The following is a 57,671-nucleotide window of genomic DNA, read 5'->3' as shown; positions in this document are numbered from 1 at the left end:
TTATGATAGACGATTTAGCAAACGTTTGGGTAGATACAACTAAAAGCGGGGAATTAGAATTAGGTGAAGATTGGGGTTATTGGAAAAATGAAGAAAAATCATCTTTTCGATATTTAAACGAAGTTATTTTGAAGGAGTTTCCAGAGGTTAAAGCTACATTCTTTGTGCCAGTAGGTGTTAGAGTGGGAATGATAAAAGAACCAGTAGCGCCCTCAATATCAAAAAAGATTAATCATGATGAAGCGACGAAAAATTTTTTTAGAGACATTCATCAAAATCCTAGATTTGAAATTGCATATCACGGAACTACTCATGGTAAAGTGGGAGAAACAAATTTGGATTTCAAACAAGAATGGGAACTTTTTTCGAGTGTAGAAAAAGCTGTGGATGTTGTTGAGGACGGAAAAAGAATCTACAAAGATGCAATAGGTGTTAATCCTTTGGGTGGAAAATATTGTGGTTATACTAGTAATGAGTTTTCAGATTTTAGTATAGACAAAACAGACTTTTTATGGTGGTGTAGATACTGGAATAGAGGAATAGAGGAGGGTGAAGTAGATAAAATTTCTGGAGGAGATAAAAATTCATTATCTAATTATGATATCAAAAAGTTTGGGGATAATAATGTTATTGACATACCATCAACAGTAAACGGTGGTTTATTGACAAGTGTATTAAATAGCAATTTTATATCTATCAAAGGGATATTAAAAAAAATATTAAAAAGATATTTAGTACAAAAAAAATTACAACAAATAGAATATTTATTAACAAGAAAATTAGTCATTAGTATCCAGGAACATATTGCACCTTCTAGAGATGATGGAAGAAGACAAATGCCTAATATTTTTGATGATACTAAAAGTTTACAAGCTATATTTAGACACCTTCGCAATAAGAATGTATGGTATTGTACAGGTACTGAACTGGCAAATTATGTGTATTCGAGGGATAACTTTGTAATTAAGTCTACATCGGAGAGTACTTTTTATTTCGTAAAAACCGAGGATAATAATCGAGACGTAGAATTAGGTGAAGTAACACTATCTATTTCTGAGTTTGAAAAAGGAAATTTGTTATTACCAAATCAAACAATTAAAGAAGTGAGGAATGGCATTGTTAATGTTCCAATAATGCCAGGAACTTATCAAATTATTTAGGGACATATTGCTGATTTTAAGTAATAAGTAATTTAAATCTATGAGGTTACTAAATATGAAATTAATATTTATTTTAAGTCTATTTTTATTTCTTTATTTTTCTTCTTTATGTTTAATTCTTATGAGGAAGAATAAAAAAAACACTATTATTATTTTTCTGTCTATAATTCTAATGGTTATAACTTTAAATATTTCACCGACTATGTTTGCCGTTGACTTTCAAAACATTCAATTACAGTTATTACTATTTGTTTTAGTTATTTTGAATTGTACATTAGCAATATATAAGTTAATTCGAAGACAGACATTTTCTAGTTTTGATAAGAAAACATACAGTATTACAACGTATGCAGTGTGTTTGGTGATAATAATCCTTCACTTCTGTTTGCAATTTTTCACAATGAAAATATTTGATATTAATTTATTTGTATTTCATTTGACTGTGTATTGTAATCTATTGTTAATGGGAGTTTTCTTCAGGCAAGTTAGAGGTTTTAGTTTACAATCAAAATGTTTTTTTCAAATTGTAGGTTTTTTCTCTCTATTTAATTCTATTTTATCGATATTTCAGTACATATTTAATAGATCATTTCTGTTATTTTCTAATCAGGATAGTATTAATTATACTGAAGGATTAGAAGTCGTTAAAAGAGTAGTTGGAGTAATAGGGGCTAGTAATGGCGCTGGGAACTTGGGAGTTATCTTATTTCCTATTTTATTATTTAACTTTATACAAAGAAAAAATTTGCTGAATTCGTTAACTTTATTGTTAAATATTATATTTGTTGCATTGACCTTAACGCGCATATCATATGTGGCTATTTTGTGCCAAATATTAATTATTTTTTTAATTAAGAAGTCTAAGAATAAGAAGGAATCTGGTTATAAAATTTTACTTGCTAGTATTATTTTTTTAGGAAGTATATTGATTATATCCTTATTCTATACTGAAATAGTAGATTTGTTATTTGTAAGTCGTGGTAATACTCAGGAACATAGATTTATACAATTTATAAATGTTTTTCAATTAATAAAAGAAAATCTGGTGATGGGAATAGGAGCTGGACAATACACGTATTATGCATCTTATTATCTTTTTTCAAAAGATTTAGTGGTTCATTCTCAAGTTTTGAATATTCTTTTAGAACAAGGAATAGTTTCGTTTATAGGCTTTGTGATCCTAAATATAAGTTTACTATTATTTATACTGAGAAATATTAAGGATGGTTATAAATGGCTTCCGATTTCTCTATTTATAGGGAATTTAATTACCACAAATTTCAATCCGAATCAATACTATTCTATAAATATATATATATACTTTTTTATTATGCTATCACTTACATGTTCTACAGATTTATTGTTAAAGAAAAAGTGAAGATTTAAATAGTTGCTGAAACAGTTGAATGTTCAGCTAATGGAGAAGAGGAAATAAAATGAATGTACTGATGTGTGAATATCTTCAATATGATACTGTATTTCAAGTGGGAAGCCATTACTATGCTAAAGAATTTCTTAAAGAAAATAATAATGTGGTTTGGGTTAATCAACCTAAACCCTTTTTTTTCGGTAAAGAAAATAATAATAATGTCCCCACTGCAAACTTAGAAATTTATAATCCTAATGTCTTACTACCTTTTTGTAAATATCCTGCGCTTAATACAAAATTTTGGGCAGAATATCACATAAAATATCCTTTTTCAAAAGTTAGTAGTGATTTAAAGAAAAAAGAAATAGATGTGATGTGGCTTACAAATGTAAAAATGTACGAATTAGCAAATCAATTAAATTATAAATTTATGATTCATAGAATGGCTGATGACTTTTCTGGTTTTAAAGGGGCGTATAAGAACCTTATATATTTACAAAATCAAGTTGTACAAAAATCAGATTTAGTGGTTGTTACTGCTAAAAATTTAATTGATGTGGCTTATAAACACAATAAAAATGTTTTATATCTTCCAAATGGTGTTAACACAAATAGGTTTAAAGGGAATGTTGGTGATGTTCCCCTAGAGTATCAAAATTTAAATCGCCCTGTCATTGTATATGTAGGAGCAGTAGAAGAATGGTTTGATTATGAATTAGTTATTAAAGCAGCTGAAAAATTAAAAGAATATGCTTTTGTTATTATAGGAAATGTCAGTGATACGATAAGAGAAACTTTTGCTTCAAACAAAAACATCCATTTGTTGGGAAAAAAATCGCATGATGAGATACCTAGGTATTTAAAGTATGCTAATGTGGGTATTATGCCGTTTGTTGATAATAAATTAACAAATAGTATTCATCCATTAAAATTATATGAATATTTTGCAGCGGGATTACCTGTTGTGTCGAGAAGGCTTCAAGAAGTAGTTGAAATGGATTCGCCGGCTAAATTATATAAGACAAATGAAGAATTTATAACTTTAATAGATGAAACAATTAAAGAGACAGTAAATAAAGAGATATTTGTGGAATATGCCGAGCATAATACATGGGAAAAAAGATATGAACATTTAAAGCATTATATAAATTATTAGGGTGAGTATATGAAAATACTATTAATTAATAAATATTACTATGTAAAGGGTGGCAGTGAGACGTATTTTTTCGGTTTAAAAAAGATGCTAGAAGATAATGGACATGAAGTTATTGTTTTTAGTATGCAAGATGAAAAAAATCAACAAAGTCAGTTTGAAGATCACTTCGTGAAAAATGTTAATTATCAAGAGGATAGTGGTATTTTAGCAAAAATGCAGGGAGCTATGAAATTAATACATTCTAATGAAGCGTATAGGAAGTTATGCAAATTAATTGCTTGTACCAAACCAGATATTGCCCATGTTAACTTAATATACCATCAACTGACGCCTTCTATTTTTCAAGCATTAAAAAAATATAACATACCGACAGTTTTTACTTCACATGATTATAAATTAGTTTGTCCAAATTATAAGCTTTTTAATAATGATGAAATATGTACGAAATGTATCCAAGGTAATTTTGTGAATTGCTTTAAAAATCGTTGTCATAAAGATTCGACAGTATATAGTCTGTTATTAACTATGGAGGCATATTGGCATAAATGGTTAAAATCGTATGATGTAGCTGATTTTGTAATATGTCCAAGTAAATTTATGTACAATCAATTAGCTGAAAATAGGATACCGGTTAAAAAGCTAGTACACCTTCCTAATTTTTTAACAAATAATTTTCTTGAAGTTGAAATGAATGAAAAAAAAGAAAAATTTATACTCTATTATGGTAGACTGTCTAAAGAAAAAGGCATAGATACTTTACTAGATGCTCAAAGGCTATTAGGCGAAAGAATAACTTTGAAATTAATAGGGACAGGTCCAGAAGAAGCGAGACTAAAAGCTAGAGTTGAACAGGAAAATATTCAAAACGTTGAATTTTTGGGGTTTAAATCTGGGAATGATTTAGTGGTAGAAATTAAGAAAGCGAAAGCTACCATAATTCCTTCGGTATGGCATGAAGTTTTCGGTTTAACGATTATTGAATCTTTAAGTGCGGGGACTCCTGTCATCGGATCTAAAGTAGGAGGAATAACAGAATTAATACAAGAAGGAGAAAATGGATTTTTATTTGAAAGAGCGAATGAAAAAGAGCTTGCAAATAAAATAGAAAGATTGATCAATTTATCCGAAGATGAGTATGCTCAAATGGCACGGAATAGCTATCGGGCTAAAAATGAATTTAAACCTGAATGGTATTATGGAGAATTAGTTAGCATATATGAACAGGCCATTAATAATAAGAAGATAAGGAAGTAATTTGACAATGAAACATGTATTTATCATCGGATCGAAAGGAATCCCCGCAAAATATGGTGGATTCGAAACATTTGTAGAATACTTAACAGCTCGAAAACAAAATGAACAGATTCAATATCATGTGTCTTGTTTAGCTGATAATAGTGATGAATTTAAACATAATAACGCAAGATGTTTTAATGTGAAAACACCTGAAATTGGTAGTGCAAAAGCAGTAGCATACGATATATTTAGTTTAAAAGAATGTATTCGCTATATCAAAAAGAATAATCTAACAGACTGTATTGTATATGTACTAGCATGCCGTATTGGACCATTCTTTTCCTTTTATAAAGGGAAGCTAGAAAAAATGGGTGTAAAAGTATTTGTAAATCCAGATGGTCATGAGTGGAAGAGAAGCAAATGGAGTCCTGCTATCAGAACATATTGGAAAATATCTGAGAAGCTAATGGTCAAACATGCAGATTTATTAGTATGCGATTCTAAAGGGATTGAGTCATACATTAAAACAGATTATAAAAAGTATAGCCCTCAGACGACATTTATTGCTTATGGTGCGGATGTCACATCATCATCTTTAAAAGACAATGATGTAAAATTAAATGAATGGTATAAGAAACATGATATAAATGCTAATGAATATTATTTAGTAGTTGGTCGTTTTGTTCCAGAGAACAACTATGAACTAATGGTTCGTGAATTTATGAAGTCAGATTCTAAGAAAGACTTTGTGATTATTTCTAACGTTGAACAAAATCAATTTTATCAAGATTTATTAGCAACGACGAATTTTGATAAGGATCCTCGTGTTAAGTTTGTTGGAACTGTATATGACCAAGAATTATTGAAGAAAGTTCGTGAAAATGCATTTGCATATTTCCATGGGCATGAAGTAGGTGGAACGAATCCATCATTATTAGAAGCATTGGCTTCTACAAAATTAAATATGCTTCTAGATGTGGTGTTTAATAAAGAGGTTGGGGAAGAAGGAGCTGTTTATTTCTCTAAAGAAGGTGGCTCTTTAGCTAACTTAATTCATGAAGTTGAGCGATATTCACAAGAACAAATTAATGAATTGAGTAGTAAGGCGAAAGATAGAATTATCCATGAATACTCATGGGAGAAAATTGTAAATGATTATGAATCTTTATTTTTAAAGTCATAACAAAAATTAGAAGGGGGATGAATCTAGACAGATTTATTCCCTATTTCTATGATATATATAAAGGAGTGCGAGTAATTTATGAAAGGTATTATTCTAGCTGGAGGTAGTGGAACACGCTTATATCCACTTACACAAGCGGTATCAAAACAATTGTTACCTGTATATGATAAGCCAATGATTTATTATCCATTATCAGTATTAATGCTTGCTGGTATTCAAGAAATTTTAATTATCTCTACACCACAGGATACACCTCGTTTTAAAGAGTTATTGGGAGATGGTTCACAGTTTGGGATAAAACTTGAATATGCTGTGCAGCCTTCTCCAGATGGTTTAGCTCAGGCATTTATTATTGGAGAAGAGTTCATTGGTAATGATTCTGTAGCTCTTGTTCTTGGTGATAATTTATTCTATGGACACGGTTTAACGAAATTATTACAAAACGCCGTAGAACGTCAAGAAGGGGCAACTGTCTTTGGATATTATGTAAATGATCCAGAACGTTTTGGGGTTGTGGAGTTTGATGAAGATGGAAAGGCTATTTCTATTGAGGAGAAACCTCAAGATCCAAAGTCACATTATGCTGTAACAGGTTTATATTTCTATGATAATCGTGTTATAGAGATTGCAAAGAATATTAAACCATCATCTCGTGGTGAATTGGAAATTACGGATATAAATAAGGTTTATTTACAATTACAAGAGTTACATGTTGAAATTCTTGGACGTGGCTTCTCTTGGTTAGACTCTGGTACGCACGAGTCGTTACTAGAGGCATCTCAATTTATTGAAACAATTGAAAAACGTCAAAGCTTAAAAGTAGCTTGTTTAGAGGAAATAGCCTTTAGAAAAGGATATATTACACGTGAGAAGCTATTAGACTTAGCGGAGCCGATGAAAAAAAATCAATACGGTCAATATTTAATTCGATTGGCAGAACAAAGTAAACAAAAACAACCAATTTATCAATAAGGGAGTACGTATAATGAATATTGTTGAAACTAAGATTCCGGATGTAGTTATTTTAGAGCCTAAAGTATTTGGGGATCATCGTGGATATTTTATGGAAAGTTATAATAAAGATGTTTTTGATAAACTTGGTTTGGAGTATGAATTCATTCAGGATAATCAATCTTTATCAGTACCAGCCGGAACATTACGTGGATTACATTTTCAGTTAAATCCTAAAGCACAGACAAAGATAGTACGCTGTATTACAGGTGCTATTTATGATGTAGCTGTTGATATTCGTAAAGGCTCACCTACATATGGTCAATGGGTTGGTGTTATTTTAAGTGAGCATAATAAGCGCCAATTAGTTGTGCCAAAAGGATTTGCGCATGGATTTTGTACATTAGTACCGAATTCAACAGTGGCGTATAAAGTAGATGAATACTATTCTCCTGATCATGATGCAGGTATTCTATGGAATGACCCAGCATTAGGAATCGATTGGCCGGTAAGTGAACCGATTCTTTCAGAAAAGGATACTAAACATCCACTATTAGAAGAAGCAAATATTAATTTTGTGTACGAGAAATAAGGAGGAATAACATGAAGTTATTAGTAACAGGTGGCGCAGGGTTTATTGGAAGTAACTTTGTTCGATATATGGTGAAGAAGTATCCTGAATACAATATTGTAAACTTAGATGCGTTAACATATGCAGGTAATTTAGAAAATCTAAAAGATATTGAGGGATTATCTAATTATAAATTTGTCAAAGGTGATATAGCAGATCGTCAGTTTATTAATCAATTATTTAAAGAGGAAAAGTTTGATTATATATTAAACTTTGCAGCAGAGTCGCATGTAGATAGAAGTATTACAAATCCTGATATTTTTATTCAAACGAATATTCAAGGTACACAAATATTGCTAGATGCTGCTAAAAATGCAGAAGTAAAAAAATACTTACAAGTTTCAACAGATGAGGTATACGGAACTTTAGGCGAAACTGGTTACTTTACGGAAGAAACACCCTTAGCATCAAATAGCCCATATAGTTCAAGTAAAGCTGGTGCAGACCTATTAGTTCGCGCCTATCATGAAACGTTTGGATTGCCTGTAAATATTACGCGTTGTTCAAATAATTACGGACCTTTCCACTTCCCAGAGAAGTTAATTCCTCTAATGATTATTAACGCGTTGAATGATAAGCAATTACCTGTATATGGAGATGGTTTAAATGTACGTGATTGGTTACATGTGGAAGATCATTGTCAGGCAATCGATTTAGTACTTCATAAAGGAAAAAATGGTGAAGTGTACAATGTTGGCGGAAACAATGAACGTACAAACATTGAAATCGTAAAAACAATCTTAAAAGCATTGGATAAACCAGAATCTCTAATTAAGTATGTTACAGATCGCCCAGGTCATGATCGTCGTTACGCAATTGATGCGACAAAACTTCGTGAAGAATTAGGTTGGTCACCAAAGTATAACTTTGATACAGGCATTGAACAAACTATTAAATGGTATTTAGAAAATCAAGATTGGTGGAAAAATATTATTTCTGGAGAATACCAAGAATACTTCAAGAATCAATATGCTAATAGATTAGAGGTATAAAATATGAAAGTATTGGTAACAGGAGCTAAAGGACAGTTAGGGCAGGATGTAGTAAATTTATTAGAAGAACAGACATGGGAAGTCTTTGGGCTCGGCAGAGAAGAGTTAAATATTACAGATGAAAAACAAGTAAGCGAAAAAGTATTATTAATTCAGCCGGATATTATTATTCACACGGCAGCATATACACAAGTAGATCAAGCGGAAAGCGATGAAGAAGCTGCTTTTAATGTCAATGCTGAAGGAACGAAATATTTAGCGAAAGCTGCTGAAGCAGTGGGGGCAAAGTTTTGTTATGTAAGTACTGATTACGTTTTTGATGGAACAAAAAATGAACCATATAAAGCGGATGATCAAACTAATCCTCAGACTGTATACGGTAAATCGAAATTGGTTGGAGAACAGTATACACAAGAGTATTGTTCAAAAAATTATATTGTTAGGACTTCTTGGGTATTTGGTTTATATGGTAATAATTTCGTGAAGACGATGCTACGTTTGGCAGAGGAGAAGAAAGAATTAGGGATTGTTCATGACCAAGTGGGTTCACCAACTTATACAACTGACTTAGCGAGATTTATTATTAACCTTGTACAAACTGATAAATATGGGATATACCATGGTTCTAATTCAGGGGTGTGTTCGTGGTATGAGTTTGCAAAAGAGATATTCGAACAATCTAATATTGAAATAATGGTTAATCCGCTAACGACAGAAGATTTTCCAAGGCCTGCTGCACGCCCTAAATATTCGGTGCTAGATAAAGGGATGATTGAACAAAATGGATTTGAATCATTCCAAGATTGGAAAAAAGCGTTAAAAGATTTTCTTAAGAATTTGTAAGATAGTGGGGGAATTAGTGATTTACAAATGATTTGTAAATCTGTATAGTTTTATATGGAATAATACCTGATAAAAATAAAGTTATTTAATTTGTTACTTGAAAGAAGGAAAAACGATGAAGAAAAAGATTCTATTTTGGATTCTAGGTATCATTGGTGTTCTTGTTGTTGCTGGTGGTGTATATGCATATACTGTTTACTCTAATGTATCTAATACGTTAAATACAGTACACAAACCGTTAGATCGTGATAAGTCCGATAAACGAGATAAGAAAGTAGAGATTGCAGATAATAAACCTATATCTATTTTACTGATGGGTGTAGATCAAGAAGATAATGGAACAGGTAGATCGGATTCGCTTATGTTATTTACCTTAAACCCAAAAACAAAATCTATGAAAATTACGAGTATCCCACGAGATTCTTATACGGAGATTGTAGGGAAAGGCAAAAAAGATAAAATCAACCATGCTTATGCTTTCGGTGGCATTGATATGACTGTAAAAACAGTAGAGAATTTTCTGAATATACCAGTTGATCATTATATTGAAGTAAACATGGCTGGATTCAAAGATATTGTAGATGCCGTTGGCGGTGTTGATGTAAATAATGATTTGGAATTTACATCAAGGGAATCGCATTTTGCTAAAGGGAATATTCATTTAAATGGTGAAACGGCATTAAAGTATACTCGTATGCGTTACGAAGATCCACGCGGTGACTTCGGTCGCCAAATGCGTCAACGTCAAGTCATCCAAGCTGTAATTAAAAAGGGTGCGAGTGTTTCTTCTCTAGCGAGCTATGGTGACGTATTAAAAGCAATTGAGAAAAACGTTAAAACAAGTTTAACACAAGATCAAATGTTTGATATTCAAAAGAACTATAAAGATTGTATGGAGAACAGTGAAGAAATCCAAATTCCAGGTGACGGCCACAAAGCCGCTGATGGTATTTGGTACTACTATGTTCCAGATGCAGCAAAACAAGATATAACGAATAAGTTAAGAGCACATCTTGAATTGACTAAGTAATATGTAATAACCCAACTCCTTTGGAAGGAGTTGGGTTTATTTTTGCGTAGGTTTATATTAGTATTATATATTGTGAGATTAATAGATGAGGTGAATCGATGAATAAGAAAGCAGTAGTTGTCCTATTTATTTTTGTATTGTTTATTGCTTCGGTTGTGAGCGGTAAACTATATTGGAATAAGAAGATTGCGAATGCAACAGGGCAAACGAGTGAAGTAACGAAAACAAAGGCTGAAGTGAAAGATAGCGGAGCGAAGAAGGAAGAGAAAAAACAAGATGCAAAGTCATCTTTTAATGAAGCATACGCAAAGAACTTGCCAGATGCAGTGAAAGAGAAGTTAAAGAAAGCTGCTCAGGATAAGAAGGCAGTAAATCTTGTTATTGTTGGTGATGAAGCTTCTTCATCTGAAAAAGATGCTTGGGTAGCTAAGTTCACTGCTAATTTAGAGGCTTCTTACGGTAAAGGTTTATGGAATGTGACGGTAAAGGAATATAAGGGTGAAAGTACAGAGGAATTAATTGCAAATAAACGCGATAAAGAGATTGCGAAAGACAATCCAGATGTAATTTTATTTGAACCACCATTTATTACCGATAACGGAAAAACTGGTAATGGAAATTCTGTAGCGAGTACACAGAAGTTTGTGCAAGCACTTTCTACTAGTGCAAAAGGCACTACAATTATGATTCAACCATCAAACCCAGTGTATGGTGCGAAGAATTATCCGAAAGCGATTGAAGCATTAAAACAATTTGCGACGCAAAATGGTTATACATATGTTGATCATTGGGGAGCTTGGCCTGATGCAACAACGAAAGCAATTTTACCGTACTTACAAACAGAGTTCGGTTTCCCAAATGCTAAGGGACATGAAGTTTGGGCACAATATGTAACGGATTATTTTGTAGCTAAGTAATGATATATAAAAGGTATACGAGCAATCGTATACCTTTTATAATAAGAAAGTGAGTAAGTAAGAAATCCTAATATATGTAGGAGGAAGACAATGAATTCAATTCTAATCTGCGGCGGAGCGGGCTATATCGGTTCTCACGCTGTTAAAAAATTAGTAGACGAAGGTTTATCTGTAGTTGTAGTAGATAATTTACAAACTGGTCATGAAGATGCGATTACGGAAGGTGCGAAGTTTTATAATGGTGACCTTCGTGATAAGGAATTTTTAAGAGATGTTTTTAAACAAGAAAATATCGAGGCGGTTATGCATTTTGCAGCTGATTCTTTAGTTGGAGTTAGTATGGAGAAGCCTCTTCAGTATTATAATAATAATGTGTATGGTGCACTTTGCCTGCTAGAAGTAATGGATGAGTTTAAAGTAGATAAGTTTATTTTCTCTTCTACTGCGGCGACTTATGGTGAGGTAGATGTAAATCTTATTACTGAGGAAACGAAGACAAATCCGACGAATACATACGGAGAGACGAAGTTAGCAATCGAAAAGATGCTTCATTGGTATAGCCAAGCTTCAAATTTACGCTATAAGATTTTCAGATACTTTAATGTGGCTGGTGCAACTCCAAGTGGTATTATCGGGGAAGATCACCGTCCAGAGACACATTTAATCCCTCTTGTTTTACAAGTGGCGTTAGGTCAACGTGAGAAGATTATGATGTTCGGTGATGATTATAATACACCAGATGGTACTTGTATCCGTGATTATATTCATGTTGAAGATTTAGTGGCAGCTCATTTCTTAGGACTTAAAGACCTACAAAATGGTGGGGAAAGTGATTTCTACAACTTAGGAAATGGTAATGGCTTTAGTGTAAAAGAAATTGTTGATGCAGTTCGTGAAGTTACGAATCATGAGATTCCAGCTGAGATGGCACCACGCCGTGCGGGAGATCCAGCACGCTTAGTAGCTTCTTCTCAAAAGGCGAAAGAGAAGTTAGGATGGAATCCTGAGTATGTAAATGTGAAGACAATTATCGAGCACGCGTGGGATTGGCATCAGAAGAAACCTAATGGGTATGAGAAATAAGTTTAATAAATGAGAGAGGGTATCGTCGACAAAATATGTTCGACAATACCCTCTCTTTTTTTGCCTTATTTTTGCTATACTAAACTGTACTATAATACGGGATGGAAGGAGGAGAATGATGAAAATACTTGTAGTAGATGATGAATCGAGTATTCGTAATTTGATTCGGATGCAGTTAGAGATGGAAGGGTATGAAGTATTGACGGCGGCTGATGGGAGAGAAGCTTTAGAGAGATGGAATGAGCAGCCGGATGTACTTATTTTAGATGTGATGCTTCCTGATACGGATGGGTATGAGTTGTTACGTTTATTCAGGGAGAAGGAGCGTGATATTCCGGTGCTTATGTTGACAGCGAAGAGTCAGATGAATGATAAGTTACTTGGTCTTCAGCTTGGAGCTGATGATTATGTGACGAAGCCTTTTAATTATGCGGAGCTTATTCTTCGGGTGAAGAATATGGCGCGGCGCGTGAAGAAGAAGGAGGTTCCTTTAAATCATGAGGTGATTGGGGCTGGTGATTTACTTATTTGTCCAAAGGAACGAAAGCTTCATGTGAGTGGGCAGGAGATTCAGTTAACGTACCGAGAGTTTAATTTATGTCAGTTGTTTGTTTCGAATCCGCAGCGTGTATTCATGAGAGATGAGCTATTAGAGAAGGTATGGGGGTTTGAGTATATCGGAAATACGAGAGCGGTTGATATTATGGTGCAAAGGCTTCGGAAGAAACTCGGCGCAAGCGGGGAGTATATTAAGACAATTTATGGTGTGGGGTATAAGCTTGATTGCTAAAAGGTGATGATATGTCTTTAAAACGAAATATGGTGTTTGGAATAGTTGGGTTGTTGATTCCAATTCTTGTTCTTTTGTATGCGGTTGTTTATATTGCACTGGAGAAGAATGTGTATCATAATGCGGCAGATTCCTTAGAAAAGTTAAGTGTGGAAGCGCAAATTTATACGATGAATTATTTAGAGAAGGAAGCAGAAGTAGAGACGCTAGGGCCTAATTCGCTTTTAATTGCTTCGTATTTAGCGAAGCGAATGGATGTCCGGGTGCAGATGATTGGGAAGAATGGAGATGTTGTTGCAGATACACAAAAAGGAGCGTTACTTCATCGGAATATTGACATTGAGAGTTCTTTGAAGGGAAAGAAATCTTATGTTTTCGAGGAGGGAGACCCAGCTCCAATTCTTTTGTTTTCAAGTCCGGTTTATTATGGAAACGATGTCATTGGAAGTATTCGTTTTATAAATGAGTTAACGGATGAGAAGGAAGTTTTAACAAATGTAAGTTGGACGTTTTTAATGACATCGCTTTGTTTAGTAGCTGCTGGTATTTTCTTTGCGATTCGTTTGGCGAAGTCTCTTCATAAACCAATTGATCAGTTAAGGCAAATGGCATATCGGCTTGCGAATGGAGATTATGAAAGTAAGATTGAGCTGAATGAGTATGTGGAAATTGCGCAGCTTTCAGCGTCCTTTAATGCGATGGCTGATGGGATTGAGCTGCATATTAAGCAGCTGAAGGAAGAGAAAGAGAAACAGAGAGATTTCTTGGACCGCATTACGCATGAGCTGAAAACACCGCTAACGGCAATTATCGGTTATGTGGATTTAATTCCGAAGTTGCAGTCGAAGGAGGATGTGCAGGAGAGCCTCCGTTATGTGTCTGTAGAAAGTGAGCGTCTATTATCACTTGTAGAGGAATTACTTAAGTCTTCAAAGTACGGGAAGAGTACGTTTGAAGTGTCACCTACGGTCGTGAATATTAAAGATTTGGCAGAAGAAGCGGTTTCGATTGTGAAACTTAGGTTGCAGCAGTTTGAAATTGAAGTTATGAATGAGTTAACAGAAGTACACGTCGTTGCGGATTTTGATAAGACGAAGCAAATTTTCTTGAATGTGCTTGATAATGCGATTAAATATAGTGATGCTACGCAAGTTCGTATGAATGTAATTATAAATGAGCAGGAAGCGAAAGTTTTTGTTCATGATGATGGTATTGGTATGGATGAAGGTGTGCTTGCAGAATGGAATGAGTCTCCGGAAGGTAAGGTGCTTCCTTCAAGTTACGGGAATGGCTATGGCTTATACATTTGTCAGGAGATTATGAAGAAGCAAGGCGGAAGTATGCGAATTGAGAGTAGTGAAGAAATGGGAACTACAATATGCATTACATTTTTACTTCCGAGACGGATGGAAGATATAAAAAACTTGAAAGCGGTTAAATGATACATTTATGAAACAATTATGCGGTATTTTCGAAACAACGTTTTTTTATCTTGGAGGTAGGCAGAAATGAAAAGGCTATCATTTCAAATTCTTATGTTTGTCTTTTGTATGATCGTTTCTCTTATTTTGTTTTATGTTATTGAGAAGCAAATATATAATCGAATCACAATTGTGGATGACAAACAAGCCGTTTTACAAAGAGTGAATGAATCCCTTCCTACTGAAGTGAAAGTAAGGCATGAGAAGTGGGGAGAAATTGTTGTAACGGATGAAGTTCGTTTGCATACGATTGTTTCATTCTTTGACCGAATTCGAATAGAACCAAGAGAAGCGAGGAATCAAGAACAAGTATTTACTGGAGAAGTAACGTACTTGAATGGACATAAACGTACTTTTGCAGTAGGTGACTTGTTCCAGTACGAGGCTAATGTATACGGAAAGAATGGCACGGATCCGATGATCTCAGCATTTCAAACGTATTTGTTAAGTCTGTATTATACACCAGAGCGCATTAGTAATTTCTTTGCGGAGGCAAAGGAAGTTGTAGTGAGGCAAGGGGATGTAATACGTACTATAGATCTTACGCAAATATTTGATTCTATTCGATACGCAAAGCAAATTACAGATTACGGAGAAATTCAGAAATTATTACAATCACAGAATGAGCCGATTGCTTATATTACTGCCTATAAAACAGGCAAACGTGTAAAGAATGAGCGGGAGGATATTCTAACTATTTCTGTGTATCCATCGTACTTTGTTGTGCAATATCTCGGTGATAATAACGGGAATGTCATGTATATGAAGGGCTCCCTAGCAGAATTTCTTGTAAAGGAGAGTGTGTCATGAGAAAGATAGCCTTTTTCTTCTTTTTGCTAGTAATCGGAGGAGCGATGTCTAGTTGCTCTCGAGATACAACCTCTATTAAATATAATAAAAGTGGTCTCCCTATTTTGGATGATCGTCATCTCGTTGCGTATGTAGCGGCCCGCGAGGAAGTTGGTGAAGCTTTGCTTTCTTCATTTTGTAAACAACGCGGGTGTACATATGAATTTATTCGTCTATCGACAGAAGAACTTCTTCGGAGAGTAGAAGAGGAAGCTGGAAATCCGAAGGCGGATATTATTATTGGCGGCACAGTAGATGCGCATCAAATGATGAAGCAAAAGAACCTTTCTATTCCTGTTACGACCCAGCATGCGAATCGCATTTCCAAGACTGTTAAAGATAAAGACGGTTATTGGTACGGTTATGAGGTGGAGAAATTGGCAATTGCGATTAATAAAGAGCGGTGGAATGAAGAAATAGCGCAGCTCGGTCTTCCCTATCCATCAAGGTGGCAAGATCTATTAGATCCGGTATATACGGGTAAGATTGCAATGCCTGATCCAAATGTTTCCGGCACAGCATATACTTTGTTTCAATCACTTATTGATACTTTAGGTGAAGAAGAAGCGAAAGAGTATGTTAAGAATCTTGCAAGGCAAGTTGGTGAAGTAACGGTGAATGGTTATATGCCCGCAGAACTGGTTGCGAGCGGTGAATATATGATAGGCATCAATTTTGCGGGCGATCAGAGAATGCTTCAGAAACAAGGCTTTCCTATTGTAAGTAATGAACCTGAGCAAACAGGATTATCTGTTAATGCGATTTCGAAACTGAAGCGTGCACCGAGTGGTATTATTGCGGACTTATTTATTGATTATTGTTTATCAGAAGAAGCGGGGCACATTTTAGAAAAAGTTTCGTTTGGCGTACCAACGATGTTTGCGAAGAATCAGAAAGAGATAGAAGGTCAGCCGGTTAGAAGGACGAACAAAAATATATCAAATAGTGGAATAATCGAGATATGGAATAGACAGCGTCTCTCTCAGCAGTGAGAAAAGGAGACGAAAGAATATGTTTAAATGGCTTAAGCCAGCACCTGCAATTGAGAGATTGCCGGCGGATATGATTGACAGGGTATACAAATTATTACGTATTCGTGTGCTAATGGGAATTTCAGTTGGGTATGCTGCTTATTATTTAGTTCGTAGTAACTTTAATTTATCTACTACGTATTTAGTAGACGAGTACGGATTTAGCACTACACAAATCGGGTTATTAGGTGCAGTAATGGCTGTTGTTTATGGACTTAGTAAATTCTTTATGGGGAATTTATCGGATAAGGCTTTTGCTCAACGATTTATTGCAGTAGGTTTATTTTTATCTGGGCTTGTTAATATTTGTTTCGGTTTTGCATCTTCCTTTGGGATGATTTTAACATTACTTGTTCTAAACGGTATTGTACAAGGTATGGGAGCACCACCGTGTAGTATTGTTATGACGAAATGGTTTTCAAAGAAAGAACGTGGTACGAAAACAGGTCTTTGGAATATTTCACATAACGTTGGTGGATTACTTGTTCCGCCATTCATTGGAATTGGTGTAGGTATTTTTGGTGAAAGTCATTGGCAAGGTGGCGTATTTATTTTCCCAGCGATTATCGTTATGGTAATTGCAGTTCTAGTATGGATTAATGCGAAGGATACACCAGAATCTGAAGGTCTTCCGCCAATTGATGAGTATCGTAATGACTATGAAGATCTTGAAAAAGCAGATAATGCTAACAAGATGTCACCAAAAGAAATTTTAATGAAATATGTAGTGACAAATAAGTTCGTTTGGTATTTATGTATTGCCAATGCATTTGTTTACTTAATTCGCTTCGGTGTTATTAACTGGGTACCAATTTACTTAACAACAGTTAAAGGTTTTACAAAAACAGAAGCGCATGCAGCGTATTCAATATTTGAGGCAGCAGCGATTCCAAGTTCTTTAATTGTCGGCTTTTTAAGTGATAAATTATTCAAAGGGAAACGTATGCCATTATGTGTTATTAGTATGGCTGGGGTTGTTGTTGGTACGGTTGTATATTGGCAAGCAACTAGCATACTTGTTGTGAGTATTGCAGTTTCTGTTATCGGTTGTTTAATTTATGTACCACAATTTTTAATTGGTTTAAGTGCAATGGAATTAGTACCGAAATTTGCAGTAGGTACAACAGTTGGTATGTGTGGTCTGTTTGGTTATGTTGGAGGAAGCTTCGTAGCAAACGCAGCAATTGGTATTATTGTTGATCGTTCTGGCTGGGATGGTTGTTTCATGTTACTGTTAGCAGGCGGTGTTTTATCAACAATTTTCTTACTGATTGTTCAAATGGGACATGAGAGAAAAGGTCCTAAAGTGGCGTAATAGTTTATTCGGGAAAGCGATCCAATTATTATTTTGGATCGCTTTTTTAATAATCGAAAGGACGACCATATGTAAAATTAAAGTTTTATGTGTAAATCGCTTATATAATAAATAGCACTTTCAGTTACTAAGGGGCTAGTTATTTAATATAATTTTTTTAGATTTAATAAAGCAATTACATACATGGATAGACCGAAAAAAGCCCCAGCACAGCCCCAAAGTACAACATCAAATAAAGAGACAGAGATTTCTTCTGAACCTAAATAAGGAAGGATATAAGTCATAAATACAAACATTTGGAATCCCCAAAGTGCACCTGCTTTTAAGCCAGCTTTTTTTAATGTCTTTTTATGTTTAAAATACTCTTCTTCTGTTGCACACTCAGTATCATTTAGGCCCTTTTTTTTCAATTTAAAGATTAAATAATTAGCGTAAATCATATTAATAAGAAAAATAAATATAGTACCTATAGATATTGTATGGTTCATAGTATCGACGAGTAACATAATAAGCATTACCAACATATTTAACCACCATAAACCAATTCCAGCTATAGCTAATTCTTTATTGATTTCTTGTTTTTGATACTCATCTCTTTCACTAATTGTTCCAATAAAATTATTATAAACTTTTTCTTTCCATTCAATTTTCATCATTTAATCTCCCTCCCAAAATAGGCTGTTTAAATCTGTTTTTAACGCTTTTGCTAATTCGATACATAAAGCTAAAGAAGGATTATATTTATTATTTTCAATTAAGTTTATTGTCTGTCTAGCCGCATTAACTTTTTTAGCTAATTCTAGCTGAGACAGGCCTTCAGATTTTCGATAGTTTTTAACGTTATTCAAATATAAACCTCCTATTAATAGTTGTAGGCTTCGTGTACCGAAGTGTCACATATATATGACACTCTACACTTGGATAAATAAAATGTCAAATATATATGACAAAAATGAGGGCGATACAATTGGGGAATTTAGTTTAATAATTCAAATTAGTAGGAAGTTCTTTAGTAAAGGAGGGAGCATGAAATTGATGTTGTGTAAGATGAAAATGTATCATCTAAATACAAAAAAACTAATTTAAATTGGATTTTTCTTTTCCTTAAAACTATCTTAAAAGATAGAATGTCATATTTCTAATCATTGGTATTTTTGTTACAATATAAATGATTGTGTAAAACTTTGTAAAATGAGTGTAACAATGTAAGTGGGGATGCAATTTTCCGAAAGTTTTATACAATTAAATATCTATTAAACTATTAAGATATAAAAGGAGAGAGAATATGTTACCAAATACGGTTCGTACTCCAAACAAGAAGAAGAAATGGATTATCATCGGAGTTATTGCACTAATTGTTATTGTAGCAGCAGTTAATATTTTTGTTATGCAAGGTAAGAAGAAAGGTACGGCGAAGACAGATGCTGTAAGTTTTGAGAAAGTGACAGAGCGTAAGCTTAATAATACGAAATTAATTTCTGGTCAAGTGAAGCCAGGAAATATTGAAAGTTTCTATGCGGATCCGACTAAAGGAAAAGTGAAAGATATTGCAGTGAAAGAAGGACAAGAGGTAGAAAAAGGAACGAAACTATTCTCTTATGATAATGAAGAAATTAATCTTCAAATGAAGCAAGCTGATCTTGATCAGAAGATGGCTGATATGCGTTACGATCAAGGGAAAAAGAAGATTGATTCATTGAAGAAAGAAATTAAGAAGGTAAAAGATAGTGGGGCTGGGAAAGAAGTAACAGACCCAATGGAAGAGCAAGTGAGTGAGTTAGAAATGGCTCAGAAAACAACTGACCTTGAGAAAGAAAAAGGGAAGTTACAAAAAGAAGAGTTAAGTAAAAAACAGAAAGAACTTACGATTTATAGTAATTTTACTGGTGTTGTACAGAAGTTAGATAAGGATGCAGCGCAAAGTTCATCTCAGGCATTAGGTGGTCAAGGGAAAGCATTTTTACAAGTTGCTTCTAAAGACCCGTTCCAGGTTCAAGGGACTTTAACAGAGCTTCAAAAGTCACAAATTCAAAAAGATCAAACGTTCACTGTAACTGCGAAAGCAAATAATAAGAAGAAGTGGACAGGTAAGATTACGGAAGTAAGTGAATTCCCAACGAGTGCAGAGATGGCTCAAGCTGCTGGTGAGGGAACTCAAAATATGTCTCAATATACATATAAAGCAAGTCTTGATAGCCAAGATGGTTTATCTCCAGGTTATCACGTTTCTCTGCAAGTAAATTTAGAGAATAAGACGATGATTGCTGTTCCAAGTAAGAGCATTGTAGAAAAAGGCGAAGATGCATTTGTTTATATTGAAGAGAAAGGAAAGCTTCGTAAACAAAATGTGAAAAAAGGTTCTACTGATGGAGACTGGACAGAGATTGTTGAAGGCGCAACAGTGGGGCAAAAGGTGGTTAAAAATCCTTCCGACGACGTGTATGACGGAATGGAAGTGAAAGAGAAATGATTACGTTAAATAATATTGCTAAAACATATTATCAAGGAAAATTGGCAGTGCCGATTTTACATGGTATTAGTTTAACAATTCAAAGCGGTGAGTTCGTTTCTATTATGGGACCGTCTGGTTCTGGTAAATCAACGCTTATGAATATTATCGGTTGTTTAGATCGTCCAACAGAAGGTGAATATATGTTGAATGATGTGAATATCTTAACAGCAGACGAGTCAAAACTAGCTTTAATTCGTAATGAATATATCGGCTTTGTGTTCCAGCACTTTAATTTGCTGCCGCGTCTTTCCGCAGTGGAAAACGTTGAACTTCCGCTCATCTATGGTGGGGTGAAGAAAGCAGAGCGTCGTCAGAGAGCCCTTGAAGCGCTTGGGAAAGTTGGATTATCAGATAGAGTCCATCATTTGCCTAGTGAGTTATCAGGTGGACAGAAGCAACGTGTAGCGATTGCGAGATCGATTGCAAATAATCCAACGTTTATTATGGCCGATGAGCCGACAGGTGCACTTGATACGAAGTCTGGTGCACAAGTTATGGATATTTTCACGAAGCTAAATGCAGAAGGTACGACGATTGTTATGGTTACGCATGAAGAAGAGGTAGCAGCGTATTCTTCCCGCCGCATTGTACTGCGAGATGGGAAAATTACAGAAGATAGAAGGTGTGCAGTATGAGTTTACTAGATAGTATAAAAATTGCCCTATCTTCTATTTTAGCTCATAAACTGCGTTCAGCTCTTACGATGCTCGGTATTATTATCGGCGTTGGCTCAATTATTACTGTCGTTGCAATTGGGCAAGGCGGGGAAGCGATGCTGAAGTCGAAATTCGCAGGTTCTGGTGGTAATAACCTTATGCCAATTCAATTTAAACCAGATATTAATGATGAGTTTGCTATAGGTGGATTTCAAATACCGAAGTTAACTGAAGAGGATATTTTGGAAGTAAAACAAGTGAAAGATGTTTCACACGTTATTACGACAAACCAGAATTCAGAGGTACTTGATGTAAATGATAAAAAAGCAAATCTAAATGTTATTGGTCTTGATAATGAATATTTTGCGGTTAATAAAGTAAAGGTCGTAAAGGGACGTACTTTAAATGAATCCGATATTTCTCATGCAAATAACGTTGTGATGATTAGTACAAAAACAGAAGAGACGTTATTTAAGGACGTAAACCCAGTGGGACAAATTATTGAGATGAAGGGGCAGCCAATGCAAATTATTGGTGTGTATACATCTGATAATGAGTTTATGGGATTTGAAATGGAAGAAGCGTTAATTCCCCTTACTTTATGGCCTGTTTTATACGGAACAGATGAGATTCAAAGTATAGCAATTCAATCTAAAAATGTAGACAATTTAGAATCAGCAGGGAAACAAGCTGTTGATGTATTAAATAGTCGTAAGCCAAGTGAAATTCCAGGTAAATATGAACTGGTGAATTTAAAAGAGTTCCAAGAAAATGTTTCTAAAGTTACTAATATCATGACGATGATCATCGGCGGTATCGCTGGTATTTCACTAGTCGTTGGTGGTATTGGCGTTATGAATATCATGCTCGTATCTGTAACAGAGCGTACACGTGAAATTGGGGTGCGTAAGGCACTTGGAGCAACACGTAGTAAAATTTTATTACAGTTTTTAATTGAAGCAGTTATGTTAACGCTTCTAGGTGGTTTAATCGGAATTGGTCTTGGGTATGGTGGGGCATATATCGTTTCCACATTTGCGAAGTGGCCACCGCTCGTTTCATGGGAAGTTGTCGTTGGGGGCGTATTGTTCTCTATGACACTAGGTATTATCTTCGGATTAATTCCAGCAAACAAAGCTGCGAAGTTAGATCCGATCGAAGCACTTCGTTATGAGTAATTTACTAGTGTATTAGAGAGAAAACTCTCTAATGCACATTACCGTTCTAGTGGGCGGTTCGTAGCCTCTAAATGAGGATGTGAACCGCCCGTTAGAACGGGTTATATAAATAGAAGGAGGCGTTATAATGGAAGCGAATTTGAATACGCAAAAGGTTGAAGGGGAGAAGCCATCATTATTTGGAATGATTACTTCTCCTGGTTTACAGTTTGAGAGAATGAAGACGAAAAGCCCGGTCTGGGGAGGATTTTTCTTATTTCTTTTAATGGGGACAATCTTATCAGCAGCGGTAGCTTATTTAGGATTACTTAATACTCCGGAGCTGGCGAAGTTGGTTAAGGATGATACGACGGGGATAATGAAATGGACTACACTTGGATTTGGGGCTTTTGGAGGTCTAGTTGGAACAGCTGTTGGTCTTTTTGTGGTAGCAGGATTTTATAAAGTTATTATGATGTTTATGAGCAATGATACTCCATATATGAAGATATTATCTATTTATATATATGCCAATGTTGTCTTTTATGTTGGTAGTCTTCTCAATGTAGCTTTAGGATATATTCTTGGTGGAAATGGCGCTGATAAATATACAAGTTTAGGGCCTTTATTTGAACAAGGAACAATTGCATATGGCATTGGTTCTGCATTTGAAGTCTTTAACATTTGGAGCCTAATTTTAACTGGCTTAGGCTTGCATATCGTTGCTGGTTTAAGTAAAAAACAAGCAATAATTTTAATTTCTATATTCTTTATCCTTACAATTGGCTTTAGTATGTTAGGCGGTATGTTCTCTGATTTTGGCGCATAACATGTTGTTTTGAAAAGGTGACTCTTCCGAGAGTCACCTTTTTTATTTTTACTCCTATTTCAAATACCCCTATTAGAATTTCAAATACTGCCTAGTGTAATTTCAAATTACGGCAGCAGTATTTGAAATTACCCACAATGAAATTTCCTTTCTCATTTTATATTGTAGAGGTACCGCGGAATACTGAAGAGGTATACCTTTTAGAAACGGGCACTGTGTGAAGCCAGCGACTTTTGCAGATACGGTTGTTTTGTATGAAGGTATGATTGTAAATCAAATAAAGAGGTTAAATATTTACCAGGAGTATGAAGAGTATTATCAATGTGGTTTAATTGGTCTTTGGCATGCGTATGAAAGGTATGAGGAGGAGAAAGGGAGTTTTCCTGCTTATGCGGTTGTAACAGTACGTGGTTATATATTGGAGAGGTTGAAGAAAGAATGCGTAGTGCAAGAGCGCTATGTATGCACGGACGAGTATGAGGAACGATTTGAGTGTGAAGATGCTGGAACGAGGGCGAAGGACTTTATGAGTGTGTTAGATGAGAGGGAGAGGCATATCATTTCAGAGCGATTTTTTACAGGGAAAAATATGGGAGAGATAGCTTCTGAAATGGGGATGACGTACTATCAAGTGAGATGGGTATATCGACAAGCACTTGAGAAAATGAGAGATAGTGTAAGGGGATAAGAATAATAAGTAGAATGGAAGGCAAAGCAAAGGAAATATTGCGTTCCATTCTATTTACTTTAAGGCAGTAAATGTGGCAAGAGGTTTTTTAAGGTAATGAATCTTTCATGTTCATTCGGGATAATACATGTCCAGATTTGAAAAATTGTTGCTGTAACTTATGAGAACCTATTTGTATTGTTATGGTAGTTCCGTTAAAAAAATGAATGTTAGCTTTGTTAGTTTTTTTGGAAAACTCTATCTCATCTATATGGTTATAGAACAACCAAATGCAGCTTGGAGAAGAAGGAGATTCTGTTGGGAAAACGCAAATATATTCTTTGTGATTAATCGGAATTGGAACATTTTGTTTGAGCTTAAAGTTTATTTGGACTGCATGACGTCTACCTTGATAAGTAGAATGAACATGTGTTAGACAAGATTTCTTTATGAGTTGGATAGCTGTTTGGCAAGAGTACAGAGGGTTTCCGCTACTGTCGATAATTTTTGTCCGGTAATAAGGGTGTTTGCAAGGTTCGAGCATCATTGTAGAACTAGAAATAAAAATATCATTCTCATTATCCATGATTCTAAAATCCTCCCTTATAAAAATTGTTATTCTGAATATAATTATATACAAATTATGTAAAATTATTATTAATCTTTTGTTTCGTATTGTAAATTTTTACGGTTCGTTTACAATCAATAGATGATAGTCTTTCTAATTTGCATCGCTTGTACATATATATGAAAATAGAAAAGAGTAGGCGGTGATATAGCATGAAGAAAAAGTATATTATTATGGCTCTAGCTGTTGTTCTCTTAGTTTATTTAGCAAACAGTAATCCGGGTAAGGGAGAATATACGGATTGGGCAGCAAAACAATTTATGAAGCGTAATGATGTGAGTAAGAAGCTAGAAGAGGTTGAGAAAGAAAACAAAGAGGGTATACTTGGCGACTTAGCATCGGCGGGAAAAAAATTGGCAAATAAGTATGTTGAACCACAAGTTGGATTATTAATTGAGCATTATACAAAGCGAAATGATTATATTTTCTTCTCAACATATACGACAGAGTTTGATTTAGGCGGAGAGAATTATAAGTATGTTTGTGTTGGTTTTTCAAACATCTTTATTCCAATTGAAATGCCGAAGAAAAAAGACGAATCTGCAAAATAATGCAGATTCGTCTTTTTGATTTACGGAGTAATCTGAACTTCAGATACGTTTTTTTCTATGAGGCGAGCCCCTTTTTTACGAGTATTTTCACTAATTGATGAAAATACAGATGAAGAAAGAATGGTATCCATTACTTGATTTACGACTAGTTCATTTACTGGTGTGATGGGATTTTCGATAGAAAAGGCAACTGTTTTTCCATCTTCTTTCACGAAAATTAACTCTAGTACTTGCATGCTTTATTCCCTCCTTTTTAATTATAGATTAGAAAGATCTGACGTGCTTACAAGTTGTACAGCGTGAAGTGATGATTGTTGTAGTGAAGCAAGAGCACGTGCTACTTCATGTACTTTTCCTAAATCTGCATTTGTTTTCACACGTTTGAATTGTTTGTTCTTAAAAACTGTTTTACCGTTTTTGTCTAATCCTCCGTTTAATACAAGGCGTAAAGTTAAATCCATTACGATTGTTTCAACTGCCATGTTTATCACCCCCTTTCACTTTATAAATAGGGTGTAAATGTCATGTTTTGGCGTGAAATTTTTTCTTTTTTTTGGTACTCTTAAAAGACTAAGAGAGGGGTTTTCGGGAGAATGAATCGTAAATGGTTATTTTGGATTCCTGTATTACTATGGATGGGGATTATTTTCTATTCTTCAGCACAGCCATATAAAAAACAGGATATGCGCTCGGATATTGAGCAATATATAAATGTTGAGTTTGTGAAAGAGCATTTTTCATGGGTATCTATCGATTATGGGGGAGGTACACCTGTTAGTATCGCAAATAAAGGTGTAGGTGGATTTGTTGAGTTTTTCCTTCGTAAAGGTGCTCATTTTATGGTGTTCTTTATGCTCGGTTCATTGACGTATTATGCTTTTCATCGATCGGGTTATTCGAGAAAAAGGTGCTTTGCATACGCCCTCCTTTTCGTTGCGGGGTATGCAACATTTGATGAAATTCATCAATGGTTTACGGGAGACCGTACACCGATGTGGCAAGATTCATTGCTTGATACGTGCGGCGGGTTAACAGGAATTATAATAAGCAATTGGTTTTGGAATAGAAAAAGGAGCTAATCTCAGTTAGAGATTTGCTCCTTTTTCATTTATCCCGCTATTTGTGGGAATAGAAATATCCATCTTATCCCGCATTAACTGCCCGTAAAAGCCTTCACTTTATACGCCAAGTAATTCTTTTAGTTCGTCGGTTGATAGTTCGGTCATCCAACTATCGCTTGTAATGACGGCGTTATTTAATGATTGTTTTCGTTCTAACATTTCATCAATCTTCTCTTCAAGTGTTCCCGTTGTAATAAGCTTATGAACGTGAACGAAGCGTTTTTGACCGATGCGATAAGCACGGTCTGTTGCTTGGTTTTCTACAGCTGGATTCCACCAACGGTCATAGTGAATAACATGGTTGGCGGCAGTTAAGTTTAATCCTGTTCCGCCAGCCTTTAACGATAAGATGAAGATGTCATACGTTCCGTTTTGGAACTGCTCAATCATCTTGTCACGCTCTTTCTTCGGTACGCTCCCGTTTAAGAAGAGGACGCGCTGACCGAATGTTTCTTCTAACATACTTTTTAGCATGTTCCCCATGCCAATGTACTGAGTGAAGATTAAGCAACTTTCATTTTGGTCTTTTATATTTTCGATGAGCTCCATTACCGTTTTTGTTTTCATAGAGCGCTCGACGATATTTTGTGGTTCTTCTTCTTTCAAATAAAGGGCTGGGTGATTACAAATTTGTTTTAGCTTGTTCAGCATAAGTAATATAAATCCGCGTCTTTCAATTCCGCTTAATCCTTCTACATTTTGTAATGTATCTTGAACAAGTTGTTCATATAAGGAAGCTTGTTCGCCAGTTAGTGGACAATAAGCTTTCTGTTCTTGTTTATCTGGTAAGTTTAATGCGACCGTTTGATCTTTCTTCGTACGACGCAGTAAAAATGGCGAGATAAACCGCTGAACTTGCTGGATTTTTCCTTCATCGCGGTCCTTTTCAATCGGTGTGACGAAGCGGCGCTGGAATTGTCCTAAGCTTCCGAGATACCCGTGATTGATAAAGTCGAAAATAGACCAAAGCTCAGCAAGTCGGTTTTCCATCGGTGTACCGGTTAAAGCAATTTTGTGACTTGCTTGTAGGTTTCTTACTGCTTTCGACTGTTTCGTATGTGGGTTTTTTATATTTTGTGCTTCGTCTAAAATAACAGCGTCCCAGCATAACGTACTAAGTTCTTCTTCATCAAGCTGAGCTAATGCATAAGAAGTTAATATAACATCTGCTGATTGAAGAAAATCTTTAAATGACTCATCCTTAGATCGGTTACTTCCATAGTGTAACTGAACACGTAAGCTTGGTGCGAAACGCTCAAATTCTTTTTGCCAATTTCCAAGGACTGATGTTGGTGCCACAATTAATGCAGGACCTGTTTGGAGATTGTTTTCTTTAGCGTATAGTAAGTAAGTTATCGTTTGAATACTTTTTCCGAGTCCCATATCATCGGCTAATAACGCTCCAAATCCAAGCTTTCGTAAGTATAGTAACCACTCAACACCGTGTTGTTGATACGGGCGGAGTGTTGCTTGTAGCGAAGATGGTACATCTACTTTTGGAATATCTCCAATGTGTAGAAGTTTTTGGAAAAGCTCTTCGTAATATCCATCTAGCTCGATTTCAATATCGGTAAACGGACTATCGTCTTCTACAATTTCTGTTTCTGCCGTATTAGATAAATGTTGCTGCAACACATCTTTCATTTCAAGTCCATATTTATCGGCACGGTGCATTAGTTTTTTTACTTCTTCAATAAAGGCAGGATCAAGTCTCATCCATTGACCATTTAAATTGAAAAGACGTTTGTTTTGTTCAACGAGTTCGAAAAATTCGCTTTCTGATAAATCAATTCCGTCCGTTGAAATGCGCCAGTCGAAATTAACGAGCGTATTCATGCCGAAGAAAGACTGTGTTTGTGCTGTACTTTGCTTCAGCTGTACACGCAACCTCGGTTTTGTTGCTTTTAAATTTTGCCACCATGATGGTAGTAAAATTGTAATACCTGCTGCCAGTAATTCATTACTTGCTTCGGTTAAGAAGTTCCAAGCTTCCGTTTCAAAGAGTTCTTCTCGGAACTTGTCGTCCTCTTTTAGCCACGGTACGAGCTTACTGAATCCTTCTTGTGTTTCAAGGATCCGTTCTTCGTAATCGTGCCATCGTTTTGGTAAGGAATCGATACTTTCATATACATATATGCGATGTGCACCACGTTTTGGTGTAACGATTGTTTCAAGCTTCCACATTTCAAGTTCTTCTTGCGGTTCTTGTAGTCTTAAGCCGACTGTAAATGGAAGATCATCTTCAATGTAACCAATTTTTCGAAGCCAATCCTCTTCATGTAGTGCTGCTTCCAATTGCCTTTTCGTAAAGTCGTAATGTTCGTATAGTCTCTTTGCATCTTCCCATCCGTCATTTGAGCGAGCATCTTGCAAAATACTTTCGTTCACAGCGGCAGAGAAAAGAGATGCTAACATGTCATCTTCAATTGAGGTATTCTGAACTTTCCAAGATGGCTGCTGAGACCAATGCTTCATGTCAGGTGCGAAGCTGCCGCTGACGAAAGCGTCCCATAATTCACTTGCGTCCTTTGTAAGTGCCGTAATAGGACCGTTCATTTGCATATTTGCAAATGAATTCATCGGTTTATTTGCGATGTATTCAAATGCCTGTGCATTCGTTAACATAACGCCTTGTTTTCCCTCATACGTTGCTTCTTTTAAAAACGTTCCGTAGAAAGAAGTAGAGTGCCATGCGAATGCATTTTTTTTCCAAGTTGCTACGGATAAGAGCGTACCGCTATCATCTTCTCCCCAAAGGAACCAACCTTGACTAACGTGCTGGAGCCTAATTGTTACTTCAGTTTGTATGATCATCGATTAATTTTCCTCTCCGTAATTCCTCTTGTAGTGCACGCAGACGTGAATGTAAGTTAGCGATATGAATAATGAAAGCATCCCATTCATCAGTTCGCTTCAGTCGTTTATAAAGCATACGTAATTTCTTTAAGTAACGAACGGCACGTTTATATGATTTGCGATTTCGCTCTTCAATTGCTTCCATTGCGGCATGGTGATAAAGAGGAAGTGCTGCTTCGGGCGCTTCTTTTTCAATATCTTTCAATGGTTCTTTCAAAAGTTCGATTACTTCGAATCCATATAAGAGCTGAAGTTCCGTCCATGCATGGTATTGTTTCTTCGCAAGTACATATTGTTCATAATTTGTGAAACTATACGGTAATAGTTCTTGTAAAATCATTTCTAATCCCGCTTGTTCATTCGTATGCGTTGCATATGTCTCATACATCATCACAAATAATCGAACGATATCTTGTATGAAGACGGTATTTTCTTGTTCCGTTATCGTTTCTTTTACTTGTTTATAAGTAAAGGAAAGCCAGTTTTTCCCGCGGTCCCACTCCATCGCACTTAATAACTCTTCTAACCAATAGAAGTAAAGGCTCACAACAGAAGAAGGCTGTTTTTCCAGTAATTCCATTGCCGATACATCTTCACCGTTTAAAAAGAGCAGGTGAGAAGATGCTAATGCTTTGGAAAGTGGATTGATTTTAGTATCGATTCGTTTTTTTTCTTCTTGTAGCTGCTCCTCTGTTCTTAACAGTTCACCCCATACGTGACGATAAATGAAGAATCGCTCTTGTGTATAGGCATCGGTAGAGAAGAATGATTCATGTATGAGCCGCGCTGTTTCTTCTAAAATTGGTTTGGATTCTTCTGGAATCGCCTCTGTTTTTAGGTCCCTAACGGTAGATTCAACTTTATCAACGAATAGGCGAACGACGTTAACTGGTTGGTGATAAGAATATAGTTTGTTTGCTTCAAATTCTTGAATTTCTTCTAATAATTTTTGAAAGCAATAAAGTGCCGCGTGCAACTTAAATAATTCATGAATAGCAACGATGCGCGGAGCTTTCCGTTCTAATTTTGTATAGAAGTCTGTAAAAAGACTCATAAGAAAATACATTTGTTTATAAGTGAGCCGCGCTTGTTCTTTTTTAAATGATTCATATTCATTTTCAAAGTATGTTTGCCAACTTTTATAATCCATTTCTTCAAAAGCTGATGATTGCAATACTTGTCGTGCAGTTCGAATAGGAGGAAGAGAAGGTTTTGTATTATTTTTGAATAAAGTTAATACATCTCCTACTTGCCCAAAACTAGAAGCTGCAGATAGTAACACAGCAAGCATATGCTGACATTGCGTTGGCGCGAAGCAATCGCAATAGCTTTCAGTGACATTACGAATCGGAATGTGAACACTATATACACTGCCTTCAGCATTTACAGTTCCGGATAGCGTATAGCCATCAAAGTCAACGTTATAGACAACACCACTACGATATAGTTGCCGAGCTGTAGCGACATGCTCTTGATCAGCAACTTGCTGTGGATCAAGCCCTTGAACGAACTCATTCGCAATCATCATAATTTCATCTTTCGTAATTGAGTCTTGCAGCATAATATTCCTCCGTACACAGATTTCTTTCCTTTACCATTATAAACAAAAAATGCTCAAAACAGAAAAAATGAAATTCTAATTACACAATTAGAAAATCATGGTAATATATATAATGTTAATTTTGTATATTACTATGTAATTAAAAGGAGAGAATTTGTTTGTCAGATTTACAATCGAAGTTTGGTAATGGCATGAATAAGTTGCAAGAGGGAATTGAGCAAGGCAAGATGAAGTTGCAAGTAGCACAGGAAATGGCGCAATTAAAGAAGATTACACAAGAGAAGTTACAAGAAAAAACTGAAATTTTACTTGAACTTGGTCAAACGGTATATATGCAACTTCGTGATGATGAAGTTCGAGTAGATTTGTTGAAAGCTATTGTAGCACCAGTGCAAGAGCTTGATGTTGCTATTTATAACACGCGCAGACAAATTTCTAATTTACAGAGACAAGAACAAAAAGGACAGTGTAGTTGCGGTGGTCCATTATCATTAAATGATAAATTTTGCGGGCAGTGCGGTAAAGAAAATGAGTTACTCCTTCAATCAAAAAATATTGAAAAAGAAGCATGTTCTTCATGTGGTGAACAAATTGCAACGGAAGCCACATTCTGTCCAGCATGTGGTATGAAGCAAAGTAAGGAGTGAGGAACATGTATTGTAAAATTTGCGGTTTAGAACAGCCTGAGGCAGTAAACTATTGTACACATGACGGCTCAAGTACGGATAGTATAGATAGCCATGTTATGTTAGTCCCGCAATCTTCGAAGTATTGCCGAACATGTGGACAGGAAAGTAAAGAATATGCTACATATTGTGAGAAATGCGGTGATTCTTTATTAGGAGTCGCCCAAAAAGAATCGAACATGAAATTACCAAATGCAGGAGCGCAATTACATGTAAATGCATCAGGAAGTATGCTGAAAAAAGGATTATTCGGTGGTGCTTTTGCAATTGTATGTATGTTCATTGCAGGCTTCATTGGCAGTTTAATAATAGATTCTGCTATAAATGATGTAGTGGAGACAGCGGTTAGAAATACGGATGGTATGTTGAATATGAATACCATTAATCAATCATTTATTGGTATAGCACCATTAATTTTAATGTGTCATTTAATAGGTATTGAAATTAGCGGGAGCGGGGCATACACGATGTCATTCCTTCTTCATATCCCATTATTCATCTTGGTAACTATTCCCGCACTTATATTAGGTGGAAGTGGATTTTTTGTTGAAAGAAAAAAACCTTCAATTAGTTGGCGAGAGAAGTTCATGACATCATGTGTAATTGGCATGATATACGGTATTTTCTTATGTATTGTAAGCTTTATGGCAAGTTCTTCTACATCTATTTCTTATTTCTATCAAACGATGACTATTGATGTTGTATATTCTCATGTTGTTAGTTTATTGTTTGGTATTATATTTGGCCTATTATTCAGCTTTATTGGTATGAGTATTGAAGTAGGACCACATCGTATGCTTTCTTCTACTAGTCAGTTTGTCCCGTATGTAACGTCTATTTATTATAGTATAGTGACTGTTTTGAAAGGACTACTTATTACATTTGGTATTATACTTATTACGATTTTATTTAGTAGTTCAAAATCAATGGGTCCAATTGATTTTCCAGAGAAGGCGTATAAAGTATTACTTTCTTTAGAAGCAACACCTTTCATGTGGAATATGGCCCACCTTTCTCCAACTGAAATTGAGTGGGGGAATATGGAGAGAGAAATGCATAGATATTCAGTCGAAAAAGGGCCGCTGCATGTATCGTATATGTCAGGCATATCAATACAGGGTACGTCTTTAAAAGACCTGGAAATCGCTAATGGTGCTAGTGCTGATCGTATAAAAGATATTGATGATTTTAATTCATATTTACATTGGTGGGGATTATTAATTCTTCTACCATGTATTCTACTAGTTAGGGCTGGAATGAAATTGGCTCAATATCGTATGCGAAATATGTACGTAACTATAGCAGTGTTTAGCGCTGTTTATACAGTGATGATGCTTTGTGTAAATGGATTAGCAAAAATTCATATTACAGCTTCAGGAAGTAAGGAAATTATGAAGGAGTTCGCTGGAATTTCTGGACCGATATTATCTATTCAAAGTAACACGCTATATTTAATAGTAGGTAGTTTTCTTATTTCTTACGTATTAACATTCGCGGGTATGAAATTAGTAAAAAAATAAGGGGGAGAAATACTTGAAGTTTTGTGGAACATGCAATAAACAAGTTGCGGATCATTTGAACTTTTGTCCTGATTGCGGAAGTAAAGTAGAAGAAATTGCTGATCAAACAGCTTCTTCTCACTCAGAAATGCGGAGAGAAACAAAGTCAGTGAAAAGTAAGAAGAACATGTTTTTACTTATAGGTTTTGTCATTGTTTTTGCTATTTTGTTTGGCGCATATAAATTCGGTGCTAGCAAGTTTTCGAAGGAAAAGCAAGTAAATGCAATGATTGAAGCATTCCAAAATAAAGATGTGAATGCAATCGATGAGATTTTGAAAGTAGACGATCCAACCTTAAAGGTTAAGACAGAAGATATTAAGGCGTATATCCGTTATTTAAAAGAGAATCCTTCTTATAATAAAGAACTGTTATCATATTTGCAAAGAGAGACAGTAGATCAAAAGTTAGCAAGTGATAAAGCATCTTTTAAAGATGGGAAAATTATAGAAGACGGGAAAGAATGGTTCTTGTATCCGAAGTATAAGTTCAGCATGAAGTCGTATTACATGAATGTTAGCACAACTGCAAAGAATGCTGAAATATATGTGAATGATAAAAAAGAAACAGAGCTTTCTAGTGACAAAACTTCGAAAGAATTAGGTCCATACTTCCCGGGTGCTTATGTTGTAAAGGCAAAGGCGAAGACGGAACTTGCTGAATTAGAGACAGAAAAAGAAGTGGATTTAGCAGATGAAAAGAATGGGACAGTAGAAGTGAATTTATCACTTGAAGGAAATTATGTAACCATTTCGTCTGATGAAAACGATGCAACGGTATTTGTTAATGGCAAGAAACGTGGAAAGTTAAATTACGGAAGTTATAAACTTGGTCCTGTACCAACGGATGAAACGGTAGAAGTACATTTAGAGAAAAACGCTGAATTTGGTGTGATGAAATCTGAAAGTATTAAAGTTGGAGATCAAAGTACATATTACTTAAAGTTCCCAAAAGAAGCTTCTAGTTCAGCGGTTGGAGATTTTGTACAAAATCATATTTATAATAACGTGCGTGCAATTGCATTAAACGATTTTAGTTTAATTGAAAATGATTATGATAAGAGCGGGAAATCGTATAAGGAAGACCGTGATTACTTACAATATCTACACAAAAAAGGAATTACAGAAGATTTATTGACAATGAATATTCGCAATGTAGAACGTCAAAGTGCAACGAAATATAAAGTAACGACATATGAAGAATATCATATTCGTTACGGTGACGGCTCTGTAAAATTCAAGAGCTTTAATAATGACCATATCGTTACTGTTAATGGAAATGGAAAGATATTGTACCATTCTCTTGGAGCGAATAATACGCTGAAATCAGAGGAAGTATCTGGTCCGACTCGTTAATATAAGAAAGAGGCTGTTCAATTTTGAACAGCCTCTTTCTTTAGGTAGCTTGCCGTTATTGTCAATCTTTGTCGGTAAATCGATATTCCATGTTGAACCGTTGATATAATTTTCTCTACTCGTGTTCATGAAGGGAAAGTAAAAAGGATATCACCTAGTTGGAAAATCCTACTAGGTGATATCCTTTTTTGCAATTAGAAGCGGGCTTCCTTTAATATCGCTTGTACATATGGATCATTTAATATTTGCTTTATGAGCGGTAGCATTTCTTGCTCGAATGGAATATCAATAGGGAATGGTTTTTGAGAGCCTGGTTTTATTCCGTATTGTACGAGTTTGTAATGTGTATTTTCTTCAGACTTGAGCACAATTAATTTATAGCGATTGTCATCGTTTGTTAGTGAGAAGTCAATTGCGATTGCATCATATGTTACATCATCTTTATATATGTACGGCTTTGGTGTACCGACCCAGTCTACCTTAGCTTGTAAATTCATGGACGTCACCTCCTTATATGTATTATATAAAAAATAAAAGCCAGCTCTCAATAAAGAGAACCGGCTGTAATTTAGCAGTCATTGGTTATTTTAAAATTTTCACTTTAACAGTTTTGCGTCCCCATTTTTGAGCAGCGCTATCTGATCCAAGTAGGATGTCGATACGGTTACCTTTAATTGCACCGCCAGTATCTCCAGCGATAGCTTCTCCGTAACCTTCTACCCATACTTTAGATCCTAATGGGATTACTTTCGGGTCAACAGCGATCATTTTCATGTTTGGGTTCGCTGTTAAGTCATGACCCATTGCAGTTAATACACGGCCGCCGTATGTGCCACCGTTTTCACTTGGGTGAGCTGTATATGCCGTAGCTACAACTGTTAACTCACGACCACCAGAAGGTGTGCTAGTCTCAGCAGCTTTCACAGCAGGCTTAGCAGCTGGTTTTGCTTGTGCTGCAGGTGCTTGAGCTTTAGCAGGTGCTACAGTTTTAGCAGGAGCAGGTTGTTCTTGTTTCTCGATAACAGGTGCTGTACCTGTTAAGAAAGGAACGTGAACATAAGCTGTTTTCCCGTTATATTCAAATTGTAACCACTCATTTTGTACTTGGTTCGTTGTTTCGATCATATCGTCTTTCTTAAGCGTTCCAAGAATTTCTGAGTTTGTGTTCGCTTCAGCACGTACATTTAATACGTTAGCTGTTACATAGTAAGAGTTCTTTGTAAACTCTGCACTTACGAATGCGTCTTTACCATCTAATTTGATTTGTGACCATCCGTTTTCTGTATTTAGAACATCTAATTTATGACCATTCTGTAATTTACCGACAACTTTTGATTCAGTAGTAGGGTTTTCTCGTACGTTTAGTACGTCTGTTTTTACAACAGTTTCTGCATTAGCAGATGCGGTGAAAATCCCAAGACCAAAAACTGCTGCTGTTGCTATTCCAATTAATTTTTTCATGATAGCCTCCATTGCGTTTGTTTTCGTGTCCTCATTATAGCAACAGATTTTTTCGGATTTTGGGAAAACACACAATTACAAACCATTCGTAATAAGTCGTTAACACTTTGTAATATAGCTAGAATGAGAGGAAAGCGTTTTTCATTCCATATAATTAGTAGGTTTCTAGTTATATTCAAAATATTTAATACAACATATTTTTTTCGGTGTAAATAAAAATATTACAGGGGTATTACATAATGATTACTATACAGTTACATTCCTTGAGTATTTTACCGTTTTATGGGTAATATAGTTATATAAACATAAACATCTCGTTTGTGAAGTTATAAACACGCGCTATATACTAGCAAAAAACCGCATAATTGTTACAAGAAGAAAGGGTTGTAAAGAATAAATCTGCCCTTTTTTAAAACTGTAACACATCCTTTTTTGGGAAAATCTCTTCCCATCCGCATTTTTCTCACACAATTTGACAGTAGTATTCCAATCTTGTAGCTCTTGCAGAGTGGAAAGGTTGTACGGAAGGTAAGGCTGTCCATAAGAACTCTAATTGGTGAAGGCAAACTTGAGAGAGCCGAAAGAAAATCACCACAAAAAACTATGGTTTTCTATCCGATTTAACATATCGGAATTTATGTTTTTCACAAGAAATGAAACATACGAAGGGGGATTTGATGAGGAAACTGACGAAAACATTTATTGTCTCATTAACATTATGTATTGCATTTACACTTTGGGGGATTATTCCCGAATCTATTATTGGAAAAGGTAGCTTAGGAAATGTAACGACTGTAATTCAAGCTGCGTTAGTTAGTAAGTTTGGATGGTTCTATATTATTTCTGTTTCTATTTTCTTAGGAATTGCTATTTTCTTAATTGTTTCTAAGTACGGTTCGATTCGTTTAGGTAAAGATGATGATGAACCTGATTATAGTTATATGACATGGTTTGCTATGTTATTTAGTGCCGGTATGGGAATCGGTTTGGTTTTCTGGGGTGTCGCAGAACCGATGAACCATTTATACACACCTCCGTTTGGAGAGAGTGCGACTGAAGAGAGTGCACGCCTTGCACTTCGTTTCTCATTTTTCCATTGGGGATTACATCCGTGGGGATTATATGCACTTGTAGCATTATGTATTGCGTATTTTACATTTAGAAAAGGAAGAGCAAGTACAATTAGTGCGGCGGTCGGTCCGCTATTTAAAGGCGGTGAACATGGCCGTATTGCCCATATGTTTGATGTTCTAGCTGTATTTGCGACAGTATTTGGTGTGGCGACATCATTAGGACTTGGGGCAAAGCAAATTGCGGGTGGTGTTAGTTATTTAACATCTATTCCAAACTCATTACCGACACAGCTAGTAATCATCGGAATTGTAACTGTTCTTTATATGCTATCTGCGCAAACGGGACTCGATAAAGGAATTAAATATTTAAGTAATGCGAATATTATTTTAGCGTTTGCACTTATGATAATTGTATTATTTGCAGGTCCAACAAACTTTATTATGAATTATTTCACTTCAACAATCGGTTCATACATTCAAGAATTGCCAAGTATGAGTTTCCGTTTAAGTCCATTAAATGAAGGCGGAAATCAATGGATTCAGTCATGGACAATTTTCTACTGGGCATGGTGGATTGCATGGTCACCATTCGTAGGTACGTTTATTGCTCGTGTGTCACGCGGGCGTACAATTCGTGAATTTGTTGTTGGTGTGTTACTCGTACCAACAGTAATTGGTGCGCTTTGGTTCTCTGTTTTCGGAGGAACAGGTATTCACATGGAGCTATTTGATGGTGCAAATATATATGGACAAATTAAAGAAATGGGCACAGAAGTAGGATTGTTTGCTATGTTAGACCAAATGGGTAGTATAGGACCGGCTTTATGTGTGTTAGCTATTTTACTTATTTCAACATTCTTTATTACATCGGCAGACTCTGCTACGTTTGTTCTAGCGATGTTAACGACACATGGTAGCTTAAACCCACCAAATCGTATTAAAATGGTTTGGGGTATTGTTCTAGCGGCGTTAGCTTCGATCTTATTGTATGTCGGAGGATTAGAGGCGCTGCAAACTGCTTCGATTATTGCGGCCTTCCCGTTCGTATTTGTTATTTTCTTTATGATTGCAGCACTATTTAAAGAGTTGCAAAAAGAAGGACGTATGAAACAACATTAATAATAGAAGAAAAAAATTCTGTATATATAAATAGTATTAGGACTGTCGACATTCGGCAGTCCTTTTTCACTGTTCTATACTATTGTAGGAAAAGCATTACTTTGTTACGAAATACTATAGATATCGGTAATTTAAAAAGAAAAATCGATATAGTTCGACAATATCTGATATTTTACGCGTTATATTCATATTTTTGACAAAAATATGTCGGAAATGTGTTGTCACTTTTATATATATGTGCTATATTATTTCCTGTAAGCGATTTCAAATAGTTTTAAAGCGCATTCAAGGGGGACAACTAGAATAATGAAACGTTACGAAAGAAAGTGGAAGCATATTTGTTTGAAACGTGTGGCACATCGAAATGTCCAAGAAAGCACGGAACCAAAGACTGAAACTCGTAAAGAGCATAAAGAGAAGCAATTGGTTCTACAAAAATAGCAATCACTTTTTCGTATATAAATGAAGGTCGATCGTTCGTTGGGGGATGGACGTGAAATAACTTTCAGCTAAGGGGTATTGTCTGATATATAGTATTACGGTAAAAAATAAGCACAGAGCATACGGCGCTCTGTGCTTATTTTTTAATGAAATCTATTTTTCTTTTTTAAATCTTACTGTTTTATCCCAACCAATTACTTGTTTCTTGCTCTTTGCACGTAAGTAAAGAATGAGACTGCGAATAAACAAATACGTAAAGAGCTGTGCGTACGTAAAGTACATAATGACGCTTATGAAAATATTGGTCGGTGTAAAGGTTCGTTCGACGCTCTGAGCACTAAATAATTGAGAAACATATGTAATATATGCGACATACCACATAAATAGTAATGGAATGCTATATTGAATTTGGAATATGCCGAGCAGTCCAATTATAAACCAAACGTTTGAAATGATTAGGAATAGCCAAAATACGACATACACTAAAACTTGTTGTAAGGAATGGACGAGAAGTTTCCCTTTAAAAAAGCTTAATGAAGAAAACATTTTTTCTAAAATGTATAAGTTTCCTTGAAGCCAACGTGTCCGCTGTTTTATAAGAATTTTTAAATGTTCAGGTTCTTGTTCCCATGTAATCGATTCCGGGACGATTGGTAAGAGATAGCCCTTTTGGGTAATTCTTAATGTTAATTCAGCATCCTCTGCAATTGCATAAGGATCATAGCCGCCAAGTTCTTCTAATGCGGAACGACGAAGAAGCATGTTTGTTCCGGTTAGTGAACCTGTTTGGAATAATAGCCAGCGTCCAGATTGCATAAGGAGCTGGAAAATCTGAAATTCTAATGAAATCATTCGTGTAAGCCAGTTTCTTTTCTCATTTACTGTACGAACGTGTCCAACTGCTCCAACGGCATCCTTTGTTGTTTCAGCATGTTCTACGAGCATTCGCAGTGCATGTGGTTCAGGTTGATTATCTGCATCGTAAACACAGAAATATTCACCATCCGAAATGCTAAGGCCGTAGTTTAATACACGCGATTTTCCTTTCGGTTCGCCAGGTGGTACACGAATGTGATGAATATGAGCATAAGCTTTGTCGAAATCATCGCCAATTTCAGGTGTTTCATCTTGAGAGTTATCGTTTAATAAATAAACGTTTAGTTTGCCTGGGTATTCAATCTTTGCCATTGCTTCTAATGTATCTTTAATAACAACCCCTTCATTATGGGCAGGTATTAAAATATCTACACTTGGATAATGTTCTAGCGTACGATCTTTTCGTTTACTATTTCGATGAATTAAGCCTGCGAGTGTTAAGAGAGAGTAGTAAACGAGTAGGCCTGAGAATAGAAAGGCCGTAAAAATAAGTACATATTTGATTGAAAATGTGATGCTAATCCAAAATACGAGTACGCAGAACAGAAGGAATAAAAGGAGTATAACGAGTGTCATCATAATAATGTCTGTCCTTTTGTCGTGATTTGTTCTCGTTTTATTTTAATGTCTTGAATTGCTTCAGCAGCAAGCCATTGCTCCATTTTTGGATGTAGACGGTTCATTACAATGTCAGCACCGGCTTCATTTGTATTTTGTAATAAAATGACTAATGTGTTGCTGTCATATTCAGCAGCAAGGTCAAAGTCAGCTCTGACTGTATCAACTAACAATGAAGCTACACGATCCATGACACTTTCCTTCGTATATTTACTAAAGGAAGTGAAATCAAAGAAAATGATAATGCCTGTTTCATTACGACGATTCATCGCAGTTGTTAATAAAGCTTGTCGTCTTTCGAATTCTTGTCTTGTTAATAATTTTGATTCTCCAATGTATTGCTCAAGCACTCTCACTCGTTCAGTTAACTCTTTATTTTTAAGGATAACCTTTTTTAATAGATGGGTTGAAATATAAACAATGAAGAAGTTAGCTGCCATCAGGAAGTGGGTAATAATATATTCCCATTGATCTGATGTACTCCATAAGTGAAGCCACGCTTGATAAAATAAATAGAATACTGAAATGATTGTTCCCAGTATGAAGAAAATAAATGCTGTTTTATCAGGTAAAAATAGGAATAGTACATTTATGATGACATATATAATTGTAAAAATGAGCGCGTGCTCATATTTCGTCACATGTACAGTAGTAAAATAAAATAAAATTTGTAAAATCCACATAGAGAGGACTTTATAGGACTTATCTTTCACGAAACGTTCCTCCTTAAAAATAATTCGTGCTGGATATTTGTAGTATGCACAATTATTAAGAAATGACCATGTAGCTGGAAGTTTTTTGGGGCGAGATACATCAAGTAGTATCCCTCTTTTATAAGAAAAAATAAACAGACATACTAATTATTGTAACATATCATCTATACATCTAGACATGAAGGATTTAATATATATGAAAATTATATTTAAAGTATATAAAAAAACCTCCTCTTTAAAAAGAGGAGGTTTTATATAAAATTATAGGAACATCATACCTGCAACTGCTGCGTTTAAGAAGTTCGCTAGTGTACCAGCGATAACTGCTTTAATCCCTAATTGTGCAATTTGTTTACGGCGAGTAGGAGCTAACGTTCCTGTTACACCTAATTGAATTGCGATAGAAGAGAAGTTTGCAAAACCACAGATTGCGAATGTTAAAATCATATTTGTTTTTGCAGAGAACTCTGCCATGTGTGGTCCTAAGTTTGCATATGCAACGAATTCGTTGATTGCAAGTTTTTGACCGATAAAGCTTGCTGCTTGGATAGCTTCACCTGGAGAAACCCCGATTAAGATTGCAAATGGTGATAATAAGTAACCGAAGATTAAATCAAGGCTAAGTTTAATATCGAACCAAGAACCAACCCATCCTAATAAGCCATTTAATAAAGCGATTAATGCAATGAAGGCCATTAGCATTGCAGCTACGTTAATAACAAGTTGTATACCTTCAGATGCACCGCGTGCAGCTGCATCGATAACGTTTGCGTCTTCACGCTCTGTTGAAAGTTGAACATTATTATCTACTTTTTCTGTTTCTGGCATAATTAGTTTTGCAATTAATAAACTTGATGGAGCTGCCATAATTGCAGCTGCTAATAAATGTTCTAACGGAATACCCATTGCTGCATAGCCGACAAGAACTGATCCGGCAACAGCGGTCATACCACTTACCATAATAGTGAAGAATTCACTGTTAGTTAAACGTGCTAAGTATGGTTTAATTAAAATTGGTGCTTCTGTTTGTCCTAAAAATACAGTTGTTACTGCATTTAAGCTTTCTGCCTTAGAAGTTCCAAGAAGTTTACTTAATGCACCACCAACGATACTAACAAATTTCTGCATAATACCTAAGTAATATAAGATTGCAACTAATGAACTAATAAATACAATTGGAAGTAGTGCTTGAATAACGAAAACAAATCCCCAAGGGCCTTTTGCGTTGACTAAATCCCCAGCAACGAACCTAATTCCCTCGTAAGAAAAATTAATTAATCCTTGAACGCCGTCAGCAGCAACTTTTAAGCCTGCTTTTCCAGCATCCCATCGTAATACGATAAATGAAAATGTCATTTGTAATGCTAGCGCGATTAAAATTGTGCGCCAATTAATAGCTTTGCGGTTGGAAGATAGTAAGAAAGCAATTGCTAATACTCCAATCACACCGCCAATTCCCCATAAAACATTCATGCAGTGTATGCTCCTTCCTCATAGTAAAAAAGTGTATAAACCAGTTGTCTATACTTTTGCGAATATAACATCTTAAGTAACTTATCATAATGGACATCGGAGGTCAAACGTCTAATGAAAAGTTTAAATAAAAAGAAAATTCTTTGAAAAAACACATATAAAATGAATAGACATGAAATAGGTTATGTTTTTTGTTGAAATATATTCATTATGATAACGTTTTGGGCAATTTCAATAGAATATAGTGTATGAAATAGGAGAATAAACGCATAATTTTTTCGTAGAGAGAATGAAAGGGAAGTACTATATCGAGTCCTTTAAAAAAAGCCTTCTAGTAAACTAGAAGGCTCTGAAACTATAAATTAAGGTGCTTTCGTATACCCTAAGAAATGGCTTTTCCAATAAGAATTGTTTAATGAAGCGATTGCTACACCTTTATCTCCAGATTGGATGAATGATCCCCCGCCAAGGTAGATACCCATGTGAGAAGGACCTGCTTTATAAGTATTTTGGAAATAAATTAAGTCACCTGGTTGTGGAGTTGAAGTTTTTGATAAGCTGCTCCAATATCCAGCAACACTTTGGCGGCTAATGTTATGACCAAATTTCTTAAATACGTGGTAGATGTAACCACTGCAGTCAACACCATTAGCAGAAGTACCGCCCCAAACGTATGGTACGCCTTGCATAGATTTCGCGTATGCAAGTAGAGAAGAACTGTCACCGCTATTATTATTGTTATTGTTGTTATTATTTTGATTGTTATTTTGGTTGTCGTTAGGCTTATTATCTACTGCGCCACCAACTGGTGTTTTAGATAGGAAACGTGTTCCGATGTAACCAGTTTGACCGTTGTAGTTAATTTTGCTCCATCCAGAGTTTTCAGAGATTACTTGAACCTTCTGTCCTTGTGGAAGTGCGCCTATGATTCTATAATTTGTACCTTCGCCGCTACGTACATTTAGTGCAGAAGCATTAATGTAGTAGTCACCAATTGCACCTTGTTCAGGTTGTTTTGGCTGTTCTGGTTGTTTCGGTTGCTCAGGAGTAGCAGTGCCACCTTTGACGAATTTTACAAATTCGCTACTAACATAGCCTGTTTTTCCTTGGTAGTTTACTTTAAACCAGCCGTTTTCAGATCCGACTACGTTTAATGTTGTGCCATTTAACACGCCGCCAATTACACTATGGTAAGCAGCAGGGCCTGTACGAACACGTAGAGATGTTGCGTTAACAACGTAAGTACCACCAGTTTGAATAGTTCCATTATTATTTTGCTCTTGGTTGTTACCTTGAGTGACGTTTTCGTTAGAACCGCCTTTTTTTACGTAGTCCTTGCTTAAGTAAGCTGTTTGTCCTGCGTAATTGATTTTGAACCAATCTTGAACTTCGCCTACAACTTGTACTACTTGTCCTTGTTTAACAGAACCTACAGTTGGATGAGAAGTGCTAGGACCTGTACGAACGCGAAGGGAAGATACATTTACTGTATAGTTTCCACTTGCTGGTTGAACAGTTGCTTCATTGTTACTATTGTTGTTATTGCTTGTAGAGCCAGTATTTGAAGAAGCGCCTGATACAAATTGGCTACTAACATAACCAGTTTGTCCGTTATGGTTGATTTTCACCCAACCATTTTCTTCTCCAATTACGTTTAAAGTTTGTCCTTCATATACACGTCCTGAAACAGAACTAGAAGTGTTAGGAGCTGTACGTACACGTAATACATCAGCAGTAACTTTATTGTTTCCACCTGTGCTTACATTGTTATTCGTTGCTCCGTTTTTTGATACAAACTCGCCACTAACAAAACCAGTTTGTCCATTAACGTTAATTTTGAACCAACCATTTTCTTCTCCAATTACGTTTAATGATTGACCATTATAAACGCGAGAGATGACGTCGTGAGAAGTACTTGATCCTGCACGAACGTGTAGTACGCTAGCATTCACCGTATATGATGAATTGTTTGATGCGGAAGCTTGGACAGTTTGTGTAGCAGCTTTTTGTGTATTTTGTTCAGGGGCAGCTTGAACGCTATCAAGTGTAGGGGCTGCTCCTCCTGCTACAGACACTGCCGCAAGACCGGCAAGGTATTTTTTCATAATTTGTCGATTCCTTTCTGTCTGTAATGTAGTGAAGAAATATTTACCAACTGTTAAAAATTCTAAAGAGCATGTCGATTACTGTCAAGACTTATGTGGTAATCTGAATATGACAAAAAGGTTACAAAAAAAAAATCAAGGTATAAATCTGCACCTTGATTTCCATTTAAATACATATATTTGATGTGGAAAATGAGAAGATTATTCGTATTTAGGAAGATGTGCTGTTGGATTTTAAAAGGCTTTGAGAAAATGACCTTTGTAGTAATTTGGTGATAGGGCCAACTTGACCATCTTGAATCGCAGTTCCATCGAGATGGGTCATCGGTAAAATTTCAATAGTCGTTCCCGTAAAGAAGCATTCATCTGCTTGATAAACATCGCGAACGCTGAAAAGCTCTTCCTTTACAGGGAGTTGAAGAGTGTTAGCTAAAGAAAGGACGTACTGACGAATAATGCCGTTTAAAATAAGGTGATTGGCTGGATGCGTATACAGTGTTCCGTTTTTTATAAGAAAGAAGTTAGAGTGGCTACCTTCAGTTACAATACCATTTCGTACGAGAAGTGCTTCTTTACAACCTTTGCGTTCAGCTTTCGTATAAGCTAATACATTTGGTAATAAATTTAACGATTTAATATCACAGCGGAGCCAGCGTGTATCAGGTTCTGATATAGCACGTACACCGTATTCAATCCATAAAGATGGTCTTTCTTTTTTTGAAATATAAGCATAGATTGTCGGAGATATGTCATATGAAAATGCATGTGCTCGAGCTTGTACACCACGAGATACTTGTAAGTAAATTGTTCCGTCTTCGTGGAAATTATTGTTTTCAATTAATTTGTAGAGTAAGATGATGAGTTCGGCTTTTGAGAAAGGAAGTGATAATTCTATTTCTTCAAGGGATCGATATAATCTTGTTAAATGTGGGTCTAATAAGTGAAAGTTTCCGTTATAAAGGCGAATAACTTCATAGACGCCATCACCAAATTGTAAACCTCTTTCTTCAAGTTCTATGTACGCGCGATGTTTTGTTGTATCAATAACTGCATCATTCCATAGTACAAATCTTTCGTATGCCAATTTTCGTCCCATCCTTTCGTTAGTACATGAATAAAAATCACTATAGTAATTTTTATGTAAGCAATTCTCTACATATGACGTATATGTATTTGTAAATCACAGAGAAGTAGTGGTGATTTATCCTGCATTAACTGCCCGTAAACGCCCGATTGGTGAGGGCTAATAATCAGTGGGGGATGAACAAAACACCCACTGATTAAAGTTTCACTTTATAGCATTTTGTATATACAAATTCGGAAATGAGAAATAAGAATCCTGCTTTTTGAAAAAAAAAAGCAACATTCGTATGGAATGCTGCACAAGGAGGGTAGCTATCATTCATAGGGACATCGTCTTTACAGGTTTCATTTATGCAAACAAAACACTTGGAAAGACAATTATAAGAAAGTTGAAAACAAATGATGCACACATTTCTCTAAGGGATCCTATTGAAGATGAGAGATAAGAAATATGTGGAACCTTGTTTACATATTTTATTATAAAGATGTTTCGTTAATGTGGTGTAAATATTAGGTGAAGGTTATGTAATTTTAAAGTTAATGAATAGGAGAGGAAGGATAGCAGAAAATAAAAAAAGAGGCTGAGATTACTCAGCGCTCTTCTTTTCTTCTTTAATAGCTGTCTTTACTTCACCAGTTTTGATCTTGTTACTTTCAGAGAAGCGAAGTAAGTCACCTTCAATGATTTTGTCAGACATGTTCAATTCATTTTGAGCACGATCAATTAGTGGTTGAGATTCTTCTTTCGGTAATTGCACAACTTCGCCAGTAGTACGGTCGTAGAATGTACTGTTCGTGTACATGTACTTATCTGTAACGAAGCTACCGTCACGAAGAACAACGAATCCTTTATTTTCTGGTGAGAATACATCATGACCGAATTGAATTTGATTCGTAGAATCTACACCAAGTAAGTTTAGAATTGTTGGCTTAATGTCAATTTCACCAGTTGGTTTTGAAATTGTTTTACCTTCTTTTTGACCTGGAACGTGAATAAACATCGGTGTTTTTTGTAAGTTCATATGGTCAAATGTAGTGATTTCTTCTTTTCCTAAGAACTGTGCCATTGCACGGTTATGGTTTTCAGAAATACCATAGTGATCACCGTAGAATACGATAACTGAGTTGTCGTAAATACCTTCTGCTTTTAGACGCTCAATAAAGTGTTTCATTGCTTCGTCTAAATAGCGAGCAGTTACCATGTAACGGTCAAATACGCCATCACCAGAATTGTATTCATCGATTAATTTCGTACTGTCATCATAAGTGAATGGGTAATGGTTTGTTAAAGTAAGGAAGCGAGTATAGAACGGTTGCTTCACTTCTTTTAACATATCGATAGATTGATCGAAGTATTCGATATCTTTTAATCCCCAATTTAATTTTGTTTCTGGCGTAATTTTGTAGTCAAGTTCGTTGTAGTAACGATCATAACCAAGTGCCGGATACATAATGTTACGGTTCCAGAACGTTGCGTTATTCGCGTGGAATACTGATGTGTGATATCCTTGCTGACGCAAAATTTCTGGAGTTGCTGTATATTCGTTATTACCGTGTGTGAAGAATACAGCACCACGGTCTAGTGGATACATTGAAGTATCTACTAAGAATTCAGCATCAGACGTTTTACCTTGCCCAGTTTGATGGAAGAAGTTATCGAAGTAATAACTTTCTTTCGCAAATTGGTTTAGGAATGGTGTAACTTCTTGTCCGTTAACTTGCGCACCAATTAAGAATGTTTGTAATGATTCAAGAGAGACAACAATTACGTTTTTCCCTTTTGCAGTACCAAACATATTTGGATCTGGTTTACTTTGTGTTGTTTTCACATAGTTTTCTGCTTCTTGCAATTTACTACTATCAGCAAACGCTTTTTGTGAACTTGATTTTGCTTGTAAGCCAAGATCGTATGCTTGGTGTACATATAATCCTAGGTTTTTAACAAGCATAACGCGGTCGAATGAACGTGTTAATAGTTCTGGACGCTCAGCTTCTGCAAATCCTAGGTTTACGCAGAAAATAGCAACCGTTGACACGAAGTATAGAGAACGCATCGGACGTGCTACACGTTCTGTCGGTGCAAAATCTTTCTTCTTCTTCAATAGAACGAAGAATACGATAATATCCGCAAATGCAAGGATGATTTTGTAGTTAAATAATTCTTTCACACTAGAACCTAAACTTCCGAAATTAGACGTTTGTCCTAGTACTGGTAAAGTAACGAAGTCATTGTAGAATCCGTAGAACATTACGTTACCAACAAGAATGAACGTTAAGATAAAGTTAATTCCTAGTGCTATATAGTTACGTTTTTTCCCTTTTGCAAATAATGCAAGACCCACAAACAGTAATGATGCTGCTAATGGACTAATGAATAAAATGAATTCTTGCATGAAAGATTCAAGTTTTAAATCGAAGCTAGTGCGTGTAATGATGTAGGTTTTTAGCCATACGGCCAAAGCTACGAATAAAGTGAAACGCACATTTTGAAATTGTGATTTCATGGTTTCTTTCATTCATTTCCACCCTTTCTCTATCAGGCTTGGTCGATTTTGGAGCGAAAAATGTTAAAATAAAAAATACATAGTTTTCTTGGTCATAATTAGAGTTTCTATATTCACCCATATACGACTTTAACTATGCATACCCTTTTTGGTTTCTTGTGCTGCTCATAAGCATAACGTCATTTCTGTATTATACAACAAAATTCATTTCTGAGAAACACTATAACATTTTACATTTTTTGTATGTGATTTGTCACTACCAGAGAAAACTTTAACATTCGTTTATAGGCTCGTCAACTAGAAAATATAACAAAAATAGAAAAGAATGTTAAGCGGAATTGAAAGTTTTTTGGTTGAGAAATATGGAATAGAAATCTTTAAGTGGTTGTCTAGAAAACTATTATATGAAGGAAAATACGAAAAAATTAACGAACACTTGTTCTTTTCGGTTTTGTTTGTTACAATGAAATTTCATTGATAGATTATGTGTAATTTTGATGAACTTTTACTGATAACATAACATATTGTAGCTTATTTCTTTTGAAAATAGGGAGGCTTTTGAATGAAACAAAAATTTTCAGTTGAAGCGTTTTGGAAGAAAATAAAACATGTTGCGAAGCAGGCAGGGCAGTCGGTAATCTATGCGAGTTTATTGTTGTTTTACGTGTTGCAAAGACCGGATGTTCCAAAACGAGTGAAAATTATTGTAATCGGAGCACTTGCTTATTTCATTGCACCGATTGATGCCATTCCAGATTTCATTGCTGGAGTCGGTTATACGGATGATTTAGGTGCGTTAATGGCCGCACTATTACAAGCATCGATATACGTAAATGAAGATGTGAAAGATAAGGCACGAGTGAAGTTGGCAGAATGGTTTGGTTCGGATATAGACACATCATTTATCGATCAAAAATTAGATCAATAGGTGAGAACTGTCATAGGATGACAGGGCGAACGTAAGCGAGGAAGTGCATTATGCCATCAGGAAGAACGCATACGAAAATAAACTTAATATCCCTTCCGGTTGTTTTGTTTATGCTCTTTTCGTATGGATTAACAAGTTTTGATTTTTTATTAACTTTTGCAATTGGCTTTTTAGTAGGTACTTCATTTCTAACACCGGATTTAGATACGTACAGTAATGCGTATAACAAATGGGGATTCCTCCGCATTTTTTGGTATCCATATAGGAGCGTAATGCCCCATCGTTCCTTCTTCACACATACGATTATAATTGGTGATATTATTCGTATTGCATACATGTTAATCGTGTTTTCTCCGTTTTTATTCCTATTAAATATAATCGCATTCGGTGGAAATTTAATAGAAATTGCGAAGGAACACGAGGTTGAAATTGTAACGTTTGTAATGGGGATTGTTGTGGCGAGTACGCTTCACATTATAGCGGATAAAGCGAATACGCGCCGAAAGAAAATGATGAGAAAAAAGAAGAAACGCAGAAGATAAAGAAACCGTCCCAAAAGGTATTTTGGGACGGTTTTTTTCTTATTAATAGGTAGGTTACTCTTGTTGAACCGCCGATAAAATTTCATTTACGATCATGCGACATCAATTTTTGGACAGTTTCTTTTTAATCAAACGCTTGTTTAAAACTAAGCTTTCAGTACTTTAATACCTTTCACGATATTCCAAATGAAGTAGTATAAGCTAATGATTCCGCAAATGCATAAGACGATGATTGCTCCAATTCCAAGTGTTACGTCTGGTTGATCAGATCCGATGCCCATAATTCCTAAAATAACTAATCCAATAAATGAAGCGATGCTTGGAACGATATGTGTCCATAGAGCACGTTTCGCATGTGGTTTCGTTTCAGAATCGCCCACAATCCACACGATAATAGGGAATAAGATAGGTGCAAATAATACACTAAAGTATGATAAAGCTGCTAATATTTTGTTTCCGTTCATATATATCACCTCATAAGTAATGTCCGTTGTTATACTTTTAGTATGCGATAAATTTGGCAACCTTCCTATCGATTAACATTACAAAAACGTGACGCTTTTGTAAGATTTCCTTTTTAAATGATGAAATTTTCAAAAAAATCTTTTTAAATGAAAATTGTTGTGATAAAATTATTGAAAACGTTTTCTTAAACGTTTTGTATTTTTTAGACTTAAAGGTATGATGACCTGGTAGTCTATTGATAAGGTTATATCTTATTTAAAAGGGGATTCTTTAGGGGGAGAGAACAATGAACACATGGACACAAGTTTACGATCCGTTCGGTAACATTTGGATTTCGGCAGCAGTCGCACTTATTCCAATCATCTTTTTTTTCTTAGCTTTAGCGGTTTTCCGCATGAAGGGGTATGTGGCAGGATTTATTACAGTTGTATTAACGATTTTGGTGGCGTTATTTGCGTATAAAATGCCATTCACAATGGCAATGGCAGCGACCGGATACGGTTTCTTATACGGATTATGGCCAATTGCGTGGATTATCATTATGTCAGTATTTTTATATAAAATTTCTGTGAAAACAGGTCAATTTGATGTCATTCGTGCATCTGTATTATCCATTACGAATGACCATCGTTTACTCGTTATTTTAATTGGATTTTCATTTGGAGCATTTTTGGAAGGGGCAGCAGGATTTGGTGCACCAGTAGCGATTACGGCAGCGCTTCTGGCAGGCCTTGGGCTAAATCCTTTATATGCAGCAGGTCTTTGTTTAATCGCAAATACTGCACCAGTAGCTTTCGGAGCGATGGGGATTCCGATTACAGTTGCTGGACAAGTGACAGGCATTGATCCACATAAAATTGGACAAATGGCTGGGCATCAATTACCGTTCTTATCTTTATTTGTTCCGTTCTTTATCGTATTTTTAATGGATGGCTTTAAAGGAGTAAAACAAACGTGGCCTGCTTTATTTGTAGCGGGTAGTTCATTTGCAATTACACAGTTTATTACAGCGACGTTTTTAGGACCAGAACTTCCTGATATTACGTCAGCACTTGTAAGTTTAGTAAGTTTATCGCTATTCTTAAAAGTTTGGCAGCCGAAAGAAATTTATCAAACTAAGCAAGCGAATAGTGAAGTAGCCGCGGCGACGACGGCGACATCTATGCCGAAACTAACGGTAGGAAAAGTAGTAAAAGCGTGGTCTCCGTTCATTATTTTAACTGTGATGGTAGTCATCTGGAGCCAGAGTTTCTTTAAAGCGTTATTCGCTCCGGGCGGCGCTTTAGAAAGTCTCGTATTTAAATTTGAAGTTCCAAGCTTGCACAATTTAGTAATGAAAGCAGAGCCAATTGTAAATAAACCAACACCTTATGAAGCAATCTTGAAATTAGATATTTTATCAGCGACTGGAACAGCAATTTTAATTGCTTGTATCATTTCTATCTTTATTTTGAAAATGAGTGCAAAAGATGCAGTAGCAACATTTAAAGAAACGTTAAACGAACTAAAAATGCCAATTTTATCTATTGGATTCGTATTAGGATTCGCATTTATCGCAAATTATTCTGGTCTATCTTCTACATTAGCGTTAGCACTTGCAGGAACTGGCGGATTATTCCCGTTCTTCTCACCATTCTTAGGATGGATTGGCGTATTCTTAACAGGATCAGATACGTCAGCGAACGCACTGTTCTCGAATTTACAAGCAATTACAGCGCAGCAAGTCGGTGTATCTGAAGTGCTTCTTGTTGCAGCAAATACAACGGGCGGTGTAACAGGTAAAATGATTTCTCCGCAATCAATTGCGATTGCTTGTGCGGCAGTTGGACTTGCTGGGAAAGAGTCAGATTTGTTCCGCTTTACATTGAAGCATAGTTTATTCTTCGTTACTATTGTTGGGATTATGACGTATGTGCAGGCTTATTATTTAACTTGGATGATTCCGTAAACAACAAAAGAAATAAACTTTGCATTTTTCAGATTATAGTGTATGATGGGAAAGTATTGAAAATTAAATCAGTGATAAACTAGGGGTGCCTAACGTATGCGTAGGCTGAGAGAGAAGCGTGTGAACTTCTTAACCCTTTGGACCTGATCTGGCTCGTACCAGCGTAGGGAAGTTAACGGCTTTACATAATTATGCCTTTATGAGCCAGGTCCTTATTCTTTTATGGACCTGGCTCTTTTTATTTTGGCATGCGCTGGCCATATCTCGTCCTTGTCACGAACAGGGGGGCAACAAAGGTTATGAAACAGTCTGTTTCAGCTGAGCAAATTGAATTGAAATCGAGTTTACCAGGAAGTAAGAAAGTGTATGTGGATGGAACACGTGAAGGTATGAAAGTACCAATGCGTGAGATTGAACAAAGCGATACGAACGGTGTTCAAAATCCGCCAATCCGTGTGTATGATACGAGTGGACCTTATACAGATCCAGAGTATAAAGTGGAGCTGGAAAAAGGGTTGCAGGCGCCGCGCCACTCTTGGACCTTGGGGCGTGGTGATGTGGAAGCTTATGAAGGACGCGAAATTAAACCTGAGGATGACGGTGTGAAAGTGGCTTCAAAACATACACCTGTTTTCCCGCAAATGGATCGTAAGCCGCTTAGGGCGAAGCAAGGTGCAAATGTTTCGCAAATGCATTATGCGCGTAATGGCATTATTACGTCTGAGATGGAATATGTTGCGATTCGTGAAGGGGTAGAGCCTGAATTTGTTCGTAAGGAGATTGCAGAAGGTCGTGCGATTTTGCCGGCGAACATTAACCATCCTGAAGCGGAACCGATGATAATTGGACGTAATTTTCACGTGAAGGTAAATGCAAATATCGGAAACTCTGCTGTATCGTCTTCTATTGCAGAAGAAGTAGAGAAGATGACGTGGGCGACTCGTTGGGGTGCAGATACGATTATGGATTTATCTACAGGTAAAAACATTCATACAACACGTGAGTGGATTATTCGTAATGCTCCGGTACCAGTTGGAACTGTGCCAATTTATCAAGCGCTTGAAAAAGTAAACGGAATTGCAGAGGATTTAACGTGGGAAGTGTATCGTGATACGTTAATTGAGCAGGCGGAGCAAGGCGTTGATTACTTCACGATTCACGCTGGTGTATTACTTCGTTACATTCCAATTACTGCAAAGCGTATGACAGGTATTGTTTCGCGCGGTGGTTCGATTATGGCGCAGTGGTGTTTATTCCATCATAAAGAAAACTTCCTATATACTCACTTTGAAGAGATTTGTGAAATTATGAAGCAGTACGATGTTTCGTTTTCTCTTGGAGATGGATTACGTCCAGGTTCTATTGCAGATGCAAATGACGAAGCGCAGTTTTCTGAGCTTGAGACACTTGGTGAATTAACAAAAATCGCTTGGAAACATGATGTGCAAGTTATGATTGAAGGACCTGGGCATGTACCGATGCATTTAATTAAAGAAAATATGGAGAAAGAACTTGATATTTGTCAGGGTGCGCCGTTCTATACACTTGGGCCGTTAACGACAGATATTGCACCAGGTTATGATCATATTACTTCAGCGATTGGTGCTGCGATGATCGGTTGGTTTGGAACGGCGATGCTTTGTTATGTAACCCCGAAAGAACATTTAGGTTTACCGAACAAAGATGATGTTCGCACGGGGGTTATTACGTACAAAATCGCTGCACATGCAGCTGATCTTGCGAAAGGGCACAAAACGGCTCATCAGCGTGATGATGCACTTTCAAAAGCTCGCTTTGAATTCCGTTGGCGCGATCAATTTAATTTATCTTTAGATCCTGAACGTGCGATGGAATATCACGATGAAACACTGCCAGCAGAAGGTGCGAAAACGGCTCATTTCTGTTCAATGTGTGGACCGAAGTTTTGTAGTATGAGAATTTCACATGATATTCGTGAATATGCGAAAGACAATGATTTAGAAACGACAGAAGCAATTGAAAAAGGGATGAAAGCGAAAGCGAAAGAATTTAAAGACACTGGTAGTCATTTATACCAATAATACGTTACACCTCTTTACTTGATTGATCACACTGTACCTAACTTAAATATAGAAGAAGCCCCCTTTGCTAAGACGGTAGCAAAGGGGGCTTCTGTCGTCTATCCCGCTATTTGTGGGCAGTAAAACTCCCACCTCAACATTCGGCTGGAGCAAAGAAGTTAGGTGGGAGATAAACTGCCCGTAAACGCCCGATTGGTGCGGGCTAATAATCAGTGGGGGATGAACACCCACCCACCTTATAAAGTTTCACTTTATAAGGTGAAGAATAATTGTACCCAGTAGTATAAGAGGAATAATGTGACGACTGTTGTGAGTGGGATTACGATGAGAGATACGCTTAAATAATCTTTCCATTTCACTTTAATTTTGTTTTGTCTTAAGATATACATCCAAATGAGGGAAGCTAGTGTACCGATTGGTAATAATAGTGAACCGATGTCACTACCGATGATATTTGCGAGATAGATAGTTTTTAATGTGACTGGATCTAGTCCCATTTCTGTTAATGTGATTGTACCAATCATAAGTGCAGGGTGGTTATTGAAGACGTTAGAGAGGAGGGAAACGAGTCCGCCCATTGCAAAGCTGGCATAGAGTAGATGCTGACTTACAACTGGTTCAAGCCAACTTACAAGTGCCGCTGTTAACCCTGCGTTATGAAGCCCGTAAATAATTACATACATAGAGAAAGCGAAAATTAAAATGTGCCACGGTGTCTTTTTCAAAATATCGACTGGGTTTGTTCGTAAGTAGTACCATCTCCAGATGAGAAGAACGAGTGAACCGAGTACGGCAACGATTTCGATTGGAATCGATAAGAAGGATGCAACGAATAGAAGACAGCGCATAAGGAAAACGAAGCCTAATACTTTTAACATGAATTTCGTACGTTTTTGTTTCGTATTAACAGAATTTTGTCCTTTTAACGGATGGAAGTTTTTCGTGAAGAAAATTTCTTCAATATCATATGAAGAAACAGGCAATCTTTCTGGAATTTTTTTCTTTAAAACTGTATACATGAGCCATGACATAAACAGTAGCCCTAATGTTGCAGGTACAAACATCATAGCTGTATGCATATAAAGAGTCATATTAACAATATTTAATGCGATTAAGTTTACGATATTACTTACACCGATTGGTGCACTAGATGCAGTGGCAATTAAAGCACCGCTTAATAAATAAGGGATTTGTTGATGAGGTTTTAATTGAAGGTTTTTCAGAAGTAAAATCAAAATCGGTGTTGTAATTAAAATACTACCGTCATTATTAAATAAAAGAGTCATAAGAAAACATAGTAATTGAATGTACCAGTATAGGCGTCGTCCGGAACCTTTCGCTAAATTTGCGAGCTTCGCTGCGGACCAGTGGAAGAAGCCGAAGCTTTCTAATATAACCGCCATAACGATGGTCGCTAATATCGTTATAGAGGCACCGCCGATTTTACTTATAATGTCCATGACGTCTGGTTTTGATACAAGTCCAGTAATGAGGATAATGCTAGCGCCGACTGCTGCCGGCCACGCCTCATTTAAACCGCGAGGTCGCCAAAAGATAACAATCATCGTTAAGAAGAATACAATAATAGTAATCCATATTTCAATGCTCATATTTAACCTACCTTTCTATTTTCCCTTGAACAAATGTAGCTTGTCTCAAGTTTATATAGCATTATATTCAAAAGAAAATAAGAAGAACTAGGCATCTACCTTAATCTAGTGAATATGTGTATTTTGAGCAATAAGGCAAGTATAAGGAGTAGTGTAATAACTATTAGGAGAGGAGTCTAATAAATTAGGGGCATTCTATGTGTGAATGCCCCTAATTTACTATTTTTCCTTTAAAAATGTTCGATCTTTTAAGAATAAATTCCAGAAGAAAATAAATCCTGGTAGTAAAATTGCAATCCCGATTGCGTAAAGAATAAGAAGTGCATAGAATGTTTCGACCGTCGTAAAGCTTGTAAATACAGTTACGTCCGGGTAAATGATATAAGGTAAATGGGCGACGCCGTAAGCGTAGCTTGCAAATGCATATTGAGCGACGACAGCTAAAACTGCAATGCGAGGAAAGCCTAGTGTTCCATATTTCTTATTTGTCCACCAAAGGGAAGAGTATCCGATAACAAATAAAATGATAGAGACTGTAAACCATGGGAATTGCTTTATTAGTCCTTGCATAAGCCAGTGTGTTTCAGGGTCCATTACAACGAGAGCGATAATAGCAGTCACGAGCGTTGCAGGACCAAGTATGATGGCATTTCTTCTATAAATTCGGTACGTATCTTCAGAACCTTGTTCCCTAGCAAAGTCAGCAAGAAAGAGAGATGATAGAAATAGTTCCGAAGTTAGTCCGAAGAGCATATAACAATAAATAACGGGACTAGAAAGAAGTTTTCCGTAAAGGAGCACTTCTTTTCCTTCAGACATCGTAATATAGGCACCTTCTGTAACTGGCAGAACGGTAATTAATAGAGCTGGGATTAAGAGCCCGGTAATACCTGAAATAATCCGAAGAAGGTGTTGGTATTTTGGCAGGGAGTAAGCAAATACCATAAATGTACTACGAATCGCAACGAGTACTAAAATTAACATAACTGGTACAAACATAACGGTTGCAAGGGTAAAGGCCGCTTTTGGGAAGAAACCGAGAAAAGCAACGACGACAAAGACAAGAAACGTATTTGTTACTTCCCAAGTTGGTGATAAGTACCGATTAGCAAGCTTGGCAGCAAGTGTCGGGTGTTTAGCGTATACCATGCCCCAAAAACCAGCTCCAAAATCAATAGACCCTAGTATGCTATATACGAAAATAAGAGCCCATAAGATGATGATTGCAATGCTTTCCTCATGCACGAGAATCGCCTCCTTCGTGATGTAAATCATTCTTTAACGGATGTTTCTTAAAGAATGTCCGTAGTACAAAGACTGTTAAAATACCGAGTCCGATATATAAAATGATGAATAAAACAAATAAAGGACCGACGAAATCAGCGCGCGTAGAAGCATCTACCGTGCGTTGCATGCCATAAATTGTCCATGGCTGACGACCACTACAACTAAAAATCCATCCGAATTCAATACCGAGCAACATAACGGGTCCACAGGCGGCAGCTCCCCAAAGAAGCCACTTCGGTAACTCTACTCCTTTTTTTCGGTAAACAAAGTACCAATATAAGAGGGCAATAGCTGCAACTGCAAAGGTAAAGGCAGCAGTGCCGACCATTAAGTTGAATAGTGTATGTGTGTAAAATGGTGGCCACGTTTCTTGCGGGAATTCATTTAGCCCTTTTACAACGGTGTTAGGGTCTAGTCCCACTAATAAGCTAAGCATGTTCGGAATTTCAAGGGCATAGTTTAGTTCAAGTGTGTTAGGGTCCACAACCCCGCCAATCGATAAAGGCGCGTGTGATGTCGTTTCAAACAAAGCTTCAGCAGATGCTAGTTTTTCAGGTGAATGTTTATGTAAGGCAATAGCAGATTCGTGTCCTGAAAGCCACATCGTAGCACCTGTGATAAATGTAACGACAAGCCCTAACAGTAATCCTTTTTTATGGTAAGCAATTTCACGAGCACTTAAATTTTTCTTTAATAATTTAAATCCAGCGATAGAAGCAATAACAGCTGCTCCAGTTGTATAGGCCGTAATAACGACGTGGAATGCACTTGTGCCAAAGCTCGGATTAAAGAAAGCTTTCCACGGATCAACGTTAAAAACTGAGCCATCTGGATTCATTGAAAAGCCCGCAGGTGTATTCATCCATGTGTTTGCCGATGTAATAAGCACGGCAGATGCAGTGGCGCCAATCATAACGAAAAATAGCGAGATTAATCTCATAACTGGAGGTAGTTTATCAGCCGCATATACGTAAATAGACATGAATAAAGCTTCTAAAAAGAAGGCGAAAATCTCAATTTGAAACGGAACGGAAATAACTTGCCCAACAATTTTGGCGAAACCAGGCCAAAGAAGTGAAATTTGTACACCAACAATTGTTCCAGTTGGAATTGCTACACCGAGAAGGATAGCAAAAGCCTTTGTCCATCTTTTTGCCATAATGGCATAGTCGGAATCTTTCTTCCAGTGATAGAGTATTTCACTTATAAAA

52 protein-coding genes and 1 riboswitch (2 of these 53 running past the window's edge) are annotated in these 57,671 nt (G+C 36.2%); of the genes, 33 read left to right on the top strand and 19 right to left on the bottom strand.

Translation table 11 applies throughout. The features are described from left to right. From NSQ08_RS25015 to NSQ08_RS24935, 17 genes are all read left to right on the top strand, one after another. Positions 1 to 1,160, top strand: the 3' portion of a protein-coding gene (locus NSQ08_RS25015; protein ID WP_340779533.1) for a hypothetical protein. The gene continues 52 nt to the left of window position 1, outside the view; only the last 1,160 of its 1,212 coding nucleotides appear in the window; its start codon lies off the left edge, out of view; the stop codon is at positions 1,158 to 1,160. A 55-nt stretch (positions 1,161 to 1,215) separates the two neighbouring features. After that, positions 1,216 to 2,538 (top strand): O-antigen ligase family protein, encoded by a 1,323-nt coding sequence (locus NSQ08_RS25010; RefSeq protein WP_340779531.1) that lies wholly within the window; start codon positions 1,216 to 1,218, stop codon positions 2,536 to 2,538. Positions 2,539 to 2,596: 58 nt separating this feature from the next. Continuing rightward, on the top strand, positions 2,597 to 3,685 hold the full coding sequence (locus NSQ08_RS25005; RefSeq protein WP_340779528.1) for a glycosyltransferase: 1,089 nt from the start codon (positions 2,597 to 2,599) through the stop codon (positions 3,683 to 3,685). Between the two features lie 9 nt (positions 3,686 to 3,694). After that, complete coding sequence (locus NSQ08_RS25000; RefSeq protein ID WP_340779526.1) at positions 3,695 to 4,939, top strand: glycosyltransferase family 4 protein; 1,245 nt, start codon at positions 3,695 to 3,697, stop codon at positions 4,937 to 4,939. Positions 4,940 to 4,946: 7 nt separating this feature from the next. Continuing rightward, positions 4,947 to 6,104: a beta 1-4 rhamnosyltransferase Cps2T gene (cps2T, locus tag NSQ08_RS24995; protein ID WP_340779524.1), complete on the top strand. Its 1,158-nt coding sequence runs from the start codon at positions 4,947 to 4,949 to the stop codon at positions 6,102 to 6,104. A 78-nt stretch (positions 6,105 to 6,182) separates the two neighbouring features. Beyond that, positions 6,183 to 7,076, top strand: a complete 894-nt coding sequence (rfbA, locus tag NSQ08_RS24990) for a glucose-1-phosphate thymidylyltransferase RfbA (protein ID WP_340779522.1) — start codon at positions 6,183 to 6,185, stop codon at positions 7,074 to 7,076. A 13-nt stretch (positions 7,077 to 7,089) separates the two neighbouring features. Continuing rightward, positions 7,090 to 7,647: a dTDP-4-dehydrorhamnose 3,5-epimerase gene (rfbC, locus tag NSQ08_RS24985; RefSeq protein WP_340779520.1), complete on the top strand. Its 558-nt coding sequence runs from the start codon at positions 7,090 to 7,092 to the stop codon at positions 7,645 to 7,647. 11 nt (positions 7,648 to 7,658) lie between these two features. Next, the gene (gene rfbB, locus NSQ08_RS24980; RefSeq protein ID WP_340779518.1) at positions 7,659 to 8,678 is read left to right on the top strand and encodes a dTDP-glucose 4,6-dehydratase; all 1,020 of its coding nucleotides are present in this window, start codon (positions 7,659 to 7,661) and stop codon (positions 8,676 to 8,678) included. Positions 8,679 to 8,681: 3 nt separating this feature from the next. Beyond that, positions 8,682 to 9,521, top strand: a complete 840-nt coding sequence (gene rfbD / locus NSQ08_RS24975; RefSeq protein WP_340779515.1) for a dTDP-4-dehydrorhamnose reductase — start codon at positions 8,682 to 8,684, stop codon at positions 9,519 to 9,521. A gap of 115 nt (positions 9,522 to 9,636) precedes the next feature. Beyond that, positions 9,637 to 10,551, top strand: a complete 915-nt coding sequence (tagU, locus tag NSQ08_RS24970) for a polyisoprenyl-teichoic acid--peptidoglycan teichoic acid transferase TagU (RefSeq protein ID WP_340779513.1) — start codon at positions 9,637 to 9,639, stop codon at positions 10,549 to 10,551. Between the two features lie 98 nt (positions 10,552 to 10,649). Further along, the gene (locus NSQ08_RS24965; RefSeq protein ID WP_340779509.1) at positions 10,650 to 11,468 is read left to right on the top strand and encodes an SGNH/GDSL hydrolase family protein; all 819 of its coding nucleotides are present in this window, start codon (positions 10,650 to 10,652) and stop codon (positions 11,466 to 11,468) included. Positions 11,469 to 11,558: 90 nt separating this feature from the next. Continuing rightward, on the top strand, positions 11,559 to 12,551 hold the full coding sequence (gene galE / locus NSQ08_RS24960) for a UDP-glucose 4-epimerase GalE (protein ID WP_340779507.1): 993 nt from the start codon (positions 11,559 to 11,561) through the stop codon (positions 12,549 to 12,551). A gap of 118 nt (positions 12,552 to 12,669) precedes the next feature. After that, positions 12,670 to 13,341, top strand: coding sequence for a response regulator transcription factor (locus NSQ08_RS24955; protein WP_002166430.1), 672 nt, complete (start codon positions 12,670 to 12,672; stop codon positions 13,339 to 13,341). 11 nt (positions 13,342 to 13,352) lie between these two features. Then, positions 13,353 to 14,783, top strand: coding sequence for a HAMP domain-containing sensor histidine kinase (locus NSQ08_RS24950; protein WP_340780260.1), 1,431 nt, complete (start codon positions 13,353 to 13,355; stop codon positions 14,781 to 14,783). 66 nt (positions 14,784 to 14,849) lie between these two features. Beyond that, positions 14,850 to 15,632 (top strand): DUF3919 family protein, encoded by a 783-nt coding sequence (locus NSQ08_RS24945; RefSeq protein WP_002089688.1) that lies wholly within the window; start codon positions 14,850 to 14,852, stop codon positions 15,630 to 15,632. Beyond that, positions 15,629 to 16,663: an ABC transporter substrate-binding protein gene (locus NSQ08_RS24940; protein ID WP_340779504.1), complete on the top strand. Its 1,035-nt coding sequence runs from the start codon at positions 15,629 to 15,631 to the stop codon at positions 16,661 to 16,663. Before NSQ08_RS24945 ends, NSQ08_RS24940 begins: the two co-directional genes overlap by 4 nt. Before the next feature lie 19 nt (positions 16,664 to 16,682). Further along, positions 16,683 to 18,017 carry an MFS transporter gene (locus NSQ08_RS24935; RefSeq protein WP_002034819.1) on the top strand — a complete coding sequence of 445 codons (1,335 nt, stop codon included), beginning with the start codon at positions 16,683 to 16,685 and terminating at the stop codon, positions 18,015 to 18,017. 143 nt (positions 18,018 to 18,160) lie between these two features. Here the strand turns inward: NSQ08_RS24935 and NSQ08_RS24930 are convergent, their stop codons facing one another. Together NSQ08_RS24930 and NSQ08_RS24925 are read right to left on the bottom strand one after the other, a co-directional pair. Continuing rightward, the gene (locus tag NSQ08_RS24930) at positions 18,161 to 18,673 is read right to left on the bottom strand and encodes a DUF3278 domain-containing protein (protein ID WP_016093604.1); all 513 of its coding nucleotides are present in this window, start codon (positions 18,671 to 18,673) and stop codon (positions 18,161 to 18,163) included. Further along, positions 18,674 to 18,865, bottom strand: coding sequence for a helix-turn-helix transcriptional regulator (locus tag NSQ08_RS24925; RefSeq protein ID WP_340779500.1), 192 nt, complete (start codon positions 18,863 to 18,865; stop codon positions 18,674 to 18,676). It abuts the gene before it with no gap. Between the two features lie 437 nt (positions 18,866 to 19,302). Between NSQ08_RS24925 and NSQ08_RS24920 the strand changes: the two genes are divergently transcribed. From NSQ08_RS24920 to NSQ08_RS24900, 5 genes are all read left to right on the top strand, one after another. Next, positions 19,303 to 20,487 carry an efflux RND transporter periplasmic adaptor subunit gene (locus NSQ08_RS24920; protein ID WP_098167550.1) on the top strand — a complete coding sequence of 395 codons (1,185 nt, stop codon included), beginning with the start codon at positions 19,303 to 19,305 and terminating at the stop codon, positions 20,485 to 20,487. Continuing rightward, complete coding sequence (locus NSQ08_RS24915) at positions 20,484 to 21,164, top strand: ABC transporter ATP-binding protein (protein ID WP_016121077.1); 681 nt, start codon at positions 20,484 to 20,486, stop codon at positions 21,162 to 21,164. Before NSQ08_RS24920 ends, NSQ08_RS24915 begins: the two co-directional genes overlap by 4 nt. After that, positions 21,161 to 22,363 carry an ABC transporter permease gene (locus NSQ08_RS24910; protein WP_002089681.1) on the top strand — a complete coding sequence of 401 codons (1,203 nt, stop codon included), beginning with the start codon at positions 21,161 to 21,163 and terminating at the stop codon, positions 22,361 to 22,363. The genes NSQ08_RS24915 and NSQ08_RS24910 overlap by 4 nt, the downstream gene beginning before the upstream one ends. A gap of 127 nt (positions 22,364 to 22,490) precedes the next feature. Continuing rightward, positions 22,491 to 23,171 carry a Yip1 family protein gene (locus NSQ08_RS24905; RefSeq protein ID WP_061688705.1) on the top strand — a complete coding sequence of 227 codons (681 nt, stop codon included), beginning with the start codon at positions 22,491 to 22,493 and terminating at the stop codon, positions 23,169 to 23,171. A 217-nt stretch (positions 23,172 to 23,388) separates the two neighbouring features. Further along, positions 23,389 to 23,859, top strand: a complete 471-nt coding sequence (locus NSQ08_RS24900; RefSeq protein ID WP_085312824.1) for a sigma-70 family RNA polymerase sigma factor — start codon at positions 23,389 to 23,391, stop codon at positions 23,857 to 23,859. A gap of 88 nt (positions 23,860 to 23,947) precedes the next feature. Here the strand turns inward: NSQ08_RS24900 and NSQ08_RS24895 are convergent, their stop codons facing one another. Continuing rightward, positions 23,948 to 24,424, bottom strand: coding sequence for a competence protein ComK (locus tag NSQ08_RS24895; protein ID WP_044439437.1), 477 nt, complete (start codon positions 24,422 to 24,424; stop codon positions 23,948 to 23,950). A gap of 194 nt (positions 24,425 to 24,618) precedes the next feature. Between NSQ08_RS24895 and NSQ08_RS24890 the strand changes: the two genes are divergently transcribed. Beyond that, a complete protein-coding gene (locus tag NSQ08_RS24890) occupies positions 24,619 to 25,017 on the top strand; it encodes a DUF4359 domain-containing protein (RefSeq protein WP_002034805.1) in 399 nt (132 codons plus the stop codon). Positions 25,018 to 25,037: 20 nt separating this feature from the next. Here the strand turns inward: NSQ08_RS24890 and NSQ08_RS24885 are convergent, their stop codons facing one another. Then, the gene (locus tag NSQ08_RS24885; protein ID WP_002034804.1) at positions 25,038 to 25,253 is read right to left on the bottom strand and encodes a DUF2922 domain-containing protein; all 216 of its coding nucleotides are present in this window, start codon (positions 25,251 to 25,253) and stop codon (positions 25,038 to 25,040) included. 21 nt (positions 25,254 to 25,274) lie between these two features. Further along, on the bottom strand, positions 25,275 to 25,499 hold the full coding sequence (locus NSQ08_RS24880; protein ID WP_002016256.1) for a DUF1659 domain-containing protein: 225 nt from the start codon (positions 25,497 to 25,499) through the stop codon (positions 25,275 to 25,277). 111 nt (positions 25,500 to 25,610) lie between these two features. Here NSQ08_RS24880 and NSQ08_RS24875 point away from each other — a divergent pair, with 111 nt between their 5' ends. Then, positions 25,611 to 26,096, top strand: coding sequence for a VanZ family protein (locus tag NSQ08_RS24875; RefSeq protein WP_002034802.1), 486 nt, complete (start codon positions 25,611 to 25,613; stop codon positions 26,094 to 26,096). A gap of 99 nt (positions 26,097 to 26,195) precedes the next feature. Here NSQ08_RS24875 and NSQ08_RS24870 read toward each other — a convergent pair whose 3' ends face one another. Together NSQ08_RS24870 and NSQ08_RS24865 are read right to left on the bottom strand one after the other, a co-directional pair. Then, entirely contained in the window at positions 26,196 to 28,952 is a 2,757-nt protein-coding gene (locus tag NSQ08_RS24870; protein WP_340779490.1) for a DEAD/DEAH box helicase, read from the bottom strand. Beyond that, positions 28,936 to 30,555 (bottom strand): SWIM zinc finger family protein, encoded by a 1,620-nt coding sequence (locus tag NSQ08_RS24865; RefSeq protein WP_340779488.1) that lies wholly within the window; start codon positions 30,553 to 30,555, stop codon positions 28,936 to 28,938. Before NSQ08_RS24865 ends, NSQ08_RS24870 begins: the two co-directional genes overlap by 17 nt. Before the next feature lie 158 nt (positions 30,556 to 30,713). Here NSQ08_RS24865 and NSQ08_RS24860 point away from each other — a divergent pair, with 158 nt between their 5' ends. The 3 genes from NSQ08_RS24860 to NSQ08_RS24850 are packed head-to-tail and all read left to right on the top strand — an operon-like array spanning position 30,714 to position 34,154. Continuing rightward, positions 30,714 to 31,202: a zinc ribbon domain-containing protein gene (locus tag NSQ08_RS24860; protein WP_002016260.1), complete on the top strand. Its 489-nt coding sequence runs from the start codon at positions 30,714 to 30,716 to the stop codon at positions 31,200 to 31,202. A 5-nt stretch (positions 31,203 to 31,207) separates the two neighbouring features. Next, positions 31,208 to 32,761 (top strand): zinc ribbon domain-containing protein, encoded by a 1,554-nt coding sequence (locus tag NSQ08_RS24855; RefSeq protein WP_002143799.1) that lies wholly within the window; start codon positions 31,208 to 31,210, stop codon positions 32,759 to 32,761. Between the two features lie 13 nt (positions 32,762 to 32,774). Further along, positions 32,775 to 34,154: a zinc ribbon domain-containing protein gene (locus tag NSQ08_RS24850; RefSeq protein ID WP_002143798.1), complete on the top strand. Its 1,380-nt coding sequence runs from the start codon at positions 32,775 to 32,777 to the stop codon at positions 34,152 to 34,154. A 194-nt stretch (positions 34,155 to 34,348) separates the two neighbouring features. Here NSQ08_RS24850 and NSQ08_RS24845 read toward each other — a convergent pair whose 3' ends face one another. Together NSQ08_RS24845 and NSQ08_RS24840 are read right to left on the bottom strand one after the other, a co-directional pair. Continuing rightward, positions 34,349 to 34,651, bottom strand: a complete 303-nt coding sequence (locus tag NSQ08_RS24845) for a DUF3910 family protein (protein ID WP_002034795.1) — start codon at positions 34,649 to 34,651, stop codon at positions 34,349 to 34,351. 85 nt (positions 34,652 to 34,736) lie between these two features. Beyond that, positions 34,737 to 35,615, bottom strand: a complete 879-nt coding sequence (locus NSQ08_RS24840; RefSeq protein WP_002129985.1) for a cell wall-binding protein EntA — start codon at positions 35,613 to 35,615, stop codon at positions 34,737 to 34,739. A 677-nt stretch (positions 35,616 to 36,292) separates the two neighbouring features. On the opposite strand from NSQ08_RS24840, the gene opuD reads away from it, so the two are divergent. After that, complete coding sequence (opuD, locus tag NSQ08_RS24835) at positions 36,293 to 37,807, top strand: glycine betaine transporter OpuD (protein ID WP_002129983.1); 1,515 nt, start codon at positions 36,293 to 36,295, stop codon at positions 37,805 to 37,807. Between the two features lie 306 nt (positions 37,808 to 38,113). Beyond that, the gene (locus NSQ08_RS24830; protein WP_002034792.1) at positions 38,114 to 38,248 is read left to right on the top strand and encodes a hypothetical protein; all 135 of its coding nucleotides are present in this window, start codon (positions 38,114 to 38,116) and stop codon (positions 38,246 to 38,248) included. Between the two features lie 153 nt (positions 38,249 to 38,401). Here the strand turns inward: NSQ08_RS24830 and NSQ08_RS24825 are convergent, their stop codons facing one another. The 6 genes from NSQ08_RS24825 to NSQ08_RS24800 all read right to left on the bottom strand — a co-directional run bounded on the left by NSQ08_RS24825 (position 38,402) and on the right by NSQ08_RS24800 (position 47,632). After that, positions 38,402 to 39,703 (bottom strand): glycosyltransferase family 2 protein, encoded by a 1,302-nt coding sequence (locus NSQ08_RS24825; RefSeq protein WP_002129979.1) that lies wholly within the window; start codon positions 39,701 to 39,703, stop codon positions 38,402 to 38,404. Continuing rightward, positions 39,700 to 40,455: a diguanylate cyclase domain-containing protein gene (locus NSQ08_RS24820; protein ID WP_012262004.1), complete on the bottom strand. Its 756-nt coding sequence runs from the start codon at positions 40,453 to 40,455 to the stop codon at positions 39,700 to 39,702. The genes NSQ08_RS24825 and NSQ08_RS24820 overlap by 4 nt, the downstream gene beginning before the upstream one ends. A gap of 261 nt (positions 40,456 to 40,716) precedes the next feature. Then, positions 40,717 to 41,928, bottom strand: coding sequence for a NupC/NupG family nucleoside CNT transporter (locus NSQ08_RS24815; protein WP_002016182.1), 1,212 nt, complete (start codon positions 41,926 to 41,928; stop codon positions 40,717 to 40,719). A gap of 362 nt (positions 41,929 to 42,290) precedes the next feature. After that, on the bottom strand, positions 42,291 to 44,033 hold the full coding sequence (locus NSQ08_RS24810) for a C40 family peptidase (RefSeq protein ID WP_340779467.1): 1,743 nt from the start codon (positions 44,031 to 44,033) through the stop codon (positions 42,291 to 42,293). 211 nt (positions 44,034 to 44,244) lie between these two features. Next, entirely contained in the window at positions 44,245 to 45,129 is an 885-nt protein-coding gene (locus tag NSQ08_RS24805) for a D-amino-acid transaminase (protein WP_002016184.1), read from the bottom strand. Between the two features lie 574 nt (positions 45,130 to 45,703). After that, a complete protein-coding gene (locus NSQ08_RS24800; protein ID WP_012262002.1) occupies positions 45,704 to 47,632 on the bottom strand; it encodes an LTA synthase family protein in 1,929 nt (642 codons plus the stop codon). A 550-nt stretch (positions 47,633 to 48,182) separates the two neighbouring features. On the opposite strand from NSQ08_RS24800, the gene NSQ08_RS24795 reads away from it, so the two are divergent. Beyond that, a complete protein-coding gene (locus NSQ08_RS24795; RefSeq protein ID WP_002016186.1) occupies positions 48,183 to 48,548 on the top strand; it encodes a YkvA family protein in 366 nt (121 codons plus the stop codon). A gap of 50 nt (positions 48,549 to 48,598) precedes the next feature. After that, positions 48,599 to 49,090 carry a metal-binding protein gene (locus NSQ08_RS24790; protein WP_002089644.1) on the top strand — a complete coding sequence of 164 codons (492 nt, stop codon included), beginning with the start codon at positions 48,599 to 48,601 and terminating at the stop codon, positions 49,088 to 49,090. Between the two features lie 146 nt (positions 49,091 to 49,236). Here the strand turns inward: NSQ08_RS24790 and NSQ08_RS24785 are convergent, their stop codons facing one another. Further along, positions 49,237 to 49,554: a DUF4870 domain-containing protein gene (locus NSQ08_RS24785; protein WP_002191186.1), complete on the bottom strand. Its 318-nt coding sequence runs from the start codon at positions 49,552 to 49,554 to the stop codon at positions 49,237 to 49,239. A gap of 287 nt (positions 49,555 to 49,841) precedes the next feature. On the opposite strand from NSQ08_RS24785, the gene lldP reads away from it, so the two are divergent. Then, positions 49,842 to 51,503 carry an L-lactate permease gene (lldP, locus tag NSQ08_RS24780; RefSeq protein WP_326996732.1) on the top strand — a complete coding sequence of 554 codons (1,662 nt, stop codon included), beginning with the start codon at positions 49,842 to 49,844 and terminating at the stop codon, positions 51,501 to 51,503. 71 nt (positions 51,504 to 51,574) lie between these two features. Beyond that, positions 51,575 to 51,690: riboswitch (TPP riboswitch) on the top strand. Positions 51,691 to 51,802: 112 nt separating this feature from the next. Next, positions 51,803 to 53,563, top strand: a complete 1,761-nt coding sequence (gene thiC, locus NSQ08_RS24775) for a phosphomethylpyrimidine synthase ThiC (RefSeq protein ID WP_201053370.1) — start codon at positions 51,803 to 51,805, stop codon at positions 53,561 to 53,563. Between the two features lie 251 nt (positions 53,564 to 53,814). Here thiC and NSQ08_RS24770 read toward each other — a convergent pair whose 3' ends face one another. The 3 genes from NSQ08_RS24770 to cydA all read right to left on the bottom strand — a co-directional run. Further along, on the bottom strand, positions 53,815 to 55,173 hold the full coding sequence (locus NSQ08_RS24770) for an arsenic transporter (RefSeq protein ID WP_002129967.1): 1,359 nt from the start codon (positions 55,171 to 55,173) through the stop codon (positions 53,815 to 53,817). Positions 55,174 to 55,392: 219 nt separating this feature from the next. Continuing rightward, positions 55,393 to 56,418 (bottom strand): cytochrome d ubiquinol oxidase subunit II, encoded by a 1,026-nt coding sequence (locus NSQ08_RS24765; protein WP_002089640.1) that lies wholly within the window; start codon positions 56,416 to 56,418, stop codon positions 55,393 to 55,395. Next, a protein-coding gene (cydA, locus tag NSQ08_RS24760; RefSeq protein ID WP_002016174.1) for a cytochrome ubiquinol oxidase subunit I crosses the window boundary here: on the bottom strand, positions 56,411 to 57,671 show its 3' portion. Its footprint extends 95 nt past the window's final position; the window shows 1,261 of its 1,356 coding nt (coding positions 96–1,356); its start codon lies off the right edge, out of view; the stop codon is at positions 56,411 to 56,413. The genes NSQ08_RS24765 and cydA overlap by 8 nt, the downstream gene beginning before the upstream one ends.

Origin of the sequence: Bacillus sp. FSL E2-8887 (assembly GCF_038007205.1) — a bacterium.
In the GTDB taxonomy this organism is placed as follows: Bacteria; Bacillota; Bacilli; order Bacillales; family Bacillaceae_G; genus Bacillus_A; species Bacillus_A mycoides.
This window is presented reverse-complemented; position numbering and strand designations above follow the sequence as displayed.

Bases quoted from the DNA above. Each gene is read 5' to 3' on its own strand.
- NSQ08_RS25010 (WP_340779531.1), top strand. From the start codon at position 1,216: ATGAAATTAATATTTATTTTAAGTCTATTTTTATTTCTTTATTTTTCT.
- NSQ08_RS25005 (WP_340779528.1), top strand. From the start codon at position 2,597: ATGAATGTACTGATGTGTGAATATCTTCAATATGATACTGTATTTCAA.
- NSQ08_RS25000 (WP_340779526.1), top strand. From the start codon at position 3,695: ATGAAAATACTATTAATTAATAAATATTACTATGTAAAGGGTGGCAGT.
- cps2T (WP_340779524.1), top strand. From the start codon at position 4,947: ATGAAACATGTATTTATCATCGGATCGAAAGGAATCCCCGCAAAATAT.
- rfbA (WP_340779522.1), top strand. From the start codon at position 6,183: ATGAAAGGTATTATTCTAGCTGGAGGTAGTGGAACACGCTTATATCCA.
- rfbC (WP_340779520.1), top strand. From the start codon at position 7,090: ATGAATATTGTTGAAACTAAGATTCCGGATGTAGTTATTTTAGAGCCT.
- rfbB (WP_340779518.1), top strand. From the start codon at position 7,659: ATGAAGTTATTAGTAACAGGTGGCGCAGGGTTTATTGGAAGTAACTTT.
- rfbD (WP_340779515.1), top strand. From the start codon at position 8,682: ATGAAAGTATTGGTAACAGGAGCTAAAGGACAGTTAGGGCAGGATGTA.
- tagU (WP_340779513.1), top strand. From the start codon at position 9,637: ATGAAGAAAAAGATTCTATTTTGGATTCTAGGTATCATTGGTGTTCTT.
- NSQ08_RS24965 (WP_340779509.1), top strand. From the start codon at position 10,650: ATGAATAAGAAAGCAGTAGTTGTCCTATTTATTTTTGTATTGTTTATT.
- galE (WP_340779507.1), top strand. From the start codon at position 11,559: ATGAATTCAATTCTAATCTGCGGCGGAGCGGGCTATATCGGTTCTCAC.
- NSQ08_RS24955 (WP_002166430.1), top strand. From the start codon at position 12,670: ATGAAAATACTTGTAGTAGATGATGAATCGAGTATTCGTAATTTGATT.
- NSQ08_RS24950 (WP_340780260.1), top strand. From the start codon at position 13,353: ATGTCTTTAAAACGAAATATGGTGTTTGGAATAGTTGGGTTGTTGATT.
- NSQ08_RS24945 (WP_002089688.1), top strand. From the start codon at position 14,850: ATGAAAAGGCTATCATTTCAAATTCTTATGTTTGTCTTTTGTATGATC.
- NSQ08_RS24940 (WP_340779504.1), top strand. From the start codon at position 15,629: ATGAGAAAGATAGCCTTTTTCTTCTTTTTGCTAGTAATCGGAGGAGCG.
- NSQ08_RS24935 (WP_002034819.1), top strand. From the start codon at position 16,683: ATGTTTAAATGGCTTAAGCCAGCACCTGCAATTGAGAGATTGCCGGCG.
- NSQ08_RS24930 (WP_016093604.1), bottom strand. From the start codon at position 18,673: ATGATGAAAATTGAATGGAAAGAAAAAGTTTATAATAATTTTATTGGA.
- NSQ08_RS24920 (WP_098167550.1), top strand. From the start codon at position 19,303: ATGTTACCAAATACGGTTCGTACTCCAAACAAGAAGAAGAAATGGATT.
- NSQ08_RS24915 (WP_016121077.1), top strand. From the start codon at position 20,484: ATGATTACGTTAAATAATATTGCTAAAACATATTATCAAGGAAAATTG.
- NSQ08_RS24910 (WP_002089681.1), top strand. From the start codon at position 21,161: ATGAGTTTACTAGATAGTATAAAAATTGCCCTATCTTCTATTTTAGCT.
- NSQ08_RS24905 (WP_061688705.1), top strand. From the start codon at position 22,491: ATGGAAGCGAATTTGAATACGCAAAAGGTTGAAGGGGAGAAGCCATCA.
- NSQ08_RS24895 (WP_044439437.1), bottom strand. From the start codon at position 24,424: ATGGATAATGAGAATGATATTTTTATTTCTAGTTCTACAATGATGCTC.
- NSQ08_RS24890 (WP_002034805.1), top strand. From the start codon at position 24,619: ATGAAGAAAAAGTATATTATTATGGCTCTAGCTGTTGTTCTCTTAGTT.
- NSQ08_RS24885 (WP_002034804.1), bottom strand. From the start codon at position 25,253: ATGCAAGTACTAGAGTTAATTTTCGTGAAAGAAGATGGAAAAACAGTT.
- NSQ08_RS24880 (WP_002016256.1), bottom strand. From the start codon at position 25,499: ATGGCAGTTGAAACAATCGTAATGGATTTAACTTTACGCCTTGTATTA.
- NSQ08_RS24875 (WP_002034802.1), top strand. From the start codon at position 25,611: ATGAATCGTAAATGGTTATTTTGGATTCCTGTATTACTATGGATGGGG.
- NSQ08_RS24870 (WP_340779490.1), bottom strand. From the start codon at position 28,952: ATGATCATACAAACTGAAGTAACAATTAGGCTCCAGCACGTTAGTCAA.
- NSQ08_RS24865 (WP_340779488.1), bottom strand. From the start codon at position 30,555: ATGCTGCAAGACTCAATTACGAAAGATGAAATTATGATGATTGCGAAT.
- NSQ08_RS24855 (WP_002143799.1), top strand. From the start codon at position 31,208: ATGTATTGTAAAATTTGCGGTTTAGAACAGCCTGAGGCAGTAAACTAT.
- NSQ08_RS24845 (WP_002034795.1), bottom strand. From the start codon at position 34,651: ATGAATTTACAAGCTAAGGTAGACTGGGTCGGTACACCAAAGCCGTAC.
- NSQ08_RS24840 (WP_002129985.1), bottom strand. From the start codon at position 35,615: ATGAAAAAATTAATTGGAATAGCAACAGCAGCAGTTTTTGGTCTTGGG.
- opuD (WP_002129983.1), top strand. From the start codon at position 36,293: ATGAGGAAACTGACGAAAACATTTATTGTCTCATTAACATTATGTATT.
- NSQ08_RS24830 (WP_002034792.1), top strand. From the start codon at position 38,114: ATGAAACGTTACGAAAGAAAGTGGAAGCATATTTGTTTGAAACGTGTG.
- NSQ08_RS24825 (WP_002129979.1), bottom strand. From the start codon at position 39,703: ATGATGACACTCGTTATACTCCTTTTATTCCTTCTGTTCTGCGTACTC.
- NSQ08_RS24815 (WP_002016182.1), bottom strand. From the start codon at position 41,928: ATGAATGTTTTATGGGGAATTGGCGGTGTGATTGGAGTATTAGCAATT.
- NSQ08_RS24810 (WP_340779467.1), bottom strand. From the start codon at position 44,033: ATGAAAAAATACCTTGCCGGTCTTGCGGCAGTGTCTGTAGCAGGAGGA.
- NSQ08_RS24805 (WP_002016184.1), bottom strand. From the start codon at position 45,129: ATGGGACGAAAATTGGCATACGAAAGATTTGTACTATGGAATGATGCA.
- NSQ08_RS24800 (WP_012262002.1), bottom strand. From the start codon at position 47,632: ATGAAAGAAACCATGAAATCACAATTTCAAAATGTGCGTTTCACTTTA.
- NSQ08_RS24795 (WP_002016186.1), top strand. From the start codon at position 48,183: ATGAAACAAAAATTTTCAGTTGAAGCGTTTTGGAAGAAAATAAAACAT.
- NSQ08_RS24790 (WP_002089644.1), top strand. From the start codon at position 48,599: ATGCCATCAGGAAGAACGCATACGAAAATAAACTTAATATCCCTTCCG.
- NSQ08_RS24785 (WP_002191186.1), bottom strand. From the start codon at position 49,554: ATGAACGGAAACAAAATATTAGCAGCTTTATCATACTTTAGTGTATTA.
- lldP (WP_326996732.1), top strand. From the start codon at position 49,842: ATGAACACATGGACACAAGTTTACGATCCGTTCGGTAACATTTGGATT.
- thiC (WP_201053370.1), top strand. From the start codon at position 51,803: ATGAAACAGTCTGTTTCAGCTGAGCAAATTGAATTGAAATCGAGTTTA.
- NSQ08_RS24770 (WP_002129967.1), bottom strand. From the start codon at position 55,173: ATGAGCATTGAAATATGGATTACTATTATTGTATTCTTCTTAACGATG.